This is a genomic window from Sulfuricella sp. T08 (assembly GCF_000971475.1).
Taxonomy (GTDB): domain Bacteria; phylum Pseudomonadota; class Gammaproteobacteria; order Burkholderiales; family Sulfuricellaceae; genus Sulfuricella.
The window spans coordinates 1-57,671 of sequence record NZ_DF967548.1; the positions used below are offsets into that span (position 1 = coordinate 1).

Annotated in this window: 54 protein-coding genes (1 of these 54 running past the window's edge); 34 read left to right on the forward strand and 20 right to left on the reverse strand. The window is 57.7% G+C overall.

Going from position 1 to position 57,671, the window contains the following annotated elements; genetic code table 11:
- The 9 genes from SCT_RS12075 to SCT_RS12115 all read left to right on the forward strand — a co-directional run.
- Positions 1-241: transposase (locus tag SCT_RS12075; protein ID WP_189799663.1), on the forward strand; the 241-nt coding region annotated here is incomplete at its 5' end.
- A 344-nt stretch (positions 242-585) separates the two neighbouring features.
- Positions 586-2,295 (forward strand): CHASE2 domain-containing protein, encoded by a 1,710-nt coding sequence (locus SCT_RS12080; protein ID WP_059423367.1) that lies wholly within the window; start codon positions 586-588, stop codon positions 2,293-2,295.
- Entirely contained in the window at positions 2,292-2,813 is a 522-nt protein-coding gene (locus SCT_RS12085; RefSeq protein WP_059423369.1) for an SH3 domain-containing protein, read from the forward strand. The genes SCT_RS12080 and SCT_RS12085 overlap by 4 nt, the downstream gene beginning before the upstream one ends.
- Positions 2,810-3,646 (forward strand): M48 family metalloprotease, encoded by an 837-nt coding sequence (locus SCT_RS12090; protein WP_059423371.1) that lies wholly within the window; start codon positions 2,810-2,812, stop codon positions 3,644-3,646. The genes SCT_RS12085 and SCT_RS12090 overlap by 4 nt, the downstream gene beginning before the upstream one ends.
- Positions 3,647-3,677: 31 nt before the next feature.
- Positions 3,678-4,244 carry a peptidylprolyl isomerase gene (locus SCT_RS12095; protein WP_059423373.1) on the forward strand — a complete coding sequence of 189 codons (567 nt, stop codon included), beginning with the start codon at positions 3,678-3,680 and terminating at the stop codon, positions 4,242-4,244.
- A gap of 4 nt (positions 4,245-4,248) precedes the next feature.
- Positions 4,249-6,027, forward strand: a complete 1,779-nt coding sequence (locus SCT_RS12100) for an ABC transporter ATP-binding protein (protein WP_059423375.1) — start codon at positions 4,249-4,251, stop codon at positions 6,025-6,027.
- Positions 6,028-6,036: 9 nt separating this feature from the next.
- Entirely contained in the window at positions 6,037-6,441 is a 405-nt protein-coding gene (locus tag SCT_RS12105; RefSeq protein ID WP_059423377.1) for a hypothetical protein, read from the forward strand.
- On the forward strand, positions 6,438-7,340 hold the full coding sequence (locus SCT_RS12110) for an alpha/beta hydrolase (protein WP_237759682.1): 903 nt from the start codon (positions 6,438-6,440) through the stop codon (positions 7,338-7,340). Before SCT_RS12105 ends, SCT_RS12110 begins: the two co-directional genes overlap by 4 nt.
- A 270-nt stretch (positions 7,341-7,610) precedes the next feature.
- Positions 7,611-8,222, forward strand: a complete 612-nt coding sequence (locus SCT_RS12115; protein WP_082098343.1) for a PEP-CTERM sorting domain-containing protein — start codon at positions 7,611-7,613, stop codon at positions 8,220-8,222.
- A 155-nt stretch (positions 8,223-8,377) separates the two neighbouring features.
- On the opposite strand, the gene SCT_RS12120 is transcribed toward SCT_RS12115, so the two are convergent.
- The 7 genes from SCT_RS12120 to SCT_RS12150 all read right to left on the reverse strand — a co-directional run bounded on the left by SCT_RS12120 (position 8,378) and on the right by SCT_RS12150 (position 14,273).
- On the reverse strand, positions 8,378-8,980 hold the full coding sequence (locus tag SCT_RS12120; RefSeq protein WP_082098332.1) for a CHRD domain-containing protein: 603 nt from the start codon (positions 8,978-8,980) through the stop codon (positions 8,378-8,380).
- 262 nt (positions 8,981-9,242) lie between these two features.
- Entirely contained in the window at positions 9,243-10,322 is a 1,080-nt protein-coding gene (locus SCT_RS12125) for a nucleotidyltransferase family protein (protein ID WP_059423381.1), read from the reverse strand.
- Positions 10,319-11,233, reverse strand: coding sequence for an HprK-related kinase A (locus SCT_RS12130; RefSeq protein WP_059423383.1), 915 nt, complete (start codon positions 11,231-11,233; stop codon positions 10,319-10,321). The genes SCT_RS12125 and SCT_RS12130 overlap by 4 nt, the downstream gene beginning before the upstream one ends.
- The gene (locus tag SCT_RS12135) at positions 11,230-11,520 is read right to left on the reverse strand and encodes an HPr-rel-A system PqqD family peptide chaperone (RefSeq protein WP_059423386.1); all 291 of its coding nucleotides are present in this window, start codon (positions 11,518-11,520) and stop codon (positions 11,230-11,232) included. Before SCT_RS12135 ends, SCT_RS12130 begins: the two co-directional genes overlap by 4 nt.
- A gap of 67 nt (positions 11,521-11,587) precedes the next feature.
- Positions 11,588-12,280, reverse strand: coding sequence for a hypothetical protein (locus SCT_RS12140; protein WP_059423387.1), 693 nt, complete (start codon positions 12,278-12,280; stop codon positions 11,588-11,590).
- Positions 12,281-13,056: 776 nt separating this feature from the next.
- Entirely contained in the window at positions 13,057-13,629 is a 573-nt protein-coding gene (gene greB, locus SCT_RS12145; RefSeq protein WP_059423389.1) for a transcription elongation factor GreB, read from the reverse strand.
- Positions 13,626-14,273, reverse strand: coding sequence for a HEAT repeat domain-containing protein (locus SCT_RS12150; protein WP_059423391.1), 648 nt, complete (start codon positions 14,271-14,273; stop codon positions 13,626-13,628). The genes greB and SCT_RS12150 overlap by 4 nt, the downstream gene beginning before the upstream one ends.
- Positions 14,274-14,415: 142 nt before the next feature.
- Between SCT_RS12150 and trxA the strand changes: the two genes are divergently transcribed.
- Positions 14,416-14,787 (forward strand): thioredoxin, encoded by a 372-nt coding sequence (gene trxA / locus SCT_RS12155; RefSeq protein WP_059423393.1) that lies wholly within the window; start codon positions 14,416-14,418, stop codon positions 14,785-14,787.
- On the opposite strand, the gene SCT_RS12160 is transcribed toward trxA, so the two are convergent.
- Together SCT_RS12160 and hda are read right to left on the reverse strand one after the other, a co-directional pair.
- Positions 14,784-15,857, reverse strand: coding sequence for a hypothetical protein (locus tag SCT_RS12160; protein ID WP_059423396.1), 1,074 nt, complete (start codon positions 15,855-15,857; stop codon positions 14,784-14,786). The two genes, trxA and SCT_RS12160, sit on opposite strands and share 4 nt — an antisense overlap.
- Positions 15,858-15,866: 9 nt before the next feature.
- Entirely contained in the window at positions 15,867-16,538 is a 672-nt protein-coding gene (hda, locus tag SCT_RS12165; protein WP_059423398.1) for a DnaA regulatory inactivator Hda, read from the reverse strand.
- Positions 16,539-16,612: 74 nt separating this feature from the next.
- On the opposite strand from hda, the gene SCT_RS12170 reads away from it, so the two are divergent.
- Positions 16,613-16,966 carry a DUF3301 domain-containing protein gene (locus SCT_RS12170; protein ID WP_237759683.1) on the forward strand — a complete coding sequence of 118 codons (354 nt, stop codon included), beginning with the start codon at positions 16,613-16,615 and terminating at the stop codon, positions 16,964-16,966.
- Positions 16,967-17,262: 296 nt separating this feature from the next.
- Complete coding sequence (locus SCT_RS12175; protein ID WP_009205360.1) at positions 17,263-17,466, forward strand: cold-shock protein; 204 nt, start codon at positions 17,263-17,265, stop codon at positions 17,464-17,466.
- 84 nt (positions 17,467-17,550) lie between these two features.
- Here SCT_RS12175 and SCT_RS12180 read toward each other — a convergent pair whose 3' ends face one another.
- Positions 17,551-18,618: an AI-2E family transporter gene (locus tag SCT_RS12180; protein WP_059423400.1), complete on the reverse strand. Its 1,068-nt coding sequence runs from the start codon at positions 18,616-18,618 to the stop codon at positions 17,551-17,553.
- 285 nt (positions 18,619-18,903) lie between these two features.
- On the opposite strand from SCT_RS12180, the gene purM reads away from it, so the two are divergent.
- The 5 genes from purM (at position 18,904) to SCT_RS12205 (ending at position 23,730) form a co-directional block, all read left to right on the forward strand.
- Entirely contained in the window at positions 18,904-19,953 is a 1,050-nt protein-coding gene (purM, locus tag SCT_RS12185) for a phosphoribosylformylglycinamidine cyclo-ligase (RefSeq protein ID WP_059423402.1), read from the forward strand.
- Complete coding sequence (gene purN / locus SCT_RS12190; protein WP_059423404.1) at positions 19,950-20,591, forward strand: phosphoribosylglycinamide formyltransferase; 642 nt, start codon at positions 19,950-19,952, stop codon at positions 20,589-20,591. The genes purM and purN overlap by 4 nt, the downstream gene beginning before the upstream one ends.
- Positions 20,588-21,286, forward strand: coding sequence for a DUF3108 domain-containing protein (locus tag SCT_RS12195; RefSeq protein WP_059423407.1), 699 nt, complete (start codon positions 20,588-20,590; stop codon positions 21,284-21,286). The genes purN and SCT_RS12195 overlap by 4 nt, the downstream gene beginning before the upstream one ends.
- 24 nt (positions 21,287-21,310) lie before the next feature.
- Positions 21,311-22,312 (forward strand): DUF3108 domain-containing protein, encoded by a 1,002-nt coding sequence (locus SCT_RS12200; protein ID WP_059423410.1) that lies wholly within the window; start codon positions 21,311-21,313, stop codon positions 22,310-22,312.
- Between the two features lie 143 nt (positions 22,313-22,455).
- A complete protein-coding gene (locus tag SCT_RS12205) occupies positions 22,456-23,730 on the forward strand; it encodes an RsmB/NOP family class I SAM-dependent RNA methyltransferase (RefSeq protein ID WP_059423412.1) in 1,275 nt (424 codons plus the stop codon).
- 60 nt (positions 23,731-23,790) lie between these two features.
- On the opposite strand, the gene SCT_RS12210 is transcribed toward SCT_RS12205, so the two are convergent.
- Entirely contained in the window at positions 23,791-25,644 is a 1,854-nt protein-coding gene (locus tag SCT_RS12210) for an EAL domain-containing protein (protein ID WP_059423639.1), read from the reverse strand.
- A 245-nt stretch (positions 25,645-25,889) separates the two neighbouring features.
- Here SCT_RS12210 and SCT_RS12215 point away from each other — a divergent pair, with 245 nt between their 5' ends.
- Entirely contained in the window at positions 25,890-26,441 is a 552-nt protein-coding gene (locus SCT_RS12215) for a DUF3617 family protein (RefSeq protein ID WP_059423413.1), read from the forward strand.
- A 77-nt stretch (positions 26,442-26,518) separates the two neighbouring features.
- Here SCT_RS12215 and SCT_RS12220 read toward each other — a convergent pair whose 3' ends face one another.
- On the reverse strand, positions 26,519-27,436 hold the full coding sequence (locus SCT_RS12220; RefSeq protein ID WP_059423415.1) for an MYG1 family protein: 918 nt from the start codon (positions 27,434-27,436) through the stop codon (positions 26,519-26,521).
- A 241-nt stretch (positions 27,437-27,677) separates the two neighbouring features.
- Here SCT_RS12220 and SCT_RS12225 point away from each other — a divergent pair, with 241 nt between their 5' ends.
- The 4 genes from SCT_RS12225 to SCT_RS12240 all read left to right on the forward strand — a co-directional run bounded on the left by SCT_RS12225 (position 27,678) and on the right by SCT_RS12240 (position 31,363).
- A complete protein-coding gene (locus tag SCT_RS12225) occupies positions 27,678-28,337 on the forward strand; it encodes a hypothetical protein (RefSeq protein WP_059423417.1) in 660 nt (219 codons plus the stop codon).
- Positions 28,338-28,399: 62 nt separating this feature from the next.
- On the forward strand, positions 28,400-29,305 hold the full coding sequence (locus SCT_RS12230) for a recombination-associated protein RdgC (RefSeq protein ID WP_059423419.1): 906 nt from the start codon (positions 28,400-28,402) through the stop codon (positions 29,303-29,305).
- Positions 29,306-29,336: 31 nt separating this feature from the next.
- Positions 29,337-30,173, forward strand: coding sequence for a ferritin-like domain-containing protein (locus SCT_RS12235; protein WP_059423421.1), 837 nt, complete (start codon positions 29,337-29,339; stop codon positions 30,171-30,173).
- 734 nt (positions 30,174-30,907) lie between these two features.
- Positions 30,908-31,363, forward strand: a complete 456-nt coding sequence (locus SCT_RS12240; protein ID WP_059423423.1) for a hypothetical protein — start codon at positions 30,908-30,910, stop codon at positions 31,361-31,363.
- Between the two features lie 605 nt (positions 31,364-31,968).
- Here the strand turns inward: SCT_RS12240 and SCT_RS12245 are convergent.
- Positions 31,969-32,481, reverse strand: a complete 513-nt coding sequence (locus tag SCT_RS12245) for a M48 family metallopeptidase (protein WP_059423425.1) — start codon at positions 32,479-32,481, stop codon at positions 31,969-31,971.
- A gap of 269 nt (positions 32,482-32,750) precedes the next feature.
- Between SCT_RS12245 and SCT_RS12250 the strand changes: the two genes are divergently transcribed.
- The 3 genes from SCT_RS12250 (at position 32,751) to katG (ending at position 38,563) form a co-directional block, all read left to right on the forward strand.
- Entirely contained in the window at positions 32,751-34,418 is a 1,668-nt protein-coding gene (locus SCT_RS12250) for a thiamine pyrophosphate-binding protein (RefSeq protein ID WP_059423427.1), read from the forward strand.
- A gap of 6 nt (positions 34,419-34,424) precedes the next feature.
- Positions 34,425-36,269 carry a hypothetical protein gene (locus SCT_RS12255; RefSeq protein ID WP_059423430.1) on the forward strand — a complete coding sequence of 615 codons (1,845 nt, stop codon included), beginning with the start codon at positions 34,425-34,427 and terminating at the stop codon, positions 36,267-36,269.
- Positions 36,270-36,391: 122 nt separating this feature from the next.
- On the forward strand, positions 36,392-38,563 hold the full coding sequence (gene katG / locus SCT_RS12260) for a catalase/peroxidase HPI (RefSeq protein ID WP_059423432.1): 2,172 nt from the start codon (positions 36,392-36,394) through the stop codon (positions 38,561-38,563).
- A gap of 128 nt (positions 38,564-38,691) precedes the next feature.
- On the opposite strand, the gene SCT_RS12265 is transcribed toward katG, so the two are convergent.
- From SCT_RS12265 to msrA, 3 genes are all read right to left on the reverse strand, one after another.
- Positions 38,692-39,432 carry a hypothetical protein gene (locus SCT_RS12265; RefSeq protein ID WP_059423434.1) on the reverse strand — a complete coding sequence of 247 codons (741 nt, stop codon included), beginning with the start codon at positions 39,430-39,432 and terminating at the stop codon, positions 38,692-38,694.
- A gap of 143 nt (positions 39,433-39,575) precedes the next feature.
- Complete coding sequence (locus SCT_RS12270; protein WP_059423436.1) at positions 39,576-40,004, reverse strand: DUF3293 domain-containing protein; 429 nt, start codon at positions 40,002-40,004, stop codon at positions 39,576-39,578.
- A 15-nt stretch (positions 40,005-40,019) separates the two neighbouring features.
- Positions 40,020-40,550 (reverse strand): peptide-methionine (S)-S-oxide reductase MsrA, encoded by a 531-nt coding sequence (msrA, locus tag SCT_RS12275; RefSeq protein ID WP_059423439.1) that lies wholly within the window; start codon positions 40,548-40,550, stop codon positions 40,020-40,022.
- A gap of 99 nt (positions 40,551-40,649) precedes the next feature.
- Here msrA and SCT_RS12280 point away from each other — a divergent pair, with 99 nt between their 5' ends.
- A complete protein-coding gene (locus tag SCT_RS12280) occupies positions 40,650-41,231 on the forward strand; it encodes a phospholipase D family protein (RefSeq protein WP_059423442.1) in 582 nt (193 codons plus the stop codon).
- 157 nt (positions 41,232-41,388) lie between these two features.
- On the opposite strand, the gene pap is transcribed toward SCT_RS12280, so the two are convergent.
- From pap to SCT_RS12300, 4 genes are read right to left on the reverse strand one after another with little or no spacing between them, the layout of a single operon-like run.
- Positions 41,389-42,870, reverse strand: coding sequence for a polyphosphate:AMP phosphotransferase (gene pap / locus SCT_RS12285; protein WP_059423443.1), 1,482 nt, complete (start codon positions 42,868-42,870; stop codon positions 41,389-41,391).
- Positions 42,871-42,872: 2 nt separating this feature from the next.
- Entirely contained in the window at positions 42,873-44,408 is a 1,536-nt protein-coding gene (locus tag SCT_RS12290; protein ID WP_059423445.1) for a CYTH and CHAD domain-containing protein, read from the reverse strand.
- Entirely contained in the window at positions 44,405-45,028 is a 624-nt protein-coding gene (locus tag SCT_RS12295) for a ParA family protein (RefSeq protein WP_059423447.1), read from the reverse strand. Before SCT_RS12295 ends, SCT_RS12290 begins: the two co-directional genes overlap by 4 nt.
- Positions 45,025-45,477, reverse strand: a complete 453-nt coding sequence (locus tag SCT_RS12300) for a histidine phosphatase family protein (RefSeq protein WP_059423449.1) — start codon at positions 45,475-45,477, stop codon at positions 45,025-45,027. The genes SCT_RS12295 and SCT_RS12300 overlap by 4 nt, the downstream gene beginning before the upstream one ends.
- A 100-nt stretch (positions 45,478-45,577) precedes the next feature.
- On the opposite strand from SCT_RS12300, the gene SCT_RS12305 reads away from it, so the two are divergent.
- The 8 genes in view from SCT_RS12305 to SCT_RS12340 are tightly spaced (at most 31 nt apart) and all read left to right on the forward strand, a layout consistent with a single transcriptional unit that may run on beyond the window.
- Entirely contained in the window at positions 45,578-48,127 is a 2,550-nt protein-coding gene (locus SCT_RS12305) for a serine/threonine-protein kinase (protein ID WP_059423451.1), read from the forward strand.
- The gene (locus SCT_RS12310; protein WP_189799664.1) at positions 48,127-48,945 is read left to right on the forward strand and encodes a Stp1/IreP family PP2C-type Ser/Thr phosphatase; all 819 of its coding nucleotides are present in this window, start codon (positions 48,127-48,129) and stop codon (positions 48,943-48,945) included. The genes SCT_RS12305 and SCT_RS12310 overlap by 1 nt, the downstream gene beginning before the upstream one ends.
- Positions 48,946-48,966: 21 nt before the next feature.
- The gene (locus SCT_RS12315; protein ID WP_059423453.1) at positions 48,967-49,728 is read left to right on the forward strand and encodes an FHA domain-containing protein; all 762 of its coding nucleotides are present in this window, start codon (positions 48,967-48,969) and stop codon (positions 49,726-49,728) included.
- Entirely contained in the window at positions 49,725-51,950 is a 2,226-nt protein-coding gene (locus SCT_RS12320) for a CHASE2 domain-containing protein (protein WP_237759684.1), read from the forward strand. Before SCT_RS12315 ends, SCT_RS12320 begins: the two co-directional genes overlap by 4 nt.
- A gap of 10 nt (positions 51,951-51,960) precedes the next feature.
- Entirely contained in the window at positions 51,961-52,725 is a 765-nt protein-coding gene (locus SCT_RS12325) for a 3',5'-cyclic-nucleotide phosphodiesterase (RefSeq protein ID WP_059423455.1), read from the forward strand.
- A 31-nt stretch (positions 52,726-52,756) separates the two neighbouring features.
- Positions 52,757-54,106, forward strand: coding sequence for a porin family protein (locus SCT_RS12330; protein WP_059423457.1), 1,350 nt, complete (start codon positions 52,757-52,759; stop codon positions 54,104-54,106).
- Between the two features lie 7 nt (positions 54,107-54,113).
- The gene (locus tag SCT_RS12335) at positions 54,114-55,748 is read left to right on the forward strand and encodes a FecR domain-containing protein (RefSeq protein ID WP_059423460.1); all 1,635 of its coding nucleotides are present in this window, start codon (positions 54,114-54,116) and stop codon (positions 55,746-55,748) included.
- 22 nt (positions 55,749-55,770) lie between these two features.
- Positions 55,771-57,671, forward strand: the 5' portion of a protein-coding gene (locus SCT_RS12340) for an ATPase, T2SS/T4P/T4SS family (RefSeq protein ID WP_059423463.1). Its footprint extends 466 nt past the window's final position; only the first 1,901 of its 2,367 coding nucleotides appear in the window; its start codon is at positions 55,771-55,773; its stop codon lies off the right edge, out of view.

The window sequence follows — 57,671 nt, forward strand, 5'->3', positions numbered from 1 at the left end:
GGCCGGGGAGAAAGAACTGCTGGGCATCTGGATCGCCCAGACCGAGGGGGCCAAATTCTGGCTACAAGTGGTGACTGAACTCAAGAACCGTGGCTCGTTCCCGAGCGACGAGTCGTTGCTGAAGCTGTTCTACCTGGCCCTGCAAAACATCAGCCAGAAGTGGACCATGCCGATCCGGGATTGGAAAGCGGCGCTAAACCGGTTTACTATTCAATTCGATGACCGGATGCCGCAACGTTAAACGAAACTCCGTTTACACAAAATTCAGGACACCCCCAGCGGCAGAGTCGCTCGCGCCCCTTACCTCTACGTTGACGTTGTAGAAAAATCATCTTTCCGGTAATCCACTCGCTGAACAACCGTTGCTCACCATCTTTCAGACTGTCATTCACGGTAGCTCGACCGTCTGTTCATGGCACTTCGCAGACCATTAGGTTCCGATTCTATCGGACATACCCTGAGTTGAAATCCACGTGAATCAGCGCTGATCCTGGTCGAATTTCAGACTGCCCGCACAATCCATCGTGGTGGGCTCTGCACTGGCTATGGGGCATAATGATGCCTCCTGATTAGCTCCGCCATGACATGAATGTGATCAACTCCCTTTCACACCGGTTGAAAAGCGCCCAAACCCGCCTTTCCGCCTTGCTGGCGAAAAAGTGGAAGCGCGGCTTCTATCTCTATCTGGCCGGAATATTCACTGTCCTGATCACGGCAGATGCGCTAGTTCTGCATCTCGCCACCGACATGAAGCAGGCGGCGTTCGACATGATGGTGCGCTACCGCATTGTCGTGCCCAAGCCCGACCCGGACATCGTCATCGTCGACATCAACGAGGCGAGCCTTGCCGCAATGGCAAAGGACTATGGGCGCTGGCCGTGGCCGCGGCAGGTGCTGGGGGAGTTTGTCGAGCAGATCGAGAAGCAGCAGCCGAAAGCCGTCGTGTTCGACATCCTGTTCAGCGACCCGGACGTGTACAACCCTGACAGCGATGCCTACTTCGACGCAGCTATCGCCGCCACCAGCAACACTTTTTTTTCGATGCTGCGACTTGATCCGGCAGACGACACCTTAAGCCAGATCAAGCCGGCCATGATCCCGGGCGTAGTTGCACTGAGCGATGAGGCGCAGCGCGATGCCACGGTGGCGATGGTGCTGCCGCACTTCAAGGCGCTGCTGGAAGGTGGCCGGCTCGGGCTGCACAACATCTACCCGGACATTGACGGCATCGTCCGCCAGTACCCGGTTTACCGCGACGATTATGGCTGGAAAATTCCCTCGCTGCCGCTGCGCATTGCCCAGCAACTGAAATTTCCACAGCCCGAGGCGCAGCGGGTGCTGCTCAACTGGCGCGGCCAGCCCTTTACCTACCGCTCGGTGAGCTTCAGCGACGTCTTCGCCGACCTGACCAGCAAGAACAAACAGCGCCCGCCGGACGAATTCACCGGCAAGATCGTGATCATCGGCTCGACCGCGCCCAGCCTGTTCGACATCAAGCCGACACCGATCAGCCGCATGCATCCCGGCGTGGAAATTCTCGCCACCGCCATCGACAATTTCAAGCACGGCGACTACCTGCGCTTTCCCGATGCCCGCATCGCCTACCTGCTGCTGACGCTCTCCATCGTGTGGGCGACCGCATGGGGGTTCTACCGCAGCGTTGGCCAGGACAAATTCGACAAGCTGTTCGGCGCTTCGCAGTTCATTCTTCTGGCCGTCTCCTACGCCAGCATCAACTTCACCACCACCTACATCAATCTGACCGGCCCGGTCACTCTCGGACTGGCCTACTTCACCCTCGCCCGGCTGTATGCCTTCGCCACCAGCGGTGCGCTGGAGAAAAACACGGTACGGACTTCGCAGGAACACAGCGGCGAGTTGCACGGCGTGCTGATGCTGATCCGCCTGGGAGGACAGGCAGATGCATTGAGCGAAGGCGCGCGTGAAAAAATCCGCAGGGGTCTGGAAAAAACCGGCAGCGTAACGAAGAGCGTAGAAATCCTCGATGGCCGGCAAAAAGGCATCTGGAACCTGTTTGAGAACACCCTGGCGATTTCCTGGCTGCGTCCGGCGGGCGACGAGGACGGGCGGCTGCGTATAGTTCGCGATATCAACGCGATAGCACAGGCGCTCGAACCTCTCTTGCAAAAACACGCTGCAACTGCGGATAATGACGCGGACTGGTTCGTCCACGAAGGGCTGATTACCGGCGGAGAGCAAGCGCGCGACAGCTGGCGCGCACTGTTCGCCGAAGCGCTGCTACGCTGGAAAGAGACGGGAAAAGGAAAATCATGACGCACACGACACGCTACTTTCTGCTGGCCGCCTTGCTGCTGGCGATGCCAACCGCCTACGCCGGCGAGAGCGGCGCCGCGGTCAAGGCGGATGAACTCAAAACGGAACCGTTCCGCGACGCCAAAACCGTCGGCAAGCTGACATCTGGCGACAAGGTGGAAATCCTGAAAAAGGACGGCGGCTGGTTTCAGGTAAAAAGCACCCGTGGCAACGGCTGGGTACGCATGCTCAGCATCCGCCGCGGCGAAGCGCGCAAGACCTCGACCGGCAGTGAAATCACCGGACTGGCCGGCCTGGCTTCGGGGCGGGCCGGGACTGGTCGGGTAGTCGCCACCACCGGCATCCGCGGCCTCAACGAAGAAGAACTCAAAGCAGCTAAATTCAACGAGGCTGAACTGAAGCGGGCGGAATCCAGTCTCACCAGCCGGGCGGAGGCGAAAAAATTCGCCGCCAAAGGCAAACTGACGGCGCGCAAGCTGGATTACCTGCCCGACCCGGAACAGGGAGAACAGCCATGAAACCGATAGCCAATTGGCTGACCGGGCTGGGGCTACTGCTGTGCCTCGGTGCCGCACACGGCTTCAATCTCGGCCAGGAACTGAGAAATGCGGCGAGCGAGTTGCAGAAACCGGACAAGTCATCGAGGCTGGGCGGCTATTCCGAGGAGGAAGAAACCGCCATCGGCCGCCAGATTGCCGGCAGCCTGCTCGGCGCTGCACCGCTGGTGAAAGACCAGCAGCTGCAGAAATACGTCAACAACGTCGGTCGCTGGGTCGCCAGCCAGAGCGAGCGGCCCGATCTCGCCTGGCACTTCGGCGTAATCGAATCGCAAGACATCAACGCCTTCGCTGCGCCCGGCGGCTACATCTTCGTCACTCGCGGGCTGTACCGACTGCTCGACAACGAAGCTGAACTAGCGGGCGTGCTGGCGCACGAAATCGGCCACGTGATCCGCAAGCACCACCTGAAAATTCTGCAGCAAAGCAAGCTGGTAGATCTGGGCGGAAAACTGCTGGCGAAGCAGGTAGGTGGCGACGAAAAAATTCACAACCTGATCGGCAGCGGCGCGGAAATCGTCTCGCGCTCGCTCGACAAGAACGCCGAATTCGAAGCCGACCGCATCGCCGTGGTGCTGGCGGCGCGCGCCGGCTACGACGCCTTCGGCCTGCCTGAAGTCCTGCAGGAGATCGGCCATTCCGCTGCGGGCAACAGCGGCAGTGTGGCGCTGCTGTTCAAGACCCACCCCCACCCCGACGAACGTCTGACCAAACTCGGCGACGCGGTGGGAAGCAATTTCGACGGGCTGAAAGGGCTGACCTTGGCTAATCGCTTCTACCGCCTGAAGCCTTAACTTTTTTCAACCAACTCTGGAGAGAAAATCAATGAAAATACGCCTGGTTACCCTCGTTTGCGGGCTGCTGCTCAACCTGAATGTTTACGCCGCCAATCCCATGGTAGAGATGAAAACCAATCTTGGCAGCTTCACCCTCGAACTCTACCCGGACAAGTCGCCGAAAACGGTCGAAAATTTTCTCAAATACGTCAAGGGCGGCTTCTACAAGGGTACGGTATTCCACCGCGTGATCGATAACTTCATGATCCAGGGAGGCGGTTTCGATACCAGGCTAATGGAAAAGGAAACCTTTTACCCGATCCGGAACGAGGCCACCAATGGCCTGAAAAACGAGACTTACACCATCGCAATGGCACGCACCAATGACCCGCATTCCGCCAAGGCGCAGTTCTTCATCAACGTAAGGGACAACGCCTTCCTCGATCATACCGTTCCCAAAATGCAAGGCTGGGGCTACGCAGTGTTCGGCAAGGTTGTGAAAGGCCAGGATGTGGTGATGAAGATTTCCAAGGTCAAAACCGGCCCACGCGACCCCTTACCCTCGGACGTACCGCTGGAGAATGTGGTGATCGAGGACGTAAAACTGCTGCCTTAACCCAATGTCTGCCGCTTATACCTGGACCTCCATCCTCGGCATCGTCCGCAAGCATAAGAAGGATCTGATCAGCGCCCATATCGTCGCCATCCTGGCAGCGGTGGCGAGCGTGCCAATTCCGCTCCTGATGCCGCTGCTGGTGGACGAAGTGCTGCTGCACCAGCCGAGCCGAATGGTGGCTTGGCTGAACAGCCAGTTCCCCGCCACTTGGCACGGGCCGGTGCTGTACATCGGCGCGGTGCTGGCGTTGACGCTGGCACTGCGGCTGACAGCGCTGATCCTGGGTGTATGGCAGGGCCGCAGCTTCACCCTGATCGCCAAGGACGTGGTCTTCCGCATGCGCGAGCAGATGCTGCTGCGTTTGAGCCGCATCGCCATGTCGGAGTACGAAACGCTGGGCAGCGGCGCAGTCGCCTCTCACTTCGTCAAGGACCTCGACGCGGTGGACAATTTCATCGGTGCCTCGGTGTCCAAATTCCTGGTGGCGCTGCTGTCCATCATCGGCACCGCCATCATCCTGCTGTGGATGCACTGGCAACTGGCGCTGTTCATCCTGCTGCTCAATCCGGCGGTGATCTATTTCACCACGGTGTTGGGCAAGCGCGTGAAGGATTTGAAGAAGCGCGAAAACAGCGCCTTCGAGCTGTTCCAGCAGGCGCTCACCGAAACCCTGGACGCGATCCAGCAAATCCGCGCCAGCAACCGCGAACGCCATTACATTGGCCAGGTGATCGAACGGGCGCGAGGTATCCGCACCCATGCCGCCGCTTTCTCGTGGCAAAGCGATGCGGCAGGGCGGCTGTCGTTCATGGTATTTCTGTTCGGCTTCGACGTATTCCGCGCTATCAGCATGCTGATGGTGGTGTATTCCAATCTCAGCATCGGCCAGATGATGGCGGTGTTCGGCTACCTCTGGTTCATGATGGGGCCAGTGCAGGAAATCCTCGGCATCCAGTACGCTTTTTACGCCGCCAAGGCGGCTCTGGGGCGCATCAATCGCCTGCTCGAACTGAAGGAAGAGCCGCATTATCCTCACCTGAAGAACCCTTTCGCCGGCAAGAACACGGTCGGCGTCGAGGTGGAGAACATCTGCTTCAGCTATGGTGAAACGCCAGTGCTCAACGGCGTCAGCCTGACTATCCGGCCGGGCGAAAAAGTGGCGCTGGTGGGCGCCTCCGGCGGCGGAAAATCGACCCTGGTGCAAGTGATTCTGGGACTCTATCCGCCCGACTCAGGCACGGTGAATTTCGATGGCGTGCCGATGACCGAAATCGGCATGGAAGTGGTGCGCAGCCATGTCGCCACCGTGCTGCAACATCCGGCGCTATTCAACGATACCGTGCGCATGAACCTGACCCTGGGCCGCGATCTCACTGACGAACAGCTGTGGCAGGCCCTGGAAGTGGCACAACTGGCCGATACCGTGCACGAATTGCCGCACGGCCTCGATACCATCGTCGGCCGCCAGGGCGTGCGCCTCTCAGGCGGCCAGCGCCAGCGCCTGGCGATCGCGCGCATGGTGCTGTCCGACCCTCAAGTCGTCATCCTCGACGAGGCCACCTCGGCGCTCGACGCCGAAACCGAAGCAAAACTCCATGACGCGCTGCGCGGGTTCCTCAATAATCGCACCACCCTGATCATCGCCCACCGCCTCTCCGCAGTAAAACAGGCCGACCGGGCCTATGTCTTCGACGATGGCCACATCATTGAGGAAGGCGTACACGAGGAACTGATCAAGGGTGACGGCCTGTACAGCCGGTTGTATGGGCGGCTGCAGCACTGATCGGACATCATGCTTAGGACAATAAAATCCCTCATTCTGATCGCAGCCCTGGCCGGCTGCGCGGCCATGCCGTGGACCGCCACGCGGCAGGAAGCGCTGCGGCAGGAGGCGGGATACCTGGCCGGGCTGGTCAAGAAAAACAAGATCACCAAGGTGCAGGCCGCGGACCGGCTCGACATCAAGCGCATCGGACTGGTCGGCCAGAATCCCTACGACGACGAGGTGTTCGCCTATTACCGCCATCTTGCCGGGGAGCGCGACCACAATCGCATCGTCCCCTCCGAGGCCCAGTCGCTGATGCGGAAAAAGCTGGCCGAGGTGCGCACCCGCTACCGGCAGGATCCGGGCAAACCCGGCAAGACCCCGGTTTTCACCAATTTCATGATGGAGATGTACGGGCTGCCGCCGCTGTGACCACTTTTGCGACTACGGTATTGCTGATCATCGCCGCAATGGCCGCCACCTTTCCCTTGCTCGTCCGCATCGGCTTCCGCGCACCGCGCATCATCGAACAGGGCAGCCCGGAACAGTACGGCCTGAGGTACCGTGAAGTCTCGATCCCGACCGAAAACGGCAAGCGTCTCTTTGCCTGGTTCATCCCGCCTCCAGAGAGCGGCCCCGCCCCGGCAGTGGCCGTGCTGCACGGCTGGGGCAGCAACGCTGAGATGATGCTGCCACTGGCACAGCCGCTGCATAGTGCCGGCTATGCCGTACTCCTGTTCGACTCGCGCAACCATGGCAAGAGCGATAGCGACGGATTTTCTTCCCTGCCGCGCTTCGCCGAAGATCTGGAGCACGCACTCGACTGGCTGGCATTGCAGCCAGATGTGGACGCCAGCAGGCTGGCCGCGCTGGGACATTCGGTGGGGGCCGCAGCGGCGCTCCTGGTCGGTTCGCGCAGCCACGATCTGGCTGCGGTGGCGAGCATTGCCGCCTTTGCCGATCCGGAAAGCATGATGCGGCGATTCCTCGCCGCGCATCACATTCCCTATTTCCCGCTCGGCCGCCCTGTGCTGCGCTACGTCCAGCACGCAATCGGCCACCGCTTCAGCGACATCGCCCCGCGCAACACCATCCGGCAGATCCGTTGCCCGGTGCTGCTGGTGCATGGCAGCGACGACGTCACCGTGCCAGTCGAGGACGCCATGGCGATCTACGCCCGGCGGCCCGGCAACCAGGTGCGTTTGCTGATCCTGGCCGGCGACCACGACTCGTCCCGCGAGGCAGAGCGCCACGCCGGTGAATTGATTGATTTCCTCGATCAGGCGATCGGCCAGAAAAACGCCGATCAGTTCAAACTCAGCGCCACATAATTGTGTCTGATCCCCGTAACGTCGCGTTTGAGCGTCGGGAATTTTTACAATCTCGCTTGAAACCCTTCCAGACGAGCTGCCTCCACCACACCGATAACATTCAACATACTGAAGTTAAATTGAATTTAAGCATTATCCACTCTAGTGGCATGGGTAATGCTTAATGATTGGAAAGGGCAATACAATAGTGATTAGGGAAGTGTGGAAATCGTGTCTGACCCATTTTTAGACCCCTTTTTAGCATTTATTGTGTCTAAGGGAGAGATGATCATGTTTAAATTGCGCCACTTGGTTTTAAGCTTCGCATTGATGACCATTGCTTCGCCAAATGCTCTTTCGACGCCGCTCGTCGAGACGCCGCTTCCGTCCAACGCATACATCACGAAGAACGGCTACGAGTGGGCGTGGATCTTCGCTGTGGCGCCCGATGGGTCCTACTTTGGGTTCGTTCCCGACTTCTCCTTCCAGGCACCGTTGGGATGGCGCCTGCCCACCGCCGAAGAGATGATGCTCGCTCCGACGGCAGGTGACTTCCAGTTCCCGGGCGCCAATGTGCCGTTCGGCGCGGGCGATCCTGTCAGCGGCGCTTACTTCACTTATCCCACCCCCACGTTGACCAGTAACGCGGCGTGCGCTACGGCATACTTCGTTGGCTCGGCGAATGCGCCCGGTTCAGGCCCCGGGGCGAATCACTGTGACTGGGCGAATGCGCCCGGTTCAGGCCCCGGGAACAGTGATACCGAGGAACATCCTTGGTGGGGGCAGCCTGGTGCCGTGAGTTACTCTGAGACACTCGCCATCCGCGCCGTACCGGAACCGGGGGCCCTCATGCTGCTGACTGTGGGACTGGTCGGGCTGGGTGCCATGCGTCGCAAGGCCTGAAACACTCACTATCGGAAAATCTGACAGTCAACGGCGGCCAGCAGGCCGCCGTTTTTATTGTCTGGCCGAAAAGTTCCTCACTGCCATTGGTGCATTGCCATTTGGATCAGACACGATAAATACCCCAGACAATAATCGTACCCCATTGACCCTATTTACACTTTCTTGTGGCGGCTCCAGCCGAGTCCCACAAGCCCAAAACCGAGAAGGGCGAGGGTCGCGGGTTCTGGAACCTGTCCGGGAACCTGCGTAAGGAAGCCGCGGATCTCGCCACCACCGAACAAAGTAGTGTGAATGTTGAAATAGGATTCATCGAGAGACATGCCGTTGAACAAGTCCGCCTCCGCTAACGCAATCGTCCCACCATGAGCTGTGACGAAACTCGGGTTATACGAAGAGGCCAGTGTCATGTCCAAAATATTGTCATAGGTTCCTGAAGTAACCCCTAGCGGAAAACCCGCGAAGGTTGGCGTGGTCGTGGCCACTCCGGCCGTCCCTGTCAAAGGATTTGCTGTACAGCAGTGAATGTGCGCAGCGGTTGTATTCCCGAGCAAGCCAGAAAACATAACCTCTACGCGCATGGTGTTAGCCACGTCATCAATAGTGACAACGGCAGAACCCGTTCCGGGCGACGCAGTTGCGGGAGTTTCATTCGGGCCACTCAGATTGGCAGTGTATTGGATGATCGTCGCGTGAGAGAACGGGGCAGCGGCCAGCATGGATACCGCCATCGCCAGGACAAATAATGAATGTTTCATTGAAATATCTCCTGTCATTCGTTGGACGCAGCCTGTGTAGCTAATGCGGTACCGGTCAGTTATCACAAGCACACAAACGGAAATATAAGATAAAGCAGGAATTGGTCCAGAAATAAATAATTCTATTCAATCAATTTGTTGAAAGTTTTGACAATGCTTTTGAAAACCTGATTGTAAAATTTTCAGACACTCCTCTCGTAGATATCCGCTGTTGTTCCATGCGCAATAGCTTCGCTTCTTGGCACCCTGCCCAGATTGTGCCTTACGAGTGTTTGGGCGACAGGAAAGCTTTGTGAAACAGGTGGTGAACGAGCAACCAAGGGGACATGCGCAGCCAGTGGGCGCGCACATAGAGCAGCCAGCGGGCAGTGCCTGTCAGCCAGTCGGAACAGCTCGGGTGGACAGGGGCAAGCGCTCGACCGTAAAGTGCGTCCATGACTGCTACCAATGACCAATGAGGCCTGACGACTGTCTGGTTGATAGTGGCAGATTCGGGGATGGGCGTGCCAAGTACCAGGTTGGCATAACGCAGCGCATAAAAAAGCGGTCGAGTGAGTTCCAGTTCCTGCGCTCGACTCATTAGCGCTGACCAGAATGACGGCGATTCGCCGAAGTACCGCAACAGGCTATCCATATCTGCAAGGTCGCGCAGCCCGTGTTCCAGCTCGCCTTCATGAAACAAATGGGTGGCACTATGCAGCACCATGTCTACCGGCGCGAGCACTTTAACGGACTGATCTTCCCCAGCCGGCACTGCCGCTTCAATTAATTTACGGGGATCCGGATGAACGCGCGCGCTTTCCGGCAGGATATTGTGGTGCACATCCAGTACGCTTTGGCGCTTGAGGTGCATCATGGGCGGCAGTTCATGCATCCATATCCGGTAATAGCGCTGATCGTAGGCGTCGTGGTGGCTGCTGGCCCAGCCGTGAAGGCGCAGGGCGGCCTCTACCTGATTGAGATGGCCTTTGGGGACGAGAATGTCCACATCTGAAAAAATGCGGCCTCTCGCCGGCGGCAGGTCAGCCATGAGGTAGGCCGCGCCTTTGAGGAGAATGACCGGAAGGTCGATAGTTGCCAGCGCCTTACGAAGACAGTGAACTTCCCGCCGTATGGCTTGCGCATGCCGTTTGACCACAGTGTCCGCCGATTCCAGGTGTGCGCGCGGCTTTGCAGGAATGCTGTCGATCAGGCCTTGCTCATCAAGCATGGCGTAGATGCGCGCCAGCAAATCGGCATGCCTTGCCTGGCGTATCAGCAGGTCCCATTCGGCGAGGCCAAGCAATACCGCAGTTTCTGGGTGCCGCAGTACTTGTGCCACCAGGCTGTATGCGGCCTTCATGGGGCAGGGAGCTTCAGGTCGGCAAAGACAGCGACAGCCTCATCGAGATTGCTGTATGTGAACTCGTAGCAATCGCACGCGTCGACCAGGTTTGCCATCATTTGAAAACCCTGTGGGCCAAGCAAACTATAGTTGAACGCGCTTTCCACCATGTGCATGAAAGCACGGGCCTTGGGTTGCGGTTCCAGGCGCGTCGGTGCTCCGGGTTGGTACTTGGGAAAAACAATCCAGGCGGGCCGAGCGGTTACGTGGCGTTGCGCGACGCTCTCGGCGGGCGGTTTCATGTGGGCGACCGTGCCTTTCATCGTGTCGCGCACCTCGCGGCCAAGGACCGCGTCCGGCTCAAATTTCCGGATCACGTGTATGGATTCGTTCTTGAGACTCACGGGCCGGCACAACGGGACGAGCGCGTTGTCCGCTTTGTCGATCAGGGCGAGTTCATCGGAGAGCAACCGCCACTCACGGTTTACCAAGGCAGCGCACAAGGTGCTTTTCCCGGCGCCGGGCGGCGCCGGCATAATCACGGAGCCGCCCTGTTTTTCCATGACAGCCGCGTGCAGGATGAGATATTGATGTGCATGTCCCGATACACACCAGTTCATTCCCCATTCGAGCATCGGGAAGGCTTGGTCCAGCGGCAGGGGCTTGAAGGGAATTCGGCCGTCGAAAGAAAACAGAACCTGAGGACGAAACCAGCGCCGCAAGTTTCCCGGTGAGATAAGGCGGACGTGGAAATCTGCAAAGCCCACATCTTCGGCCAGCGGGTAGTCGGCATAGAGCAGACCGATGCCCTCCGCCACGCTGCGAATCGAGGTTTTCACGTGGATAACAAAGGCGCCGATTTGGAGGAATATCCCCGCCTCTTTGAGCCGGGACCTAAGCTCTGAGGGCGTTAACGCGGAAACATTCAAAGTCGGGAATGTTCGATAATGCCAAGGCTATCGAAATTTGTAAGAATTTGTTCAATGAAAAGCACGAACTCATCATCCGGCTCGATTTGCTGCAATGGGGCAACCCATTCGGCAAGGCTTACTGCATCCGTTGGCGTTTGTTGCAATTTCAACATCACCTGCGCCGCGACCAGACCGAGCAGATGGGTATCCCCCGTAGCGCCATTGTAGACGACGAACTCATCGTCCCAGGAGCGGAGGAGAAATTCGTTCTCGTCTGCAACTTGCCACTTCGGGTTTAAAGGCATCTTGAATCTCAATATTGGCTGACTGGCCGCTATTGTCTTTGCGAATGGGAGCCGGATCAAGCGTTTGTTATAGCGTCATCGTGGTTTGCAGGTAGGTTACGATGTCTGCGGCGGACCACTTTACGCCGGCGTTCGGCTCATAATAGCCTTTCGCAGCCCATTCGTTGAACATGTTTTTCACGGCCGGTACTGTCAGCACCGGCGTCCAGCCCATTTGTGCATTCAGGAGCGCTGCGACGATGTGCGCGCCCAACTGGTAAGGATCAAGACTGCCGCCCAACAGAAGTACCTGCATAAGCGAAAGCGGGGTAGTCTGTGTGCAGCCATTCTTGGAGGGCAGGCAAGCGCTCCGATACCGAGTGCCATTTCCCCCGCAATTGAAGATGTCTTTGAAATAGGTTCCCCCCTTCCAATCCAACGGGTTATTCGACGAGGGAAAATCTTTGTTGGTGCATGTTCCCGTCGTATACGGGCTCGGCCAATTTTTGTTGGGGGCTTGCCAGTAGCCCGGCGTGCGGCCCATACACTGTGGAGGCAGTCCATGCGGGCTGGCATTGCCCGACTGGAAGCCGGATGGCGACTGACAGGCCCAATTCCCAAGCACAGGCTGGCTGGCGAGGGTAAGAATCACCCCCGATGCCGCCAACCCCGATTTGCCAAAGCGCCTGCGCGATTCATCAACGGACTGCGCTGGAGAGCTGGCACCCTGTGGCAGGTTTTGCTCCGCCATCTTGCCATTCGGATGTTCTTTTGTGGTCATGACGTACTCTCCTTGATAAGGTCACTTCCTAACCCCGCGTACTTTGCCATGTATGCCTATGAGTCATGATTATGAAGATATATTGCATTAATATTGAATTTATATGCAAAATTCGTGCCATTTGATTACATAAGCCCACATCACTTAGGCAATCAGACAGTTATCTATGTACTTCATTCCGGATTTCGCATCCTACCCCAGTGAGTGTAAGTTTTTTCGACACTCACATATGAGAAGAATTTATCCAATACGCCTAGAGACGGGTTGAGCCATGGGTAACTTAGTACATGCCCATGCCATCGCTCAACAGTTTATTGATTTAAATGTAGTCATATTTAGATCGTCATGCAAGGTAGATATCGGGTCGTGGATACCGGATCGCTGGCAATCCGGTATGTAAAAAAACAGCCCTTGCACAACTTAACTGAGGTCGAGTCCAGAGTGTAGACCATCACATCCGAGATCCATGCATTTCTGTTACTTGGTCTAAGACATGGACTCGCACGATCAGGCGCTGGCCAGCACCTGATCGTGCGCCAGTCGCGCCGATACATAGATAAAACATCACCCATGCCCACATAAAACAAAAAAATCATGTCCTGAAATTGCAATGCATCAAATATTTTATCTACAGCCAATAGCCACTTGTCGTGAAAGCGTCCCAGCAAAACTGTAAAAAATATCGACACTTAAACGCATATCAATGGGGTCAATCTCCTCTCCCATTGCGGGTGTATGACAGGGATGAGAAAGCGTTGGACTTGTTCAGCGCTTCCCTAGGCAGCTAAATTCGTATTCACAGTCACGTAGCGCACCTCAAGGATTTCCATCTCATCCACCCCACCTGGAGTGCGCAACGTCACCGTGTCGCCCTCGCGCGCCTTGAGCAGCGCCCGCGCCAGCGGCGAAACCCAGCTGATCATCCCCCGTCCGGCATTTGCCTCGTCCACGCCGACGATGCTGTAGGTATGTTCAATCCCATCCTGGCCGCACACCGTCACGGTGGCGCCGAAGAACACCTGGTCGCATTCCTCGCGCTCACCTGGGTCGACCACCTCGGCGTTGTCGAGGCGTTTGGAGAGAAAACGGATGCGACGGTCGATTTCCCGCAGCCGCTTCTTGCCGTAGATGTAATCGCCGTTTTCCGATCGGTCGCCATTGGAGGCGGCCCAGGTGATGGTTTTCACCAGAGCTGGACGCTCCACTTTCCACAGCTGGTCGAACTCGTCCTTGAGGCGCTGGTATCCAGTCGGGGTGATGTAATTCTTCAGCCCCAGCGGCAGTTGCTGCGCCGGTTCAAGATCTTCTTCTTCCGCATCATCGTTCTCGCGGGTAAAAGCTTTGCTCATTGATTCTGTTCCAGTTCTTCCAGTGCCTCGATGGCGATTTCGCGCACCTCTTTGTCTTCGTCGTCAAGGCAGGCGCGCAACCATGGCACGACTTCCTGGCCACCGATCAGAGACAGGAAATGGCAGGCATCGGCGCGAGTGAGCGCGTCCCCATTCCTGGCCAGCGCCCCCAAATCGGGAATCATTGTTTCGGCAAGCCCACTACCGCTTAGTTCCTCAAGCACCGCCCCTATCCCCAAGCGCACCGCCATGCTGGTATCCGGCCGCTCCATCAGGAGAACCAGAGCCCGCAACCGTGACGGCTCCTGCCGCGCCATTTCCTCTACCCTGGCGCGACGGCCGCTGGTCAGCATCTGAAAGAAATAGTCTGCCATACCGTCAAGGCTATCAGCCTGTTCGGCCCAGCGACGCAGTTCGGCGGGCGTCTGCGCACCCTCCAGCTCGAACGGGCCGATCCTTGCCCAAGGCACCGTTCTCACTCCCAGCTCTGCCGCGCGCTGCGGGTAAATCGCGATATTAACCGCTTCCAGCCGCCCGATAACGCCCTCCTTGAGCAGGCCACTCAAGCCCTCCAGCACCGCCGGGCAATGTGGGCAGCCAGGCGCGAGCAGCAGCAGGGCATCGGGAATTGCGTTTTGATTCATGGCGTTCACCTGACAACAGTCTCGAAAGCCGCATAGATGCGACAGTAGATCATATTAGCATTTAATGATATTCTGCCGAAATGCGCTGGGGAGCCTAGATCTCCCCCTCCTCGGCGCCCATCATTTTTCTGGAGAAACGAGCATGGCAACAGTTGACCTTAACCAGGGCAATTTCGAGGGCACCGTCATTGGCAATGATATCGTAATCGTGGACTTCTGGGCGCCGTGGTGCGGCCCGTGTCGCTCTTTCGCCCCCACCTATGAGCAAATGTCGGAGAAACACCCCGACATCACCTTTGCCAAGGTCAATACTGAAGCAGAAACCGATCTTGCCGGCTATTTCCAGATCCGCTCGATCCCGACCCTGATGGTCTTTCGCGAAAAAGTGGTGATCTACTCCGAAGCCGGCGCCTTGCCTGCTTCCGGGCTGGAGCAGCTGATCGAACAGGTGCGGGGGCTCGACATGGTAGAAGTGCATAAGCAGATCGCGGCCGAAGAAGCCCAGCGCTCCTAGCTCAGCAAATCCTGCAGAAAATCCGCGGCCTGCGCTATCCCTTCGGGCGCGACCGGCGCTGTAGGCGGCAACGCCCACAGCGCCTCCAGTGGTGCGGCAATGGCGCCCTGTTCCAGCGCCGAGCGCTCCACTTCCATGCAGCGGCCCTGCCGCTTCAGCCATTCCACCAGATACGGCGCCTCCGGCCAGTCCTTGCGGTCGAGATACAGTACCGGCACCCCATTGCAGGCCGCCTCGGCAAAACTGCCGTAGCCCGGCTTGGTAAGCAGCGCATCGCAGGAAGCCAGCACATCAGTGAAATCCATGTCCAGGGATTCCAGTTCCACCGCGTCAGGATGACGCACCTGCCAAGAGGATAGCACCACCCAGCGCACGCCGGGAATGCGTGGCCAGCTATCCAGCGACAGGCGGAAGGCGATGCCGCCCATGGCGATCAGCACCAGCCGGTCGGCGGGCGAAATCCTCAGCCGGGCCTCCATTTCGTTACGGCGGTTGCGTCCCAGCCGGGCGATGGGGCCGATTGAGCGACTATTCACCAAATTCCCCATCGGCATACCGGGCAAGGGCCTGAGAAAACACGTCGCGTTGTTGTAGGCAGCGAGCATCTGGCTGTGAATTTCTGGTGCTTCCGGCTGATCATGACAGTAATGGGCGTAGATGTCCGCCCAGTTGAGGGAACACATCGCCACCGCGGGGATTCTAGCACTGGCTGCGGCTGCAAGGCTGAGGTAGGGCACGTTGGCGAACAGCAGATCAGGTGCCAGCGCAGCCATATCCTCTGCTTCACGCGCCACCCGGCCCTTCCAGTCACGGTGAAAGTTCCGGTAGGCCTCGGCGCTTTCCACCACATTTACCGCCACTGCATCCACCATCTCCATACCGAAATCGAGTGCCTTTGAAATCAGCGTAAAACCGCAGTGAAAACGCTGCGCCAGCACCTCGTGCGGAGCCCTGCTGCGCAGCGTCACTCGCATGCCGGGCAGGCGTTCTGCCAGCGCGTTGACCACCGGTGCGGTCTGGGCGATATGACCGAAGCCATGGTAGGAAAGATCAACCAGCAGATGGGGCATCAATCGGGATCAGACTTCCATCTGCAGCGTTTCACGCAACAGCGGTACGGTGATGGGGCGCTTGGTTTCGAGGGAATAGCGGTCGAGCGTATCCAGCGCCCCCAGCAGCGACGGCAGGTCGCGCCGCCAGTGGCGCAGCAGGTATTCCGCCACTCCTGCCCCGAGCCTAAAGCCGCGGCTTGCGGCGTGGGCGTGCAGCGCCTGCACCTTCTCGTCGTCGCTGAGGCCATGAATTTGATATACCAGCCCCCAGCCGAGCCGGGTCACCACATCCGGGCGCATCGGGAGTTGCGCCGGGGCGCACGAACCGCTGGTCAGGAGCCTCCCCCGCCCTTCGCGCAGCCGGTTGTAAAGATTGAACAACGCGATCTGACCCTCGCCGTCTAGCTGGCCGACATCGTCCAGCACCACTACGTCGTAACCATCCAGATGATCCGGCAGCGCCGCACCGCACTGCACGTAAACCGATTTCAACCCGCGCCGCGAAACGGCCTCCACAAAAGCATGCAGCAAATGCGTCTTGCCGCCACTAGGCTCGCCCCAAAGATAAATGAAGCGCTCCGACTGCGTACCAGCGGCACTTTCACTCAGAGCTTGCAACACTTCAGCATTGCGCCCGGCAACAAAGTTGTCCAGCGTGGGAGTGAAGCCAGAGGAGATTTCGAGCAGTAGCTGTTTCATTTTTTAATGGAAAATCAGGTTGTCGCTATTCTATCAGCTTGAGCAGTGCCTGCAGAGGTTCGCAAAAACCGGGTATGATTCGGCGTTTCATTCATCCTGTTTTCTCGCCGATGGATTTCACGGATTTGCTTTTCATCCTGTTGCTTGCCGCGCTGGCTGGATTCTGGCTCGACAGCCTACGCGCCCTCGAAACCGCGCGAAATGCGGGCAAACGCGCCTGTAACAGCGCAGGAGTCCAATTTCTCGACGACACAGTGACTGTTACCTCTTTGGCTCTGCGGCGTAACGCAGCGGGGCACATGGCGATCCGGCGGACCTACCGTTTCGAATTCAGTGATACCGGAGATAACCGGCTGGAAGGCACTCTTGTATTGCTGGGCGCACGGGTTGAATCAGTGGAGATGGAACCGTTCCGGTTCATGCAGTAACCCCCTTACTATTTCGTGTCGCCAAAAACTTCGCGTAAAAATCAAAACTTACCTTGACCCCCGCCCACTTCGACCCTCCCTGTAACGTACTGCCAAAAATGAAACAAATTTCACCCCAGGACTAGCCATGAAATTGTTCAGATTAATAATCGCTTGACTTGTCAAAATATAAGGCGTAAAAACTCTCTGGTGTTTGGATTCAAGTTTTTTGCACTATCGGTTTCGCCGTTTGCAGTCTTGGAATTCAGGCATTTTCGCGGGATTTCCCGTTTTTTTATTAGCAAGGGACTACGTAAATGGCAACTGGTACTGTAAAATGGTTTAACGATTCCAAGGGTTTCGGCTTCATCACTCCGGACGACGGCAGCGAAGATCTGTTCGCGCACTTCTCCGCGATTCAGATGGGCGGATTCAAAACCCTGAAAGAAGGTCAAAAGGTGCAGTTTGAAATCACCCAAGGCCCCAAGGGTAAGCAAGCTTCCAACATCCAAGCCGCCTAAGTATTAGCGCTTGAATGCTACGCCCCGGAGCCACGGCTCCGGGGCGTTTTTACTTGTACTCACGGGTAAAGACTGAAGTCTGTTTTACCGATACAAACTACTTTTCAGATAATTCTTCCGCAACAACCGCAACCCCACCAGCAGCACTGCGCTCATCGGCAAGGCCAGTAACACGCCGAAGAAACCGAACAACTGTCCGAACGCCAGCACTGCAAAAATCACTGCGACCGGGTGCAAGCCAATGCGGTCACCCACCAGCCAAGGCGTCACCGCCACGCCTTCCAATACCTGGCCCACACCGAATATGATCCACACCGGAATCATTGCACCCAGGCTCTGGAACTGCATCAACCCCGCCAGCGTAGCCATGGTCAGCCCAATGATCATGCCGAGGTAAGGCACGAACACCAGCAAGCCGGCGATAATACCAATCGGCAAGGCCAGTTCCAGCCCGACCAGTCGCAGTCCGAGCGCGTAAAACAGGCTCATCAGCAGCATCACCGAGATCTGGCCGCGCAAAAAGCTGCCCAGCACGTCATCCACCTCCCGAGCCACCGCACCGACTTGTTCGTGCCAGCGGCGTGGAATCACCTCGTCGATACGGGCGACGATCAGGTTCCAGTCGCGCAGCACGTAAAACAGCACCACCGGTACCAGCACAACGTTGGCGAAAAAACCCACCAGCGCCAGTCCGCCGCTTCCAAGTGAAGGCAGGAACTGTGAGGCGAAGCCGCCAGCGCTTTGCCAATGCTCGGCCAACGCCTGTTTGAGATATGCGCTGTCGAGTTGCAACTCAATATCGAACTGGGCTTTCAGCCAAGGAGCCAGATGCTGCCTGAACCAGTCGAGGTAGGCCGGCAGGCGCTCCATGAACAATGACACCTGCTTCTCGAACAGCGGGATCATGATCAGCAGCAGAGCAGCAAACAAACCGAACAGAAATGCCATGGCCAGAATGGTGCCGAGGGTACGGGGAATCTTCAGGCCAGCCAGCCAGTCCACCAGCGGGTTACAGATATAGGCGAGGATGGCCGCGAACAGGAACGGCGCGAGGATAGCGCTGAGCAGGTAAAACAGTCCTCCCACCGCGACGACCGGCAACAGCCACCACAGGTGGTTGAGATTGAGTTCTTCAAGGCGTTTCGTGTCCATTTGGGATAAACCTAGAAACGGCAGTTAACCGCTTCATTATGCATTTAATACAATGATTATAAAAACTTCTTTATTAGCTCCGCGTTCACCTGCTTAGTGAGTACGCTACGAGGCGAATTGCACAATTTTTTGAACACATGGCTGCGTTATAACTTCTTGGAATGGAACAACCATTCCGCGTCGTTATGCCTTGCCCTGTATCCAAAAAATCGCACACTTCACCCCGTCCAACTGCTGTTTCTAGGTTAAAATACCACAATTTCCAAATTTACGCGGGAGCCCCCCTTGAACCAGCCCGATGCAACCAAAAATTCCCTTAGCTACCGCGATGCTGGTGTCGACATTGACGCCGGCGATGCCCTTGTGGAAAACATCAAGCCGTTCGCCAAGCGCACCATGCGACCCGAAGTGCTCGGCGGCCTCGGCGGCTTCGGCGCATTGTTCGAAATCTCGAAGAAATACAAAAATCCGGTGCTGGTCTCCGGCACCGATGGCGTCGGTACCAAACTCAAGCTGGCCTTCATGCTCGACAAGCACGACACCGTCGGCATCGACCTGGTGGCGATGAGCGTCAACGACATCCTTGTGCAGGGCGCGGAGCCGCTGTTCTTCCTCGACTACTTCGCCTGCGGCAAGCTCGATGTCGCCACCGCCACCGATGTCATCAAGGGCATCGCGGCTGGCTGCGAACAGGCCGGCTGCGCGCTGATCGGCGGCGAAACCGCCGAAATGCCCGGCATGTACCCGGCCGGTGAGTATGACCTCGCTGGCTTCGCCGTGGGCGCGGCGGAAAAAGACAAGCTCATCAACGGCTCCACCATCGTCGCCGGTGATGCCGTGCTCGGATTGGCCTCTAGCGGCGCACACTCCAACGGCTATTCGCTGATCCGCAAGATCATCGAGCGCAGCGGCATCGATCTGAATTCGGATTTCCACGGCCGCCCCCTGCGCGACGTGGTGCTGGCGCCGACGCGCATCTACGTCAAGCCGATGCTGGCGCTGATGGAACAACTGCCGGTCAAGGGCATGGCCCACATCACCGGCGGTGGCCTGCTCGAAAACATCCCGCGTGTGCTGCCGGAAAACCTGACGGCGGTGCTGAACAAAAACAGCTGGGACATGCCACCGCTGTTTTCCTGGATGCAACAGGAAGGCAACGTGGCCGAGAAAGAAATGCACCGCACTTTCAACTGCGGCATCGGCATGGCGGTGATCGTCGCCGCTGCGGATGCCGAACGCGCCATGCAGCTGCTGCGCGACGCGGGCGAAACAATATGGCAGATCGGCAGCGTCGAGAAGCGCGCCGAAGGGCAGCCGCAAACCGTGGTGCAATGAAGTCCATCGTCATCCTCATCTCCGGACGCGGCAGCAACATGCAGGCGATCCTGGAGGCCAGGCTGCCGATCAAGATCGCCGCAGTCATCAGCAGCAATCCCAACGCCCCCGGACTGGAAATTGCCAGGCAGCACGGCATACCCGCCCATGCGCTGAACCACCGCGACCACGAAACCCGCGAGGAATTCGACACCGCCCTGGCCGCCAGAATAGATGGATTCAACCCCAACCTGGTGGTGCTGGCGGGCTTCATGCGCATCCTCACGCCGAACTTCGTCAATTATTACAATGGTCGGCTGATCAATATCCACCCCTCGCTGCTGCCGGCGTTCACGGGCCTCAACACCCACGCCCACGCCCTGACCGAGGGGGTGAAAATCCATGGCTGCACGGTGCATTTCGTCACGCCCAACCTCGACAAAGGTCCGATCATCGTCCAGGCAGCCGTGCCGGTACTGCCCGGCGACACCGAAGAGACACTGGGGGCACGGGTGCTGGAACAGGAGCACAAGATCTATCCCCAGGCGATTCGATGGTTTGCCGAAGGCAGGCTGACCGTCACCCCGGATTGCAACGTCATCCTGCAAAATCAGCAGCCTGTTGATATGGCATTGCGCTCGCCGTGGGAAGTGCAATGAAGAAACTATTGGTCATGTTGTGCAGCCTGTGGATGGGCGCGGCACTGGCAGCTGCCCCGCACCAGGTAGCCGCCACCTACAGCCTCACCAAACAGGGCCAGCAAATCGGCACCGTCACGGAAAGCTTCAAACAGGCTGATGGCCGCTATCAGCTCGAGAGCGTCACCTCCGCCATCGGCATCTACGCCCTGTTCATGAAGGGGAAAATCCGCCTGATCAGTACGGGGGAAGTGACGGACCATGGCCTGCGCCCACGGCACTTTGAGCATCATCGCGCCGCCGATCCGGCCAAGACCGTCCAAGCCGATTTCGACTGGGAGAAGATGAACCTCACCCACAGCTTCGACGCCAGAACTGAAAGTGTTGCCCTCGAACCCGACACCCAGGATCGCATCAGCCTGCAGTACCAGTTCATGTTCGCGCCGCCGGGCAAAGAGGATATCCGGCTGTTCATGACCACCGGCAAGAAACTCAACCTCTACCAATACAAACTGGCCGGGGAGGAAAAAATTACCACGCCGGCAGGGCAGTTCCAGACAATTCACCTGGTCAAGCAGCGCAGCGCGGACGAGGATGGCACGGAAATCTGGCTGGCGAAGAAGCGCCATTTCTTCCCGGTACGTATCCTCGTCGAGGAACACAATGGTGGCAAGCTGGAACAGAACCTGACCTCCCTGGCCTTCGAGGGTGAGTAATTCAGTGGGCAGGCACGTTAAGCCATGCCGGATCCGGTAAAAAAACTTCTTTGGGTGCTGGGGCTTTCCTTGGCAGTGCACCTCACCTTGTTGTTGGGCCCGCAAGTTTCCCTGCCGGTCAAACTGGCCCCCGCTCCAGTTCTGGAAGCCAGGCTCAGTCCAGTTCAACCGACGAGACTGGAAAAGCCCAAACCCAAACCGCCGCGTGCCGCAAGACCAAAACCAAGCCCCGTGAAAAGAATTCCCGCACCGCCCGCGAAAGCCACACCTGCGCCCGAACTCCATCCCGATGCAGCACCATCGCTCGCCGAATCGCCTCCGCCTGCCGTGGAGTCCAAACCGGTCGTGGAATCCGAACCTGCCAACCCGGCACCACCCGCCATGCCGCAGCGGGTGATAACCCGGTTCACCGTATTCAAGGGACTGAATGGCATGAGCGTGGGCCGTGCCGAGCAGGTCTGGAAGCTCGACGGAGAGCGCTATACGATTTCCAGCGTGGCCGAAGCCAGCGGCCTGTTCTCCCTGTTTGCTTCCGGCAAGTTCGTCCAGGAAAGCCAGGGAGAAATCACGCCGGCCGGGCTGAAACCCTCGAACTACCGGGTGGAGCGGGGGAAAGGCGGCGCTGACAAGACCGATACCGCACAGTTCGACTGGAATTCCATGACACTCACCCTTGCCGGCGGCGGTGGCAAACAGACACTGAAACTGCCGGAAGGAACCCAGGATCTGTTAAGCTTCATGTACCAGCTCGCCTTCGCCCCACCGCAGAGTAGTATCGTGAAATTGCAGGTGACCAATGGCAGGAAACTCGACAGCTATGCCTACTGGGTCGTGGAAGAAGCACTGAAAACCCCGATGGGGGTGTTGAATACCCTGCACCTCGGCAAGCAGCGCGAAGAAGGGGAAAAAGACACCGAAGTCTGGCTCGCCGCCGACTACCATTACCTGCCGGTCAAAATCAGCCAGATCGACAAGGACGGCGATGGGCTGGTGCTGCTGGCGAACGAGATCGCAATTACGCCATAGCATAAACAGGAAAAAACATCACCACAGAGTTAAAGAACAAGAAAAAATCCAACGCTCATTCTTCACCCCAAAGAACTAAGGATGATTTGAACGCACCCCGATTTTTTCTGTGCCTCTGCGGTTAACAGCTTTTAGGAAAAAACATGCAACTCTCCACTACTCGCCTCGGCCACGCCGTACACGCCCTGATCGATATCCTGCCGCTGACCCATCCGGCCGATGCGAGCTTGAGCCGCTATTTCCGCAACAACCACGAACTGGGCCCCAAGGATCGCGCCTTTGTCGCCGAAACGGTCTATGCTGTGCTGCGTCGCAAGCGCCTGCTGGAGCACCTCGCCGCGCCCCACACCTCGCCGCGCCACCTGATTCTGGCCTTGCTGGCGAAGGTGCAGGGCCTTAGCCTGCGCGAACTGGAGCCGCTGCTGCACAAGGAAGAAAACGAGTGGCTGAAGCTGGTCAAGGCGGTACCCACCGACAATCTGCCATTGGCGGTACGGGTGGACTTCCCCGACTGGCTGACGGAAAGACTGGTCGCGCGCATGCCGGAAGAGGAAATTCTCGCCCTGGCGCGCGGCATGCAGCATTCCGCCCCACTTGATTTGCGCGTCAACACCGTGCGCGCCAACCGCGATGAAGTGCTAGCGATACTGAAGCGTGACGGCATCCCCGCCGAAGCGACACCCTATTCCCCGGTCGGCGTGCGTATCATGGAAAAGCCGGCAATCAACCGCCATCCCCTGTTCCTCACCGGCAAGATCGAAGTGCAGGATGAGGGCAGCCAGTTGCTAGGCTACCTGGTTGCGCCGAAACGCGGCGAGATGATCGCGGACTTCTGCGCCGGAGCCGGAGGCAAGACCTTGCTGCTGGGCGCGCTGATGCACTCCCAGGGACGAATTTATGCCTTCGACGTGTCGGAAAAGCGCCTCACCCAGCTCAAGCCGCGCCTGAAACGCTCCGGCCTGTCCAATCTGCACCCCCAGCTGATCAGCAACGAAAACGACATCAAGATCAAGCGCCTCGCCGGCAAGCTCGACCGCGTGCTGGTCGATGCACCGTGCAGCGGGCTCGGTACCCTGCGCCGCAACCCCGATCTCAAATGGCGCCAGAAACCGCAGGATATCGAGGAACTGACGCACAAACAGGCCGCCATCCTCACCGCCGCCGCCCGCCTTGTCAAAGTCGGCGGACGCTTGGTGTACGCCACTTGCAGCATCCTGGAAGAAGAAAACGAGCACATCGTCGAAGCCTTCCTCGCCACGCATCCTGAATTCGAGCTAAGTGCCGCCAGCGAGGTACTGGCGCAGCAGAATATCCCTCTGGACACGGGCAAATACTTCAAGCTCGCGCCGCATCTGCATGGCACGGATGGGTTCTTTGCTGCGGTGATGGAAAGGAAGAGCCAGGCTAAAGCTGGATAGACCGGATGTTTCTTAAATTCGCGTGATGATCACCCAAAAATGGTATTCCGCACACAGCAATCATGCCCGGTTACGGTAGTAAGCGTCGAATTGCTCTTTCGGCAGCGGCTTTGAATAGTAATACCCCTGGAATATGTGGCAATCGTAACGGAGGAGAAAGTCGAGCTGCTCGGCCGTCTCCACTCCTTCGGCCACGATTTTCAGTTTAAGAATATTTGCCATATTCAGAATAGTCACAACCATCACCCGATCCCCCTCTTTCTGGTCAAGCGCACCGACGAAGGCGCGATCGATCTTGATCTCGTCAAGAGGAAGCCGATTCAGATAACTGAGGGATGAGTAGCCGGTACCGAAATCGTCCATGGAGAAACGGATTCCTGACTCCTTCAACCTGTTCATTACCGAAATGACGCGATTAATATCCTCGGCCACTATCGACTCTGTGATTTCGAATATGAGCTTGCAACACAATTCGTCGTCGAGATAACGTTGCACCAGATCTTCGACCTGCGCCACGAAGGCGTGGTGGGTGAACTGCCGCATGCTGATGTTGATGGAGAACTGATCGAGATAGATACCTTCATCTCGCCACTCGCGCAGAGTCCTGAATCCTGTTTCAAGGATATGGCGTCCCAGTTCAACAATCAGTCCTGTCTGTTCAGCGATGGGAATAAATTGGGCGGGCGAAACGGAGCCGAGTGTCGGATTGTTCCAGCGTGCCAGGGATTCGGCGCCGATGATGCGTCCCTCGCGGTCGATCTGGGGCTGGAAGTGAAGCGTGATTTCATCCTTGGCCAGGGCAAAGTGAAGCAGGCGTTCGATCTCCAGATGGCTCTCGACCCGGCTGGACATTTCTTCATTGAACATGAATACGCCATCGCGCCCCTTCGCCTTTACCTCGTACATCGCAATATCGGCTTCCTTGATGAAGCTGTGAGCGTTGGCGATGCGATTACTGAGGATGCTTACGCCGATGCTGGCGCTGATGTACAGGTGATGTTGGTCGACCACATACGTCTCTTTCAGCCTGGCGATGAGTTGCTCGGATATTTCTAGCGCAGCGCGCTCACACTCTTCCCGATCGACAAAATCGCTCCCGGCAATGATGAACTCGTCCCCCCCAAGGCGCGCGACAATACACCCTTTGGGAACACGTTCCTGAAGACGCGACACAACGCTTTGCAGGAGCCGATCTCCGACATCGTGCCCCAGTGAGTCGTTGACGTTCTTGAAGTGATCCAGGTCGATGAGCAAAAGATAGGAGAACTCGCCGCTCTCATTCAGGGAGTTCATCCGTTTCTGCAGGTGTTCGATGAAGTATTGCCGGTTATGCAAGCCCGTGAGCGCATCGTGCGTGGCTTGATGGTTCGCCTGCGTCAGCAGCTGGTGAGCGCTGTTGGCTGCGTAGAGCAAAACCCAGGTGAGGGTGCAGGCAAAGATCGTGAGGACATAGCCATACCACTCACCGAGGAAGAAAAAGTAGATGATCAGCGGAACCATCAGGATAAAGATGATCGGCCTGTAGAGTCGCTTATCCGAAGCCAGAAGCGAAGAAGCGACCACCGAGGCGCCGATTTCGGTGAAGATGGCGATGTAGTGGAGCTTGTAAGCGTCCTGCCTCACATAAAGCAGAAAAATCAACGTCCACAACAGAAAAAAAGCGTAGAAAAACCATGAGCAGTGGCGGTACCAGCGATCACGCCGGCTCTCGCTCATCGTGTCAAAGTCGAAACCGCGGTAAAGGAAATACCCCCAGACCGACGCCGCAATGACCAGCAGATACCAGACGAAAGCCGGAGCAAAAACCCCATTCAACCAGCCGAGAAAGAGATAACCCAGGCCGGGCAAGAGAGAAAGCGCCATGAACACCGGAATCTGGCGGTGCAAAAATATATAGAAGCACTTGTCTCTCATGGAAATAAGTATCAAGCCATTTTGCTTATTGATGTGGTAAATATACTTTATCTGCTTGGCTGGAGGCCACAACTTATTGTGCCTGCAACGTGTTGCACACTGTAGCCTATCCTCTGTTGTCGCATTTTTTAAGCTGTGCCATACGCGTCAAACTGGAAAATACCCTGATGACGTCGTGCTTATTCAGGCTTAATATTCCAGATGTGAATATTCCCGCATTTTCGACTCTCACTCAAGGAGCAATCATGAAACGCAGATTCCATACTCGTAGCCTCGCCTCTCTGCTGCTTCTCGGCTTGGCTGCCGCCTCGCTGGCAGGAGGTGCGCTCGCCGCCGATACGCCCAAGCGCAAGTCGGGCCTGTGGGAAATAAACACGCAGATGGAGGGAATGCCCAGCATGGGCGCCATCCAGCAGTGCATCGACCAGAACACCGACGATCTTATGCAGCAGCGCGCGAAGAAGGAAAAAATCGACTGCAGCGTGATGGACGTCAAGCCCCAAGGCAACAAGGTCGCCATGCATTCGGTCTGCAAGTTCGAGGGCACCACGGCAACGACCGATGCAGTGTTCATCGGCGCCTTTGATTCAGCCTACAAGGGCGACATGAAAACTCGCTACAACCCGCCGATGCATGGCGTAAGCGAATCGAAAATGACCATGGAAGCCAAATGGCTCGGCCCCTGCAAACTCGGCCAGAAGCCCGGTGACATGATCATGCCGAACATGAAAAACATGAACATCAACGAAATGATGAAGGACCCGAAAATTCAGGAGATGATGAAACGGCAGAAATAAGGGGCCTCGCAGGGCTGAGCGGCTTGTCGCCCTGTAACGAAATATCTTGAATCACTGCGGTCTGCTTCTGCCGTTTTTCAATCCCGCAGGGCCAACCGCGCCATTTCAGTAGCCCCGTCTTTGGTCTTGTGTCCTGCGACAAAGCGCCCTCTGTGGCAGAACACGCAGCCTTGCATGCCGATGACGGCGTCCAGCTCTTCACCATCCAGCCCGGCCCAGGCTAAAGGCAGGGATTTTCGGTTATTGAAGCTTCCGGCACGATCCGGAACTGCAGTCACATGCCATTTCGCCTGGGCATCAGGGGTAATCACGTACAGAAGGTGCTCGTACTCAGGCGATCCCAATACGGCATCCTTCCACGGCACGTCGTGCTCCAGCACCAGCACCCGCCCGGCTTCCTGCAAAACCCCTTGCGCCACAGCGCCACGCGCCTTTTCAAATCCGTTTGCGTCCCTGATCGTATTCTGCAGCACGGCCATTGCCATGCTGATGGCACGTTCAAAGGCCTCGTTCCTGGCTGAAGCGGACGTGACATCCTGCCAGCCGGGATTGAAACCCCCAAGGACCGTGGAAATCGACATCAGCGTGACGGGCAGGGTTTCCTTGCTTAAGGTAATGCCACAATCCATTGCATCGACGCCTTGCACCAGCCAGCGATCGACCCTGGACGCCGCGGCTGCCGATTCACAAAGCTGCGCCCCCAATTCACGCCATACCAGACCAAACGAACTGTACGGGATGCCGTTTTCGCGCGCTTCCTTGTATTCCAGCTGATGATGGTCGAAACGGCAGGTCGCCAAATCAAAAACTCGTCCCACATCAAAGATGACATCCGCTGCGTCCAGTTGCTCCTGGTCGCGCGTACGCAGGATGGGCAAAGCCGGATTGACTAGCCGCAATGTCGCCGCCGCCAACACATCATCGGCATGAAAAGACCCGGAGTGGGTCGCCGCAACGGCGCCAGGGCGCTGGAGGATAGTATAAAGATTCGACACGTTACCTCTTTCTGAATTTCAAGAATGCAGGTTAGGCTTCAGCCTGGCATGCCAGGCTGAAGCCCAACCTGCAATAGACGGCATTTCTTGTTCACTTAAAGACTAATAATAACCTACAGAATGACAAATCAAGTTGCGAAACCAGCAACTCTGGATGCCAGGCATTGATATACTTTAGCTATCCGGGACGTAATATAGGTCACATTCGCTGGAAAATTATCCCTGACTTGAAGAAATCGTTTTGAAAAAAATACTCATCACTATACAGGGCAAGACCCTGATCCTTCACTACCAGGTCAAGCATGGCCTGGTGCGCAAGGGTTCCGGCTGGGCAACCTATATCGAGGTTTTGCCTTCCGCCGAGTTGGCCCGCTTCGACCTGAAAGGGCTGACCCCTGAAATGTTTTGCGTGAATATTTCCGACATGGTGAATATTCGCGGTCTGTTTTCCGGGCAGGTTGAAAATGAACGGCAGGTTCCCGTTGCGCGATGGGACATGAATTACGAAGATTACCTGCATGCGACCAGCTCCCATGTGGCGAAATTGACGCATCTGCAAATTGTGGATTTGCTTGCCTCATTGCCGGGTTACATTCAGGAAATGGACAACCAGTTTATCGATTTCGCAGGCAGCGTCGTCCCTCACGAAACGGGAGAACCCGCCACTTTCAGCGGTTATCGGTTGACTATCGTGACAGAAGACATCGAAGACAAGGTCGCTCCTTACGCCGATTACAACCTGGACACCCACACGCCGGAAGGATGGCAAGGCTACCCGCCACCGCAAGCGGATTACGAGCCGATACGAACCGCACTGGAGAACCAGCTTCAGGCCATCAGAGACGCCGGCGTGCAGCTCACGCAGGTTTATGATGAAACCGATTACGCCATAGCAAGTTAATTGCACATCCGTTTATTTACTTTTGGGCTGTATAATCGCCCCCTTTTTTCGAGCACCCTGCCATGTGGTTTAAAAACATCTTCCTTTATCGCCTTCCTACCGACTTGGCCATAAGCGCCGCCACGCTGGAGGAAAAGCTGTCCCGCCAACCGCTGCAGCCCTGCGGCGGATTGGACAAGCAAAGCCGTGGCTGGGTTTCCCCTCAAGGTAATGGGCCTTTCGTCCACGCATTGAACCGGCAGCTGTTGATCGCCATGGGCGTAGAGCAGAAACTGCTGCCCGCCTCCATCATCAACCAGTTTGCCAAGGATCGCATCGCCGAACTCGAAGCGCAGCAGGGCCACCGCGTCGGGCGCAAGGAGATGAAGGAGATCAAGGAACGTGTCACCGACGAGCTCCTCCCTCGTGCATTCGCGCTTCGACGCACAACCTTCGTCTGGATCGATCCGGTCAATGGTTGGCTGGTTGTGGACGCGGCCTCCCCGGCCAAGGCGGATGAAGTCCTGGAGCTGCTCGGCAAAACCCTGGACGACCTGCCGCTCAAGCTTCTGCACACCCGACTCTCCCCCGTCACGGCCATGACCGGCTGGCTCGCAGGCGGTGAAGCGCCGCCCGGGTTCACCATCGATCGCGAACTGGAGCTCCGCTCCATCGACGAGGGCAAAGCCACGGTCCGCTATGTCCGCCATGACCTGGAGGGAGATGAAATCCGTGCGCACATTGCTGCCGGCAAGAGCGCCACCCGGCTGGGAATGACCTGGAACGACAAGATTTCCTTCGTCCTCACCGAACAGCTCCAGATCAAGCGCCTCGACTTTCTGGACATACTCAAGGAAGAAGCCGAATCCGAGGCCGAAACCACCGATGAGTTATTCGATATCGACTTTACCCTCATGACCGGCGAACTGGCCCGCTTACTGGCCGATCTGGTCGAGGCGCTGGGCGGCGAGAACCTTCAGCAGGCGTGACCCCGCCTGGGGTTTGCCCTGACCTTTACGCATGAAATCGCCTGACAAATCCGAACCCCAGGAATTGCGCCAAGCGGCGCTGTTCTGGCTGTCACAGCCGGACCCCGCCCGCAAAGCCGAAGGGGTGCGCCTCTTGGCGCGAGCATGGCAGTCTGGTGAAGTCATGCTGGACGCACAAGCCGGATTGTCGGCGTCATCTCCCATACCCGGCCAGCCGCTCAAGCCCGAACTGGTATCGCCGCGCCTGGTCAAGCACCGCTCGATGAACACCCTGGAGGGTCGCGCCATCTTGATCCATGCCTTGGTGCACATCGAGTTCACGGCCATCAACCTGGCGCTGGATGCACTCTGGCGATACGCAGGCATGCCGCGCGAATATTACGCGGACTGGCTACAGGTCGCGCAGGAGGAAGCACTGCATTTCTCCCTGCTTGCAGACCACTTGCACGAACTAGGCTACGCCTATGGTGATTTTCCGGCGCATAACAGCCTGTGGGAGATGGCGGCCAAAACCCAGGACGACATCCTGGCCCGCATTGCGCTGGTGCCCCGAACCATGGAGGCGCGCGGACTGGATGCCGCCCCGCCGGTGCGGGCCAAGCTTGCCCAGGTGGGCGACATGGCCGCCGCTGCGATCCTCGACATCATCCTGCGAGATGAAATTGGTCACGTCGGCATCGGCAACCGCTGGTATGGATGGCTGTGCGAGCAACGCGGCCTGGATCCGGTAAACACCTATGCCCGCCTGGCCGCCGAGTACCATGCGCCGGTCATGCGCGGTCCGTTCAATCTTGCAGCGCGACGAGCAGCGGGTTTTAGTGAGGTGGAATTGGCTGCGTTGAATTTGTGCGCTTCGCGGGTTGATTGATTGCCGGGGGCAGCCCGGCGGCTGATTACCTTTCTTGCTTCGCCAAGAAAGAGTAATCCAAAGAAGGCGACGCCCATCCACCGCCCCTTCGGGGTTCCCTGCGCTGCTCGCCGAGCCGGGTGGCTGCGCAACTCGCCCTAGCAGGGCACACAAACCGTGCCCTGCCGCGGAGCTCAAACAGTGCTCGCCGACTGCCCCCGGCCCGGCTGTGCTGCTCGGCGGCGAATCAAGGGGACGAAAAGCAAAACAAAACCGCCCCACCCAGCCCTCCCCAACGGGGAGGGTATCTAAACATGGGCTTTGCCCACAAGACCCAAATCCCCTTCTGCACCGCTTCGGTTTGACGGACAAATTGGGATGAAGGCGAGCACTGTTCGAGCTCCGCAACAGCTTGCGGTTTGGGCAAGCTGTCAGGGCGAGTTGCGCAGCCGCCCAATTTGACCGTCAAACCGAAGGTAGCCCGCAGGGCCGGCGCGGCAGGGTGCCTTTTTGTTTGGTTACTTGTATTTTGGGCAATGCAAAATAAAGTAACCTGCTGCCGGGCAGCCCCCGGCATCAAAATATCTGCGCGTAGCGCACACAAGACCTATCACTCCTTGTAACAACCTGAACAAACACCTATAGTGGCCCAATTGTCATAAAACGCACAGCAGATATCTAACATTCCAACACAAGATTTAATCGTGTCTGGCTCCTTTGATCTTAGGATGCACACTAGAAGGCGAAAATCGCAAATGGCAGCGCAAGATACAGACAGTTCGTCTCACCACGTCCAGGAAGCGTGGGATTGGCTGTCCGTGAGCTGCGACGCTGCGACGCGTGCGGAATCTCGCTTTCGGAATCTATTCAACAAGATTGCGCAGCGAGGCATTGATGAGGCGCGTCGCGAAAACCCTGCCCAACCGAGTCTCGTCGACCTCAGGGACATACATTTTCAGCCTACGGAAGAGGAAAAGCAGCAACTTCGAGATGCCTATCTCGAATGGCAAGCATTCAAGATTATTTGGGCAGAAAAAGAAGAAGCATATAGTTTTGTCAAGGATACTGGGAGGCCTTTCTCTGCTTCAGAAAAAGCGAGCCGCGGCGTCGACGAGGCGAAGTTGAAATTATTGCAATTCTTTGTAAAGCCCGCTTTTTATATCCTCGTAACGATTGCTGCGTTAATTGTTATCGCACATGCCACCATCTAACCCAACGCCCACATGGGCGCGCGGCCAATGCCGCGCCAAGTTCGGGTATCATGTGCATGCTCCGATAGGCGTGAATGTTAGAGGACACCGGTGAGCACCGTTGCAAACGAGGCGCACGAGCTTATTGCAGAGGCTGGAATGTCCGCATTTCGGCCAAGGGAAGCTGCGTACTCGTACGCAGCTTCCCCTACAGCCATCTTTCCGACGGAGCTCATCCCAATTGTCCAAGTCTTGCCATTGGTCCGCGGAGCTGGAGTCCATAATTTCGTCAGAGGTCGTGCACTAAGCATTCTCGAAGCAATCGAGAGAAACCAGCCACTCCCGCCAGTCCACGTAGATCGATCGAGAGCGCTAGCCGAACCATTTCGATTTCGCCTGTACGACGGCTTTCACCGATATCACTTGTCTGTGGCCTTAGGCTTCACGCACGTATGGGCATACGTCAATCCATCCACGGAGCCATAGTGCCTTCTAACCCTTCCATCGAGCAGACAGCCCACGGCTTGCCGTGAGCTGTCTGCTCATGTCAAACGTTGACGCTTTAGAAAAAACTTTTTTCTCCATTTTCAGAATAAATCCCCCAAATAATTAATGGGGTCAGCGTGTCATGATGGCCAAGACAGCTTGCCGCACAGATCAACATGCGTCAGGTACAGCCGCAGATCAAATTCAATCTGATGATATTCCGGTTCCATGTGGATACAGAGCTGATAGAAGGCCTTGTCATGTTCTTTTTCCTTCAGGTGCGCGAGTTCATGCACGGCGATCATCCTGAGAAACTCCAGCGGCACTTCCCTGAATAAAGAGGCAATGCGTATTTCACGATTGGCCTTGAGCTTGCTGCCCTGCACGCGGGAAATGGCGGTGTGCAGCCCAAGCGCGTGCTGAATGACCTGAATCCGGCTGTCGAAAGCTACTTTGTTGATGGGTGCAGCGTTGCGCAGGAAACGGTTCTTCAGAGTGAATACATAGTCATACAGCGCTTTGTCGGTGCGGATATCGTGCGCGGCGCGGTATTTTTTCTGCAGGATGTCGCCCAGGCGGCCCTGCTGTATAAGCTGCCGAACCTGGACTTTGACATCCTCGGGGTAGCCGGTGAGGTATTTCAGGGTAGGCATCGGTTTTTATGCGGTACATTAAAGAAAGAAATAACATCGAAAATTTGCTTTACACTTACGTCTAATTTCGCTCAAATCATCGCCCTGATAGTATAACCATGGCAACCCTGTGCTGCTTGATGAACAATCGAAATAACAGGCAGGAGATCCCCCTCTATTTTATTATTTTGGGAAGGTTCGGTTAAAATGCCTGTCCCGATGCAGATCAATGCAAACATTGCCTCGATTAAAGTTCCGATAACAGTGGGTTGCGACCATGACGAGACGACATGAAAATAACGGTCAGTGAATTAATCGTAAGATATTTGGAGCGCCTGGGGATAGAAGTAATCTTCGGGATACCGGGCGCACATATCTTGCCAGTTTATGACAGCTTGTATGACTCGAACATCAAGAGCGTATTGGTCAAGCATGAACAGGGAGCGGCGTTCATGGCCGGGGGCTATGCCAGAGCTTCAGGGAAGATTGCTGCCTGCATTACCACTGCAGGGCCTGGGGCGACCAATCTGGTCACGGGGATCGCCAATGCCTATGCGGATAAGCAGCCTATCCTGGTCATTACTGGCGAAACATCGACCCATATTTTTGGCAAGGGTGGACTGCAGGAGAGTTCTGGCGAGGGCGGCAGCATCGACCAAGTCGCGTTGTTTGCCGGCATCACGCGCTACCACAAACTGATCGAACGCACGGATTACCTGCCCACTGTGCTGAATCAGGCGACCAAACATCTGCTTTCCAAGACACCCGGCCCCGTGGTGTTAAGCATCCCCTATAACGTACAGAAAGAAATGGTGGATGCATCCGTCCTCGATCAGGTTTCCTTCACACGCATGACCGGCGGATGCCTGCTCGCCGAGCAATACATCGACAAGAGCGTGGAGCTGATCCGCGAATCGAAGCGCCCACTGATCATCGCAGGCTATGGCTGCATCCGTTCGGGTGCGCAGGAACACTTATGCCGCATCAGCGAGCGTCTCAATATTCCGGTGACCAGCAGCCTCAAGGCTAAAGGCGCGATCGACGAACGCTCCGCGCTGTCGCTGGGCAGCCTCGGCGTCACCTCCGGCGGTTACGCCATGCGCTATCTGGAACAGGAAGCCGACCTGGTGCTGGTGCTGGGGGCGGGCTTCAATGAAAGAACCAGCTATGTCTGGGACAAGCATCTGTTGGCGGGCAAGAAGCTCATCCAGGTGGATAACAGCGACCAGCAACTGGAAAAGGTCTTCCGCGCCGACCTGGTGGTGCATGCCGACCTTGGCACCTATCTGCAAACGCTGGATTCAGCCATTCAGGCGCAAAAGGTGGCGGAGAAAGGCCCTGTGGATATCGCCGCTTTTATCGCAGCCGCGCAAGCCCAGGCCGATGCCGCCGGCAAGACGATTTTCAACCGACAGTTCGACCACGTGCGCGCCTTTTATGGCTGGCTGGAACTACGGTTTCCGGACGGCCTGGTCATGTTCGACGACAACATCGTTTTCGCTCAAAATTTCTACCGTGTGTCCGCCAAGGACCGTTTCTACCCCAACACCGGCGTCTCCTCGCTGGGCCACGCCATCCCGGCGGCCATTGGCGCCGGCTACGAAGTCAACCAACCCCTGTTCGCCATGATTGGCGACGGCGGGTTCCATATGTGTGCCATGGAGATCATGACGGCGGTGAATTACGACATCCCGTTGAACATCATCCTGTTCAACAACAACACCATGGGATTGATCCGCAAGAACCAGCACCATCTCTACCAGGATCGCTTCATTGACTGCGATTTCACCAACCCGGACTTCGCACTGCTGGCGCAATCCTTCGGCATCAAGCATTGCCGAGTGGACAGCGAGCAGGACCTGACCAAGTTGGAGGCGATCGATTTTCATCATGGCATCAATCTCATCGAGATCATGATCGATCAGGATGCGTATCCGAATTATTCCTCAAGACGCTAGTTCCGCATGACCGATTTCGTAACAATGCATCTGGCGGAATGCATCTCGCGCTACCAATCCGCCATTCCCGGCCTGGCCGATCTCGGCAAGCAACTGCAAGGCCTTTCCCCATCGACCGAGTCAAGCACGGCCGATACGCTCATCGACCTCTATGAACGGTGCTACCCCTTGCTGGAAAAGGCGATGTGGTCCGCCGAGCCGGATTTTTACCCGCTGCTGGCCTGCTATCAGGCCCTGTTCCGTGAACAAGAGGCTCTGATCCAACAGAGGGGAGGCGATGATCGCCATCACTTCATCCTGAGCATCCCGGTGGCGGATCGCCCGCCCCACCTGCATGCCTGCCTGGAAAGCATTAACCAGGTCTGCACGCTGTACAACTATGGCGGGAACGCGTCTGGTGTTTGGGACAAGATCAAGATCATCGTCGCCGAGGATAGCCGCGATGAAAACAACATCCGCCGGCATATCGAGCTGGTGGAAGAATACCGGCAGAAAGGCTTGCAGGTCTTTCACTTCGGATTAACTGAGCAGTATGAACTGCTGCAATCACTGCCCCGGCACCAGCGTGAGCAATTAGGCAATCTGCTCACCACCCAACCCAGGGGAAAGTTTTATCTCAAGGGGCAGGCCGCCAACCGCAATCTCAGTTACCTGAAGTTTCTGCAGTTGACGGAAGATAAAAACAGAACACTGTATTACCTGGTCGATAGCGACCAGAGTTTTTGCGTGAACCGGCAGACCGAATCCGGCGAAGAGGTGGTGTATGCGCTGAATTATTTTCACACCATCGACAAGATCTTTCGCACCACTGACACCCTGATGCTCACCGGCAAGATGGTGGGCGACCCACCCGTCTCGCCCTCAGTGATGGCTGCCAATTTCCTCGATGACGTGACGGCCTTCTTTACCCGCCTGGCCACGCTGGCCGGCGATCAGGCCTGCCAGTTTCATGGCTCGCATGGACCACTTGCGGGCGATGCCGCCTATCACGACATGGCCGGGCTGTTCGGCTTTGAAAACAGGCAGGCGACATTTTCCTACCCATGCCGGCTTTCAGGCGAGCATGACCATGGCGCGTGCCTGATAGATTTCGCCCGACGGCTCAACGCCTTCTTCTTTGGCGAACACCTCACGCGCAAGACCTGGTTTTCCTACGGTAGCGGCTTTGCTCAGCTCTCTCCCGCGCGGACGATTTACCCCGGCAATTACATCGTCAACTACGCGGGGCTGAAATACATCATCCCTTTCGGTCACCTGCGGCTGCGCATGTCCGGCCCCACGGCCGGGCGAATGATCGCCGTCGAGATTGCAGGGCGCTTTGCCTCTTTCAACATGCCCAATCTGCACCGGCGCACCACCGAGGCGGGCCTGGACGACGATTTCCGGCCCGGAGTGGAACTGGACGGGGAGCAGCAGAGCGTCGATCTGTCCAGCGAGTTCGAGCGCCAGTTCTTCGGCGACCTCATGCTGTTTTCAACCGAAGAGCTGGTCAAGCAGGCGGATGTGAACCAGCCCTTTGCCCAGGAGGTGATTGAGGCAGTCATCGCCCGGAAAGAGGCCGAACTGCTGGCGCTGTACCAGCAAAAACATGAAGCCATCGTCGCCAAGAACAGGCAATTGCATGACCTCGTGTTCAACGCCGGGCATTGGTGGTTGCGCTCGCCCGGGTTGGCGCTTTCCTTACGGCAAATCCAGACTTTCACCGACAACATCGACCGCAATTTTGGTGAGCACGCCCTGGCTTGGCGCCAGATCCAGTCAGCCGAGCATCGCGCCCAGCGCAAATGGCAGATCGTCGAGGCATTGATGAATTACCGGGCGGAGCGGGATGCCTGGGATAGGCTGTTCTAAGGAGTTGTCTAACCGGGCTCAGATAGCAATGCACTATCGGTCACATTGCTAAAACCAATTAGATTAATTGATTCCAAGAACCTACACTGAATTGTGCATTCAATTAACTAGAGGAGAATACCATGTCCGACAGCAAATGCCCGTTTGTACACAAAGCCGGGAGCGGTACGTCGAACCACGATTGGTGGCCGAACCGGCTAAGCCTCGAAATCCTGCACCAGCATAACCCCGAGTCCAGCCCGATGGGCGAGGATTTCAACTACGCCGAGGAATTCAAGACCCTCGACCTCGCGGCGGTGAAAAAGGACCTGACTGCCCTGATGACCGACTCGCAGGATTGGTGGCCGGCGGATTACGGCCACTATGGCCCTTTTTTCGTCCGCATGGCGTGGCATAGCGCTGGCACCTACCGCACCGGCGACGGTCGTGGCGGCGCAGGCCACGGCAACCAGCGTTTCGCCCCGCTCAACAGCTGGCCCGATAACGTCAACCTCGACAAGGCCCGCCGGCTGCTGTGGCCGATCAAGCAGAAATACGGCAAGAAAATTTCCTGGGCTGACCTGATCATTCTCACGGGCAACGTGGCCATGGAATCGATGGGCTTCAAGACCTTCGGTTTCGCCGGCGGACGCGAGGACATCTGGACGCCGGAAATCGACATCTACTGGGGCAATGAAGAAAAGTGGCTGGACGACAAGGCACGCTATTCCGGCGAACGTGACCTCGAAAATCCGCTCGCTGCCGTGCAGATGGGCCTGATCTACGTCAACCCGGAAGGCCCGGGCAGCAACCCGGATCCGGTCGCGTCCGGCCGCGACGTGCGCGAGACCTTCGCGCGCATGGCGATGAACGACGAAGAGACTGTTGCGCTCACCTGCGGCGGCCACACCTTCGGCAAATGCCACGGCGCCGGTCCGGCCACGCACGTGGGGCCGGAGCCTGAAGCCGCACCCATCGAGCAGATGGGCCTGGGCTGGAAGAGCAGCTTCAAAAGCGGCAAGGGTGGCGACCAGATCGGCAGCGGTCTGGAAGGCTCGTGGACGCCGACCCCGATCAAATGGGACATGAGCTATCTCGACATGCTGTTCGACAACGACTGGGTGCTGACCAAGAGCCCGGCGGGCGCCTGGCAGTGGACACCGAAACAAGCGACCGACAGCAATACGGCACCGGCCGCGCATGACCCGTCGAAGCGGGTGCCGATCATCATGACCACCGCCGACATGGCGATGCGCATGGACCCGGCCTATGAAAAGATTGCGCGCCGCTTCCGCGACAACCCTGACGAGTTCGCCGACGCCTTCGCCCGCGCCTGGTTCAAGCTGACCCACCGCGACATGGGTCCCCGTGCGCGCTACCTGGGCCCCGAAGTGCCCAAGGAAGCGCTGATCTGGCAAGATCCCATCCCCGCTGTCGATCACCCCCTGATCAACGACCAGGACATCGCCGCCCTCAAGGCTAAAATACTGGCGTCCGGGCTGTCTGTCTCGGAGTTGGTCTCGACCGCCTGGGCCTCGGCGTCGACGTTCCGCGGCTCCGACAAGCGTGGCGGCGCGAACGGCGCGCGCATTCGTCTCGCACCGCAGAAGAACTGGGAAGTCAACCAGCCGAAGCAACTGGACATCGTGCTTGGAAAGCTCGAAGGCATCCAGCGTGAGTTCAATGCTGGCGGCAAGAAAGTCGCGCTAGCCGACCTGATCGTGCTGGCAGGTTGTGCCGGTGTCGAAGAGGCTGCAAAGAAAGCTGGCCATGCAGTGGCGGTACCTTTCACGCCGGGCCGCATGGACGCCTCGCAGGAACAGACCGATGTGGACTCCTTCGCCGTGCTCGAACCGATCGCCGATGGCTTCCGCAACTACCAGAAGGGAAAGTACTCCGTCTCGGCCGAGGAACTGCTGCTCGACAAGGCGCAATTGCTGACGCTCTCCGCGCCTGAGATGACGGTGCTGGTCGGCGGCATGCGCGCGCTGAACGCGAATGTCGGTCAGTCCAGGCACGGGGTCTTCACCAAGCAGCCGGGGGCGCTCACGAACGACTTTTTCGTCAACCTGCTCGACATGGGCACGACCTGGAAGCCCGTTTCGGACGCCGAGGACGTGTTCGAAGGGCACGACCGCAAGACTGGCGAAGTCAAATGGACCGGCACCCGCGTCGACCTGATCTTCGGTTCTAACTCCCAACTCCGAGCCATCGCGGAAGCCTACGCGTGCAGCGACTCGCAGCAAGCGTTCGTGCGTGACTTTGTGGCAGCCTGGAACAAGGTGATGAACCTGGATCGCTTCGACCTTGCGTGATCTTGGAAGATAGGTCTTAAAATTCTATATCGCGCAGCCTCGGCCTGGCATCGGGTTATCCCGAATCAGGTTGAGGATGCGCGAATCTCTGTCCGCGGCTGAGCACCAAGAGCCTGTTTCAGTATGCTCTAATCCAAGCTGACCGAATCCGCCGCATTCCCGATAATCTGTCGGCGGCATTCCCGGTAAACCTCCCGCGCCGTATGCAGCACGTCCTCCGGAATGGCGATATGGGAGTAATCGACCGGTGTCCTGTCGATTACTCCGCTATGCATGCGCTTGGACGAGTCGCCTTTTCTGGCCTGCCCAGTCTGGCTTAAAATTTGATACCGCTCGCTTAACGGCGAGTCCAGCTCCAGCCAGTCCGATAGCCGGGGAAGCAATTTCTCCGGCGCGCGTTGAAACAGCTCGGCATCGAAATAGTAATAGGGCTGATTGGCCGTGCGGCTAAAGTCGGCGAGTGCCTGGACGCGCGCGATATAGTAGTTCGCCGCCTCAACGGGCGAGGCATAAAGATCCTCGATTTCCTTTTGCGCAAAAAGATGGACGATACTTTTGATCGTGTGTTCCGGCTCCAGCAGGGAGATCAGTATCTTCATATTCGCCAGACCAAGCTGCCCGGGCTTCAACAGATAGTCGTTGTGCAGCAGCTTGTCGAAAAGATAACGGCTGTTCTCCTTGAACACATCACCTTCCAGGAACACATCAAGCTGCTTGTCCAGCGCGGATGCGTCCTCATAGCTGATATGCATTTCATAGTAGCCATTGATCTGCGGGTGCGAACCGAGGATATGCCCTGCCAGACTGGTAAAGGCGCGCATATGGCTCAGCAGGAAAATTCTGGAGAGGGGGTCAGACGAAGCATTCATACAATCAAATAGGTCGGTTCACTTAAACACTTGCTACGAGTCTAGCATTCGGAGAGCAGCGCAATCTACATCGACAGCATCGAGGGGGTTCTTTGGAGTTCAACTCCGGCAAGCACCGCTTCGTCATCTGCAACCCGGCCTGACTATCGCAGCAGGATCAGCCGTGGCGTTGCATCGCTGCCTGCGTAAACGAACCCGTTCTGGCGGAATTGTCTAGCCAGCTTTTTGGCAGCCTCCAGCGAAATACCGAAGACCAGAAAACTCGGTTCCCCGGGCCATCGCCCTGATGGATCCCTGCCCTCCCCATCCAGATAAGGCAAACCCAGGGCCTTGATCTCGGCAAGCAGTTCTTGCTGGGCGGCATGATTGTCCGAATCTGATGTCAGTTCACCGAAGGGATTCCATGCGGTGATGTAGGCAGCGCTGTCTGTCCGGTCAAGATTGAATCTTAGCGCAAGTTCGGGGCTGGCACGGCCAACATTCAGGACAAATGACTCTGCAGCCATCACCTTGTAGTCAGTCGCAAGGTAGGCCTTGATGGTTGCGGCGGGGATAGCCGTTTCAGAAAACAATCGATCTCCCGCCGGCTAGGCCGACCCGCTCTTCAGCCTGGCCTTGAATTTCTCCTTCAGTTTTGCCACCTTGGGAGCAACCACGGATCGGCAATACGGTTGATTGCTGTGGCCTCTGAAATATTCCTGATGATAGTCCTCAGCCACGTAAAAAATTCCGGCGGCCGCAATTTCAGTCACGGCGGACGGAATCCCGGCAACCATCGCCTCCGCAACAGCTTGCTGTTCCGGGCTGTGGGTGAATATGGCGGAACGGTACTGGGTACCCGCATCATTGCCCTGGCGATTCAGCGTGGTGGGGTCGTGGATCGTAAAAAAAACTTCCAGCAAATCCCGGAAGGAAATCACTGCCGGGTCGAAGGTGATCCGCACCGCCTCGGCATGGCCGGTGGTGCCGCTGCAAATCTCCTCGTAGCTGGGGTTTAGGGTGTTGCCGGCGGTATAGCCAGACTCGACCTTCTCCACGCCATCAAGCAGTTCGAACACCGCCTCCAGACACCAGAAGCACCCGCCCGCGAGGGTGGCGGCTTCACTGTTTTGACTCATCACTCATCCTTCGCTGTTATTCCGTATCATGCATAATAGCCGATCTTCGGGTGTTCGGCGCCACCCGGGAACCGCACCCAACAGTCAAGGAAAATCCCGATGAAAAAAAGCTCCCTGCGTATTCTGCCGCTCTTGTCCCTGGCACTGCTTTTCACCACTTCGGCTCCCGCCTTCGAGCAGGCGCAAGACATCAGAAGTCACGCCGCCGCTGTCAGCGGCACGGTGCAGGTGCTGTTCACCCCGGAGGACGACGCCGCCGGCCAGATCGTACAAACCATCGAACATGCGCAGAAGCAGGTGCTGGTCCAGACATTCAGCTTCACCAGCCGGGAAATCGCCCAGGCGCTGATCAGCGCCAAACAGCGCGGTGTGGATGTCCGGATCGTCACGGACGCGGAACAGGTACGGAAAATGGAGCGCAGCAAGGTGCCGACGGTTGCGGAAGGCGGTGTGCCGGTATTCGTCGACAGCCAGCACGACAGCGCCCACAACAAGGTGATGGTGATCGATGCCGGCAGCGCCAACCCGGTGGTGATCACCGGCAGCTTCAACTTCACCCATGCCGCACAGTTCAAGAATGCGGAGAATCTGCTGATCTTCCGCGGCAATCGGGAACTGACAGCCGCCTACCTGGAAAATTGGCGGCGTCACCGCGAGCATTCGCTGCCGCTCGCAAAGTAAAAAGGGTTAAAAATGTAGGTTGGGTTAGCGGCCTTATCGCGTAACCCAACAAACCCAAACTTCAAAAACAGGTTTTGTTATTTGGGTTTGTTGGGTTATGGCGCAAAAAGACGCGCCTAACCCAACCTACATGACACCCTTCCCCACTTGCGAGCCTTTACTTCAGCGCCGCCTCGATTCTTTCGCACAGGGTCTTCAGAATCTTGATGCGGGCAAAATTCTTGTCGTTGGCCTCAACCATGATCCATGGCGACATTTCCGAACTGGTGCGGTCCACCATGTCGCATACCGCCATCTCGTAGTCTTCCCATTTCTCGCGGTTGCGCCAGTCCTCGTCGGTAATCTTGAAACGCTTGAAGCCGGTCTTCTGGCGCTCTTCGAAGCGCCTGAGCTGCTCTTCCTTGCTGATCGATAGCCAGAATTTCACCACAACGGTGTTGTTCCGCACCAACTGCTCCTCGAAATCGTTGATCTCGCTGTAGGCGCGCATCCAGTCGACATTGGAACAATAGCCTTCGACCCGCTCAACCAGCACACGTCCGTACCAGGAACGGTCGAAAATCGTGACCCTGCCCTTGCGCGGAATATGGCGCCAGAAGCGCCACAGGTAGGGCTGTGCGCGCTCTTCCTCGGTCGGCGAGGCGATCGGGATAACCTGGTAGTAACGTGCGTCCAGCGCACTGGTCACGCGGCGGATGCTGCCGCCCTTGCCGGCCGCATCGTTGCCCTCGAACACCGCGATGACGGTCATCTCCTTGAATTTCGGATTGCGCGTCAGCAGGTTCAGCTTGCCCTGATATTTTTCCAGATCCAGGTCGTATTTCTTCTTCGTCAGCTTCTGGTTGAGGTCGAGGGTTTTCAGAATATGCAGCTTGTCGATCGAGGGCAGCAGCGGTGGCGCATGAACCTCATGGGGTGGCAACTCCGCTGCGTCGAGGCGCTTGCGGATCGCTTCCAGGATGACTTTCCCCACCGTCAGGCTGCGGTAGCGCTCATCCTCGCCCTCGACGATCATCCATGGCGCTTCGGCCGTGCTGGTCTGGCGCATGACCCGCTCCGCCACCTTGCGAAACTTGTCGTACATCTTGAAGTGTATCCAGTCGCGCTCGGTCACGCGCCAGCGTGTCTTGGGATTTTTCTCCATGGCCTTGAGGCGCTTTTCCTGCTTGTCCTTGGACAAATGCAGCCAGAACTTGATGACCAACGCACCCTCGTCGTTGAGCATCTTTTCAAAACGCACTGCGCGATCCATGCTTTGGTCGAGTTCGGCATTCTTGATTCTGTTGAACACCCGGTTGAGAATGTCCCAGGTATACCACGAGCCGAGAAAAATGCCGATCTTGCCCTTGGGCGGCAGAGCGCGCCAGAAGCGCCACATGATCGGGCGCTCCAATTCCTCGTCCGAGGGAATACCCATGCCATGGCTCTGGATATGGCGCGGGTCCATCCACTCGTTGATCAGGTTTACGGTCTCCCCCCGACCGGCGCCATCCACCCCGCCGATCAGAATCACCACCTGGAAATTTGCTGTCTTCGCCAGATCGAGCTGAGCTTCAAGCAGCGCCTCGCGCAGAGCTGGTACTTCCTTGTCGTAGGTGGCTTTATCGATTTTGTGGCCTAGTTCCGCTGACTCGAACATGATTACCCCTTTTCCCAGAAAATCCTGCAATGCCTGAAGCGCTTCCACTCCTGTGCCATATCAGCAAGCTGGACATGAGTTTTACAGGCATACCAGCCGATTATCACGCCGCTGCCGCGATCGCGCAATCGACTCCCCGAGCTGATCTGCGCCAGCAAAGTCCCGGCCACGGCCTGGTCGTTGAGCGCACCGAACTCGTCTTGCAAGCGCGACAGTGCCTGTATATAACGCTTTGTCGCCTTGCCCGGATAAAGACCGAAAAAAAATTCGGCGGCGTAGCGCAGCTTCTTCACGGCGATCCTCAGTACATGGCGCTGTGCCACCGTCAGCGCATTGAGGTGCCGGCCACGACGGGACACTTGGCGGCAACGCCGGTCCAGCATTTTTGAAGCAAAGGTTGACACAGGCATATCCAGGTCTGCGGCGACAGTCGTTGTGCGCCAAGGAGCGCGCCACAGCCAGGCACCCAGCCTCAACATGATTTCGTTATAACGTTGCCCGGCCGCCGCCACGCACGCCTGCTCACGCTTCTCACGACAAATCTTTTCGGCCTGCCTGTGTAACCAGACCAGCCCTTCTTCTCTTGGCAAGGCCGTGACCACCGGTGGTAACATTTCGCTGAGAAATACATCCCAGTCCCTCGCCGGGCCGAGTTCACCGACGAGCCAGCGCAGCTCTGCGGTCAACGCTGCATCCTTGATGCCTTGGGCGGCAGCGCCGAACAGGCTGAGCGCACTGCGCAAGCGCCTCACTGCCACCCGCATCTGGTGAACAAGCTCGGGATCGTAACCTTGCCGCAGCCGATTCCGGTTGTCCTGTAGCTGGTCGATGCAATTCCAGGCAATGGCGCGAAACGCGGCGTCCACGGTCATTTCGCACCCCATTTCGGGCGCCGTCGCCTTGACCGGCAGCGGCGCATCCTGCGGTGCGCATAAAGCGTATCCGCGGTCGGCCTTGCTGGCATTCTCCGGATGCAGCGGCACCGCTTCCAGCAGCGCCAGCGCCAACTCGTAAAGCACCGCCGGATTACCGACCCTCAGTTCCAATTCCACTTCACAGATAGTCGCGCTGCTCTGGTCGGAACGGATTTCACCCTGATCCAGCGCCATCTCGACCTGATCGCCAGCTTCTGTTTTCAGCAGCCAGACAGTGCGGTTGAACTCGGTCACGAATACGGAATGCAGACGCTGGCGCAGATCGTCACTGGCGAATAGCCGGATCAAGCCAGGATCGACGATCTTGGTAAAGTCCGGTGTACTGTGAGCCACCGGCTCCTCCCATTCATCACGCTGGTGCAGCCCGGCCTGCACGCTGCCGCCGCCCTTGACGGTCTGGATCCACTGCCGGCCACTGCGGCGCACACGCAGCGCGATATCCTGGTTCTTCAGAACAAAATCATCGGTATCGAAGTAGACGCTGGTGAGCTTGCGGGTCTTCGGCCCGGACGGACATAGTGCCTTGAGCAGGGGATGGCGCCGCAACCTGGGAATATCTGCGGGGTCGATCAGGAGCTTGAGTTCGACTTCGATGTTGTTCACGCGTCTAGCCAGTCCAGCAGCGGCTGCCACTGCTCCATCTCCCTGACGATCCGCGACGGCGCCATATCGAACAGGCTCAAACCCTCGCCGGCAGCCTGGACATAGATTTGCGCGTCGCGCAGCAGGGTGAGCACGGGGAAACCGACTTCATCAAGGAACGAGGAGAGATCGGCCGCTGCACGAGTGCGCGCATCCACACGCATACCGATCATCGCCACTTCGATCTTTTCCTTGCGCACCGATTTCTGCGCACGCAGTTCTTCGAGAAAATTTCGCGTTGCTTCCATATCGAATGAGGACGGCTGCACCGGCACGATCACGCGCTCGGCGCGCTTGAGCGCATTGGTCAGCTTGTCGCCGTGCATGCCTGCGGGGGTATCCACCACCAGCCAGTCCGGCCTGGTTTCGCCCATGGATTTCTTGTCGAGCTGACTGTTCCAGCCGTGTATGGTGGGCAGAAATTCCGGCCGGCGCCCCAGCCAGTCGCTGGCGGAACGCTGGCGGTCGAGATCGACCAGAAGCACGCGACCACCCCTGCTGGCCAGATAACCGGCCAGATTGGTCGCCAGCGTGCTTTTACCGCTGCCTCCCTTGGGATTGGCGATCAGGATTGTTTTCATAGAAATTCAGGCGACATCACCGCCTTCAGGATGGTTTGGGTCTCGTCCAGGCGAGCGCGGTTAGTGAACCACCATACTCCGCCTTTTTTCACGCTCCAGCTTTCTCGCGTATTGCTGAGCAGATAAGCGGCCACCTGCCCCAGCGTCGGTTGATGGCCCACCACAACCACCGCTCCCTTGGCATCCGGCCAGCCGGCGGCGCCTAACAGGGCGGCCACGGATGCGCCGGGCCCCACTTCCTTGACAACGACTCCATCCCGCGTCAGCGCCACAGCAGTCTGTTGGGTACGCGTGGCTGGGCTGACGATAATGCGCGTTTCCTCCGGCAGGTGCGCTTTCAGCCAGGCGGCCATCTTCGCTGCTTGCCGTTCGCCCTTATCGGTCAGCTTGCGCCCCTGGTCGGGGAATCCATCCTCGGCCTCGGCATGCCGCCAAAGAATTAAATCCATGCTCGCTCCATAGTATATTTACAGGCTATCAGTTTTATTAGAATCATGGAATAATTCATTGATCACATACAATAACAATCGATAATAACCGGGCAGTTCGATGAAACTATCATTCTGGAAAGCAGACTGGTTTCTGGGTCTTCTGATCGCCCTCGCTTTTCTGTTCGCCGCCCGCTCCGATCTGTTGCAAAGCCTGGAACGCAAGGCTTACGACCTGGGGGTACAGGCATCCAACCGCATCCCCAGCGACCAGATCGCAATAATCGCCATCGACGAGCAAAGCATTGCCAACCTCGGACGGTGGCCCTGGCCACGAGATATCCACGCCAGGATGATCGACATCCTGTCCGCCGCGCAAGCCAGGGTGGTCGGCAACACCGTGCTGTTTCTCGAACCACAGAGGGACCCCGGGCTGGCCTATATCGACCGGCTGCTCCAGTTCTACGACTCCTCCACCTTCAAAACCAACACCGACCCTGTCCTGCAGGCCGAAGCCGCCAGCCTTGAAGCGCTGCTACGCGAAGCGGAACGAAAGCTGAATACCGACCGCACCCTGGCGGCAAGCCTGGAAAAATCGAAAACCGTGCTGCTGGCAATGCTGTTCCAGCTGGGAAAGCCGCACGGCAAGCCGGATCAACCCCTGCCGGACTACGTCGAGAAAAACACCCTCACCAACGTCAAGGACAACATCGGCGCCGAGGCCGCCGGTTACCTGCCTCTGCCGGCAATGGCGGCAGCTTTTCCGATCTCCGCCATCGGCAGCCATGCCGCCGCCATCGGTCATCTGAACACTCATGTCGACGTCGACGGCGGCATCCGCACCGAGCCGCTGGTGCTGCGCTACTACGACCAGTACCTGCCGTCCCTGTCGGTGATGCTGGCAGCAAAAAGCCTGAACCTGGAGCCGAAGGACATTAAAGTCAACCTGGGTCAGGGCGTCAGCCTGGGCAATCTGAAGATCGCCACCGACCCGGCGTTGCAGATGCACACTTTCTTCTACAAAGACACCGAGGGCAAGCCTGCTTTCCAGGTGGATTCGTTCTACGACGTCTACAGCGGCAAGATTCCCGCCGACAAGTACCGCGGAAAAATCGTCCTGATCGGCGCCACCGCAGCCGGCATCGGCGCTTCCCAGGTCACCCCGATCTCCCCGTCGATGGCGCCGGTGCTGACCCTGGCACACTCGGTATCAAGCATCCTCAAGGAGGATTTTTACGTCAGCCCGAGCTGGTCTTTCTGGGCGGAAATGGGTGTATTTCTCTTCATCGCCCTGTATCTGATCCTGTTGCTGCCCCATCTCAAGGCCAGGATGGGTGCGTTCGTCACGGCCTTTCTCTTGATCGCACTGCTGGCGACCCACTTCCTGCTGATGATTACCCAGGCAATGTGGTTGCAGTTGATGGCACCCGCCGCGCTGCTGCTAACCGGCCACCTGCTGCTGACCACCAAACGCCATTTGCTGACCGAACAGGGGAAAACCAGATCGGATGCGGAATCGGCGGAATCCAACCGCATGCTGGGACTGGCCTTCCAGGGGCAGGGACAGCTCGACATTGCATTCGAAAAATTCCGCAAATGCCCGCTCGATGAGTCCCTGATGGATGTGCTCTACAACCTGGGCCTGGATTTCGAGCGCAAGCGGCAATTCAACAAGGCCGAATCGGTGTTCCGCTACATGGCCGACTTCAACCCCGAGTTCCGCGACCTGAAACAGCGCACCGAACGCTCCAAGGCAATGCAGAACGCAGTCTTTCTCGGAGCTAGCGGAGGACAAACCAATGCCAGCATGATCCTCGAAGGCGGCGCCATGGAAAAACCCATGCTCGGCCGCTACCAGGTCGAGAAGGAACTGGGCAAGGGCGCGATGGGCGTGGTCTATCTCGGCAAAGATCCCAAAATCGGACGGGTGGTAGCGATCAAAACCATGGCGCTGTCGCAGGAGTTTGACGAAGACGAACTGACTGAGGTCAAGGAGCGCTTCTTCCGCGAAGCGGAAACCGCCGGCCGGCTCAATCACCCCAACATCGTCACCATCTACGATGCCGGTGAGGAACACGATCTCGCCTACATCTCGATGGAATTCCTGAAAGGCCAGGATCTCCTGCCCTACACCAAACCCGGCAACCTGCTGCCGCCACAGACCGTGTTCTCGATTTTCAGCCGGGTGGCGGATGCGCTGGATTACGCCCACTCCCAGCACGTCGTGCACCGCGACATCAAACCGGCGAACATCATGTACGAACCGGAAAGCGACAGCGTCAAGGTAACCGACTTCGGCATCGCGCGCATCACCGACTCCAGCAAGACCAAGACCGGCATGGTGCTGGGCACGCCATCCTACATGTCGCCGGAACAACTGGCTGGCAGAAAAATAGAAGGAGGTTCCGACCTGTTCTCTCTGGGCGTGACACTCTACCAGATGCTGACCGGACAATTGCCGTTCCAGGGTGATACGATGGCACAGCTCATGTTCAAGATCGCAAACGAGCCCCACCCGAATCTCCTGTCCATCGACCCCAGTCTGCCACCATGTGCCAGCGCAATCATCGACAAAATTTTGCAGAAACAGCCAGAAAAACGCTTCCACACCGGGGCTGAATTGGCGCGCGCCATCCGGGCATGCGCTGCCTACGCGGCCAAGGGGAAATAATGGATCTACGCCTGGCCCTCGAAATCGTCAGCCTGACCGACTCCGGCAAGGTCCGCTCGCATAACGAAGACAACATCACCACGGACAATCAAGCCGGCTTCGCTATCCTGGCCGATGGCATGGGCGGCTACAATGCCGGCGAGGTAGCTAGCGGCATTGCCGTGACGATGCTGGCAAACAGCCTGAAAACAGCATTAAGTGTCGGGCTGCCAGATCAAGACCCGGGTCTGCTGGTCAAAAGCGAAATCGAAAAAACCAACGGCGCGATCTACCAGACGGCACAAAGCCAGCCGCAGTTCTCGGGAATGGGCACCACACTGGTGTGCGCACTGTTCCACGACAATCGCATCATAGTCGCCCATGTCGGCGATTCGCGACTGTACCGCTATAGGCAAAAGGGTACTGAGCATTCACTGTTCGAACAGATCACGCGCGACCATTCCCTGCTGCAGGAGCAGATCGACAGCGGCATGATCAGCCGGGAAGATGCGCGGCTGTCCAGCAACAAGAATCTGGTGACGCGCGCGCTCGGCGTTGACCCCATGGTGGATGTGGAAGTCCAGGAGCACGAAGCCCTGCCCGGTGACGTCTATCTGTTGTGCTCCGACGGGCTCAACGACATGGTCGGCGACGAGGAAATCCAGCTGACCCTGAGCGTACTCGGTACCAACCTAGAACTGGCCGTGCAACGACTGGTTCAGATGGCCAACGACAATGGCGGACGGGACAACGTTTCGGTTATTCTGGTACGGGTATTGCGTCATTTTCCAGCCAGACGCGGCTTTTTTGCCTGGCTTTCTGCGTGGTTCAAGAAATAGATTTAGAAGCGAGGTAAACACATGGCGAAGCTGATTATCACCTTGGACGGCCTGCTGCTCAGTGAATTCGAGCTCGACAAGGAGCGGATCACCATTGGACGCAAGCCGGAAAACGACATCCCGATCGACAACCTGGCGATCAGCGGGGAACACGCCGCCATCACCATTTTCAACAATGACGCTTTCGTCGAAGATCTGGGCAGCACCAATGGCACTCTGGTAAACGAGCAACCAATCACTAAACACGTACTGCACCACGGTGATGAAATTGAGATCGGCAAGTACCGCCTGAAGTATGTCAACGTCGAGGAGCTCGGCAGCAAGATAGAAGCCCACGAAAAAGAGGCACACGAATTTGAAAAGACCCCGACCCTGCGCCCGAATCAAATTCCGACAACGCTGTCAGGCGAAAAACCGACCAGTGACATGATGGCGCACACCATTCCCCTGATCATGCCCGAAGCGGCACGGCGTGTCGAAACAACCGCCGCGTTCGGCTCGACCTCCGCCGCAGCGGCGGAATCCCATGCCGTCATCCAGATCCTGAACGGCCAGAACGCCGGCAAGGAACTGGATCTGACCAAGACGCTGACCTCGCTGGGCAAGCCCGGCGTTCAGGTCGCGGTCATCACCCGACGCCCCCACGGCTACTTCCTCACCCACGTTCAGGGCGATCACTATCCGATAGTGAACGGCCAGCCACTCGACGCCCACCCGCGCCAACTGGCGGATCATGACGTGATCGAACTGGGCGGAGTGAAAATGGAGTTCTACCTGAAGTGAATCTGGGGCCAGCCCTGAAAAAAAACGCCATCCCCATTGCCTTGGGCGTGGCGGTGCTGCTGGTTTTTCTGCTGCATGCCACAAGAGTGGTCAACATTCCGCTCATCCAGCATATCGAGGCCATCAGCTACGATGCACGCCTGCAGCTGACTATGCCGAAAACGCTGGATCGCCGCATTATCATTGTCGACATCGACGAGAAAAGCCTGGCCGAAGAGGGCCGTTGGCCGTGGGGGCGCGACAAGCTGGCGACCATGCTGGACCGGCTTTTCGATCAATACCATGTAGCCGTGGTCGGCTTCGACGTGGTGTTCGCCGAAAAGGATGAAAGCTCCGGATTGAAAGTCCTGGAGCAGCTGAGTCAAAAAGAGCTGAAAAACCTCCCGCAGTTCCAGGCAAGTCTGTCGCAGTTGCGCCCGCAGCTTGACCACGACAGCATATTCGCCCAGAAGCTGGCGTCCCGCCCGGTGGTGCTGGGTTACTATTTCACCAGCAATGAGGACAGAATCTCTGGCCTGCTGCCTGCTCCCACTTTTCCCGCCGGTTCGTTCAAAGGCAGCAACACTGCCTTTGTCGGCGCCACCGGCTATGGCGCCAACCTGCCTGAATTCCAGAAAGCTGCTCATAGTGCCGGCCATTTCAACCCGCTGACGGATTTCGACGGTGTTGCCCGACGGGTGCCGATGCTGATGGAGTACCGGGGCGCCTTCTATGAATCCCTGTCTCTTGCGGTGTTCCGGACACTTTCCGGTAATTCCGCAATTCAGGCGGTTTTCGAAGAAGGTGCCGGCAATATCGGCGATTCGATGGAATGGCTGCGCGTCGGAAAACTGAAAATCCCGGTGGACGAAAACATCAGCGCTCTGGTTCCCTATCGCGGCAAACAGGGCAGCTTCCCCTATGTTTCCGCCACGGACGTGCTGCATGGCCGAGTCAGTGCGCAGGAACTGGGGGGAGCCATCGTTCTGGTCGGCACCACCGCACCGGGCTTGATGGACCTGCGCTCCACGCCGGTCGGCGCGGTGTATCCGGGCGTGGAGGTCCATGCCAACCTGATCACCGGCATGCTGGACCACAACATCAAGCAAAAGCCGGCCTTCATGATGGGGGCGGAAATTACCGAAATGCTGCTGCTCGGCCTGGTGCTCGCCTTCACGCTGCCCCTGCTCGGCCCTGTCAAGGCATCGCTCACCGCACTTGCTGCCCTGCTTCTGGTGGTCGGCATCAATCTCTCGCTCTGGCAATCCGCCAATATGGTCATGCCGCTCGCCGCTGCCATGCTGATGATCATCGCGCTGTTCATGCTCAGCATGTCTTACGGCTTCTTCGTCGAGTCGCGTGCCAAACGCCAGATCACCGGTCTGTTCGGACAATACGTGCCGCCGGAGCTGGTCGACGAAATGAGCGAAAACCCGGGCAACTTCACCATGGAAGGTGAAAGCCGGGAAATGACAGTGCTGTTTTCCGACGTGCGCGGGTTCACCACTATTTCCGAGGGTTTAAGCCCGAAGGAATTGTCCAGGATGATGAACGAGTACATGACGCCGATGACACGCATCATCCACAAACACCGTGGCACTATCGACAAATACATCGGCGATGCCATCATGGCCTTCTGGGGCGCCCCGCTTGCCGACCCAGAGCACAGCCGTCATGCCCTGCTCGCCGCAATGGAAATGCAGCAAACGCTTACGCAGTTACGCGAGCAATTCAAGACCAAGGGCTGGCCCGAAATCCGCATCGGTGTCGGCATCAACACCGGCACCATGAGCGTAGGCAACATGGGTTCGGAATTCCGCATGGCCTACACCGTCATGGGCGACGCAGTGAACCTGGCTTCGCGCCTGGAAAGCATCACCAAGCAATATGGGGTCGGCATCATCGTTGGCGAGAACACGCACAAAGCAGTGCCGGATGTAGTATTTCGGGAACTCGACCGAGTCCGGGTCAAGGGCAAGGACGAGCCGGTAGCCATTTATGAACCACTGGGCGCAGCCGGACAAGTCGACAAGACCACGCTGGACGAACTCAAGCTCTTCCAGCAGGTGCTCAAACTGTACCGTGCGCAAGACTGGGACTTGGCGGAAGTGCAGTTGCTCAACCTGCAAAAAGCATCGCCCGAGTGCACCCTGTACCGGCTGTACCTCGAGCGCATAACCTATTTCCGTGATCATCCGCCCGGCGTAGAATGGGACGGCGCGTTTACATTCAAAACCAAATAATGGCCGCCCAATGAAATTAAAAGTATTAGGTTGCAGCGGAGGGATAGGGGGCAATTTGCGCACCACCTCTTTTCTGCTCGACCATGATGTTCTGATCGATGCAGGAACGGGTGTGATGGATCTGACCGTTTCCGAGTTAAAGCTGATCGATCATATTTTCATTACGCATTCCCACCTCGACCACATTGCCAGCATCCCCTTTCTGGTCGATACGGTGGGATGGATGAGGGACAAGCCCATTACCCTGCACGCCACCGAAGAGACCCTGAATATCCTGAAACAGCATATCTTCAATTGGCTGATCTGGCCTGATTTCAACGTCATCCCGACAAGCGACAAGCCTTTCATGGTTTACGCACCCTTCTCCGTTGGCGAAACCATAGCTCTTGGGGGACGCAAAATCACCTCCCTGCCAGCCAACCATGTAGTTCCGGCAGTGGGCTTTCAGCTTGATAGCGGCCGGCACAGCCTGGTATTCAGCGGGGACACGACAATCAATGACGCGCTGTGGCAGGTAGTAAACGAAATCGAGAACCTGAGCCATCTGATTATCGAAACCGCGTTCTCCAACAAGGAGCTTGACCTGGCGGTGGCAGCCAAGCACCTGGTTCCCAGCCTGCTCGTTGAGGAACTCAAGAAACTGAAAAAAGCCGCTCAAATTTACGTGACACATCTGAAACCCGGCGAAATCGAACTCATCATGTGCGAAATCGAACGGGACGCGGCCGAGTTCAAACCGCGCATGCTGGAAAACAACCAGGTCATTGAATTCTAGCCGCTAAAATTATTTCTCACTCGGGGAAAACATGAAAAAAACGCATCAATATCCAGTCCGCCTGACCGCCTTGACATGGCTGCTATGCTCCAGCATCGCTGTCGCGGCAGAATTCGACCTGGGTAAGGCGAATGAATTGCTGAAGGCAGGCAAGTCCAAAGAAGGCTATGCCCTCCTCGCCCCGCACGAGTACGAAATGGCAGGCAACGTCGACTATGATTACCTGCTCGGCATCGCCGCGCTTGACAGCGGCCATCCGGACAAGGCATCGCTGGCGCTGGAGCGGGTGCTGGCGGTCAATCCCCGCCACTATGGCGCAAGACTGGATCTGGCGCGGGCCTACTTTGCGCTAGCCGATTTCGAGCGCGCCCGAACCGAATTCAGCCGCGTCATGGAACAGAATCCGCCACCGCTGGCCAAGGCTACCATCGAAAAATACCTTGCCGCCATCGACGACAAGCTCAATCCCAAGCCCAGCTTCACCGGCTACCTCGAAGCCACCCTTGGCTACGACACCAACGTCAACGCGGCCACCAGCAGCAGCACGATGTACATCCCGATTTTCGGCGCGACCTTCTCGCTGGCCTCGTCCAATCTGGCCGAACGCGACAACTATCTGACCCTGGGCGGCGGTGGCGAGGCGGTTTTCCCCCTGCGTCAGGAACTTTCTCTATTCGTCGGCGTGGATGGCAAGAAACGGACTAACTTTTTCAAGGATATTTACAACACCGACAGTTTCGACGGCAAAGTAGGGCTGAACATCGGCAACGGCAACAGCGTTTTTCGCCTCTCCCTGCAAAAGGGGGCGTTCTATCTGGATGACAAATACAACCGCGACACCCAGGGTCTGAGCGGCGAGTGGCGCCTGGTACCGGATCCGCGCAACCAGTACAGCCTGTTTGGCCAGTACGCCGAACTGCGCTACGGGCACGACAAGACCGGCGCCGACCTGTCCGCCAATGACGTTGACCAAACCATCCTCGGTGGCGGCTGGCTGCATGCCCTCGACGAAGGTGGCAAAGTCGTTCTGTTCGGCAGCGTCTATGCTGGCAGCGAGCGCACCCATGCACAGTTCCCGCGGATAGACGGTGACCAGAATTTCATCGGTTTTCGTGCCGGCGGCCAGACCAGGCTCAATGACCATTCCAGCCTGTTCGCCACGCTCGGCTACAAGGAAGGCACTTACAACCGGCGCAACCTGCTGTTCCTCGATTACCGGCGCGACACCCAGTACGACCTGAATGTCGGCGTAAACTGGATGCCGGCGCAAAACTGGACGATCCGGCCGCAGTTCACCTACACCCGGAATGACTCGAACATCGCCATCAACGACTATGACCGCAAGGATCTCTCCATGACCGTGCGGCGCGACTTCAAATAGGCCCACGATGAAATCCAATTTATTGACCTTGTACCGTATCCTCGCTCTGGCGCTGCTGCTGGCAGCGGCGACCATCGCCAATCCAGCCTTCGCCTCGGCCGGCCGCTTCCAGTTCGTCCACGGCGACATCCGCATTGTTGCAGCCGACGGCCGTGCGCGCCCGGCACAGAAGGGTGAAGAAGTGAACGAAGGCGAAGCAATTATTTCGGCCAGCAACGCCTCAGCGCAGATGCTCATGGTGGACGGCGGCATCGTGGCGATCCGGCCCGATACTCACATGAGAATTGACGAATACAAGTTCAGCGGCCAGGAGGACGGCAGCGAGCGCAGCTTCTTTTCACTGCTGAAAGGCGGCTTCCGTTCGATCACCGGCCTGATCGGCAAACTTCACAAGGAAAATTACCGCATCACGACACCAGCCGCCACCATCGGCATCCGCGGCACCGACAGCGAAACCATCCATGTCCTGCCGACTGCCGGCTTGCCGTCCGACGTGCAACCCGGCACCTACAACAGGGTCAACACCGGCGCGACTGTAGTCAACGGCACGATAGTCGGTCCCAACCAGGTGGCCTTCACTCCCAACCTGGCGACCCCGGCTGTACTCCTGCCCAGAATGCCCTCGATATTCGAGCCGCCCAAGGCACCGCAGGCGCCGGCCACGGAGGGTCCAAAGCCTGACAAAAAAGCCGACGACAAGGAAGGGGAAGCCCCAAGCGGCGACAAACCTGCTCAGTCGCCACCCCCGCCGGGCGGAATCATCGCCGGAGAGAATGTGCAACTGCCGCCCCCGCCACCGCCGACAACCGCACTGGTGGGCGCCGCCTCGACTACCGGGGACGTGGCGCCAGCGGGCAGCGTCTATCCGGCTCCCTTCGGCTACGGCGGCGTCGGGGCGGATATCAGCTGGCGCAGCGTGTGCCTGAACCCACCCAGCTGTAGCAACAATTTCACTGGCTGGGTCGGCGGTGGTGGGTCAATGGTGCTCGAAGCCAACACCAACCGCACGATCCTGCTTAATAGCAGCGGCTTCCCCGTTCTGATCGCGGAATCCGACCAGTACGGCAGCATGAAGTACACCGCCGGTACTGCGACGCTGCTCGACTACGGCCAGACCAGCATCGCCGGCACAACCGTGCGCTGGGGGCGCTATGTCGGCCCGGACTCCTTCGTCGACGACCAGGGCACGCGCGACTCGATGGTCATGCACCTGATGTGGGCGGACAACGCGCTGAGCTATGCACAGGCCGGTCCTGTGCTGTCGTCGCTCGGCGCCCTGAACTTCACCCCGGTGGCGGCCGGCACCATCAGCGACGAACGCGGCGCCAGCTACCTGCTGGCTGGCGGCAGCGGTCTTAATGTAGCCGCGGCGGGCGCAACCATCACTCTGAATATCAACACCAATACCGTAGCCGGCCGGCAATGGAGCCTGACCTACAGCGGCACACTGGACAAGTTCTATCAGGCCGGCACGGTGGGCGGCATGCCCATGAGCCTGGGATACCTCAATGGTTCGCCGATTACCCAGGGTGAAGCCAGCGGCGTATTCATCGGTGCCGGCGCAAACGGCGCATTGACCTCCTTCTCGGCCAACGCCGGCGCCGCGGGGGCACTGACCGGAACCGCCGCCTTCATGCGCTAGCGCCAGCGCTTACAGGCCAATTATGATGAGTCCAGAAACGAGCACAAAGTCCCCGGAAAACCTGGCTGAGATCAGCAGCAAGCTGGCTTTCACCAAGAAGCTGCAAGCGGTCACCAACAAGATCCACTCGACCCGCAATATCGACGAGATCATGCTGGAGCTGAGCGCCGATATCTGCGCGCTGTTCGAAGCGGACCGCCTGACGATCTACGCCACCAGCGAAGACGGCAAGTCGATCGTTTCGAAGATAAAAACCGGCCTGACCGGCTTCAAGGATCTGAATCTTCCGATTTCGCCTGCGAGCATAGCCGGCTATGTAGCGTTCCACAGACATGTCATCAACATCGCCGATGTCTACGATACGCAGGAACTGGCCAGCTTGAGCCCGAAAATCCGCTTCCTCAAGGAGGTCGACCAGAAAACCGGCTATCGGACCAGGCAGATGCTGGTCGCCCCGATTCTGGGCGAAGACGGGGAATTGCTCGGCGTAGTTCAGCTGATCAACTCGCTGACCGGACTGACATTCTCCCCGACCGCGGTGGAAGGGGTTGGCGAACTGGAAAAAACGCTGGCGATCGCCTTTGAGGTACGCCGCAAGCCCCAGCCCGGAATCAAAACCAAGTACGACCATCTGGTCGGCGAAAACCTGATTTCTGTTCAGGAACTCGAATTAGCCTCCCGCTCGGCACGAAAAAAGAGCAAGAATCTGGAAGACGTGCTGGTGGATGAGTTCCAGATCAAGATCAGCGATCTTGGCAAATCCATTGCCTCTTTCTACGGGGTGCCCTATGAGCCGTTCCGTGCCGACCGCATCAAGCCGATGGATTTGCTCAAGAACCTCAAGCGCGAATACGTGGAAAACAGCCTGTGGCTGCCCATCGAGGAAACGCCGGAAGGGCTGGTGATCCTGACCCCCGACCCGGAAAGGATCAAGGGTTCGCACATCGCCGGCAACGTATACCCCAACCACAAGCTGACATACCGGACCAGCACCCATCGCGAGTTCCTGCAAACGGTCAACCTGTTCTTCGGCGAGGGCGTCGACAGCACCTCCATCGGCGACATGCTGTCCAATCTGGAAGATGAAAGCGGGGAAGAAGCCTCCGCCGACGAAATCAGCGCCGCTGCCGACAACGAACTGGTCAAGCTGGTCAACAAGATCATCATCGACGCATACCATCAGGGCGCGTCCGACATTCATATCGAACCCGGCATCGGCAAGGAAAAAACCGTGGTTCGCTTCCGGCGTGACGGCACGCTTGGCCTTTACATCGAAGTGCCCGCCAGCTACCGCAACGCTATGACCGCCCGGCTGAAGATCATGTGCGACCTGGATATTTCCGAAAAAAGGAAGCCCCAGGACGGCAAGATCAAGTTCAAGAAATTCGGTCCGCTCGACATTGAGCTACGGGTAGCCACTATTCCTTCCGCCGGCGGCGTGGAAGACGTGGTGATGCGGATACTCGCGGCCGGCGAGCCGATCCCGCTGGAAAAGCTGGGGCTGAGCCAGCACAACTACACCACGCTCAAGAGCGTGGTGGACAAGCCCTATGGCCTGTTTTTCGTATGTGGCCCGACCGGTTCCGGCAAGACCACCACTCTGCACTCGGTGCTGAAATATCTGAACACGCCGGAAACCAAGATATGGACGGCGGAAGACCCCGTCGAGATCACCCAGAAAGGGTTGCGCCAGGTGCAGGTGAACCCCAAAGCGGGCCTGACCTTCGCCGTCGCCATGCGCGCCTTCCTGCGCGCTGACCCGGATGTGATCATGGTCGGCGAGATGCGCGACAAGGAAACCGTCTCCACCGGCATCGAAGCCTCGCTCACCGGCCATCTGGTGCTGGCCACCCTGCACACCAACAGCGCGCCGGAATCGATCATCCGCCTGCTCGACATGGGCATGGACCCGTTCAACTTCGC

Excerpts from the sequence above, each read along its gene's own strand:
- SCT_RS12080 (WP_059423367.1), top strand. The coding sequence starts at position 586 with ATGAATGTGATCAACTCCCTTTCACACCGGTTGAAAAGCGCCCAAACC.
- SCT_RS12085 (WP_059423369.1), top strand. The coding sequence starts at position 2,292 with ATGACGCACACGACACGCTACTTTCTGCTGGCCGCCTTGCTGCTGGCG.
- SCT_RS12090 (WP_059423371.1), top strand. The coding sequence starts at position 2,810 with ATGAAACCGATAGCCAATTGGCTGACCGGGCTGGGGCTACTGCTGTGC.
- SCT_RS12095 (WP_059423373.1), top strand. The coding sequence starts at position 3,678 with ATGAAAATACGCCTGGTTACCCTCGTTTGCGGGCTGCTGCTCAACCTG.
- SCT_RS12100 (WP_059423375.1), top strand. The coding sequence starts at position 4,249 with ATGTCTGCCGCTTATACCTGGACCTCCATCCTCGGCATCGTCCGCAAG.
- SCT_RS12105 (WP_059423377.1), top strand. The coding sequence starts at position 6,037 with ATGCTTAGGACAATAAAATCCCTCATTCTGATCGCAGCCCTGGCCGGC.
- SCT_RS12115 (WP_082098343.1), top strand. The coding sequence starts at position 7,611 with ATGTTTAAATTGCGCCACTTGGTTTTAAGCTTCGCATTGATGACCATT.
- SCT_RS12120 (WP_082098332.1), bottom strand. The coding sequence starts at position 8,980 with ATGAAACATTCATTATTTGTCCTGGCGATGGCGGTATCCATGCTGGCC.
- SCT_RS12125 (WP_059423381.1), bottom strand. The coding sequence starts at position 10,322 with ATGAAGGCCGCATACAGCCTGGTGGCACAAGTACTGCGGCACCCAGAA.
- SCT_RS12135 (WP_059423386.1), bottom strand. The coding sequence starts at position 11,520 with ATGCCTTTAAACCCGAAGTGGCAAGTTGCAGACGAGAACGAATTTCTC.
- SCT_RS12140 (WP_059423387.1), bottom strand. The coding sequence starts at position 12,280 with ATGACCACAAAAGAACATCCGAATGGCAAGATGGCGGAGCAAAACCTG.
- greB (WP_059423389.1), bottom strand. The coding sequence starts at position 13,629 with ATGAGCAAAGCTTTTACCCGCGAGAACGATGATGCGGAAGAAGAAGAT.
- SCT_RS12150 (WP_059423391.1), bottom strand. The coding sequence starts at position 14,273 with ATGAATCAAAACGCAATTCCCGATGCCCTGCTGCTGCTCGCGCCTGGC.
- trxA (WP_059423393.1), top strand. The coding sequence starts at position 14,416 with ATGGCAACAGTTGACCTTAACCAGGGCAATTTCGAGGGCACCGTCATT.
- SCT_RS12160 (WP_059423396.1), bottom strand. The coding sequence starts at position 15,857 with ATGCCCCATCTGCTGGTTGATCTTTCCTACCATGGCTTCGGTCATATC.
- hda (WP_059423398.1), bottom strand. The coding sequence starts at position 16,538 with ATGAAACAGCTACTGCTCGAAATCTCCTCTGGCTTCACTCCCACGCTG.
- SCT_RS12170 (WP_237759683.1), top strand. The coding sequence starts at position 16,613 with ATGATTCGGCGTTTCATTCATCCTGTTTTCTCGCCGATGGATTTCACG.
- SCT_RS12175 (WP_009205360.1), top strand. The coding sequence starts at position 17,263 with ATGGCAACTGGTACTGTAAAATGGTTTAACGATTCCAAGGGTTTCGGC.
- SCT_RS12180 (WP_059423400.1), bottom strand. The coding sequence starts at position 18,618 with ATGGACACGAAACGCCTTGAAGAACTCAATCTCAACCACCTGTGGTGG.
- purN (WP_059423404.1), top strand. The coding sequence starts at position 19,950 with ATGAAGTCCATCGTCATCCTCATCTCCGGACGCGGCAGCAACATGCAG.
- SCT_RS12195 (WP_059423407.1), top strand. The coding sequence starts at position 20,588 with ATGAAGAAACTATTGGTCATGTTGTGCAGCCTGTGGATGGGCGCGGCA.
- SCT_RS12200 (WP_059423410.1), top strand. The coding sequence starts at position 21,311 with ATGCCGGATCCGGTAAAAAAACTTCTTTGGGTGCTGGGGCTTTCCTTG.
- SCT_RS12205 (WP_059423412.1), top strand. The coding sequence starts at position 22,456 with ATGCAACTCTCCACTACTCGCCTCGGCCACGCCGTACACGCCCTGATC.
- SCT_RS12210 (WP_059423639.1), bottom strand. The coding sequence starts at position 25,644 with ATGAGAGACAAGTGCTTCTATATATTTTTGCACCGCCAGATTCCGGTG.
- SCT_RS12215 (WP_059423413.1), top strand. The coding sequence starts at position 25,890 with ATGAAACGCAGATTCCATACTCGTAGCCTCGCCTCTCTGCTGCTTCTC.
- SCT_RS12230 (WP_059423419.1), top strand. The coding sequence starts at position 28,400 with ATGTGGTTTAAAAACATCTTCCTTTATCGCCTTCCTACCGACTTGGCC.
- SCT_RS12235 (WP_059423421.1), top strand. The coding sequence starts at position 29,337 with ATGAAATCGCCTGACAAATCCGAACCCCAGGAATTGCGCCAAGCGGCG.
- SCT_RS12240 (WP_059423423.1), top strand. The coding sequence starts at position 30,908 with ATGGCAGCGCAAGATACAGACAGTTCGTCTCACCACGTCCAGGAAGCG.
- SCT_RS12245 (WP_059423425.1), bottom strand. The coding sequence starts at position 32,481 with ATGCCTACCCTGAAATACCTCACCGGCTACCCCGAGGATGTCAAAGTC.
- SCT_RS12250 (WP_059423427.1), top strand. The coding sequence starts at position 32,751 with ATGAAAATAACGGTCAGTGAATTAATCGTAAGATATTTGGAGCGCCTG.
- SCT_RS12255 (WP_059423430.1), top strand. The coding sequence starts at position 34,425 with ATGACCGATTTCGTAACAATGCATCTGGCGGAATGCATCTCGCGCTAC.
- katG (WP_059423432.1), top strand. The coding sequence starts at position 36,392 with ATGTCCGACAGCAAATGCCCGTTTGTACACAAAGCCGGGAGCGGTACG.
- SCT_RS12265 (WP_059423434.1), bottom strand. The coding sequence starts at position 39,432 with ATGAATGCTTCGTCTGACCCCCTCTCCAGAATTTTCCTGCTGAGCCAT.
- msrA (WP_059423439.1), bottom strand. The coding sequence starts at position 40,550 with ATGAGTCAAAACAGTGAAGCCGCCACCCTCGCGGGCGGGTGCTTCTGG.
- SCT_RS12280 (WP_059423442.1), top strand. The coding sequence starts at position 40,650 with ATGAAAAAAAGCTCCCTGCGTATTCTGCCGCTCTTGTCCCTGGCACTG.
- pap (WP_059423443.1), bottom strand. The coding sequence starts at position 42,870 with ATGTTCGAGTCAGCGGAACTAGGCCACAAAATCGATAAAGCCACCTAC.
- SCT_RS12295 (WP_059423447.1), bottom strand. The coding sequence starts at position 45,028 with ATGAAAACAATCCTGATCGCCAATCCCAAGGGAGGCAGCGGTAAAAGC.
- SCT_RS12300 (WP_059423449.1), bottom strand. The coding sequence starts at position 45,477 with ATGGATTTAATTCTTTGGCGGCATGCCGAGGCCGAGGATGGATTCCCC.
- SCT_RS12305 (WP_059423451.1), top strand. The coding sequence starts at position 45,578 with ATGAAACTATCATTCTGGAAAGCAGACTGGTTTCTGGGTCTTCTGATC.
- SCT_RS12310 (WP_189799664.1), top strand. The coding sequence starts at position 48,127 with ATGGATCTACGCCTGGCCCTCGAAATCGTCAGCCTGACCGACTCCGGC.
- SCT_RS12315 (WP_059423453.1), top strand. The coding sequence starts at position 48,967 with ATGGCGAAGCTGATTATCACCTTGGACGGCCTGCTGCTCAGTGAATTC.
- SCT_RS12325 (WP_059423455.1), top strand. The coding sequence starts at position 51,961 with ATGAAATTAAAAGTATTAGGTTGCAGCGGAGGGATAGGGGGCAATTTG.
- SCT_RS12330 (WP_059423457.1), top strand. The coding sequence starts at position 52,757 with ATGAAAAAAACGCATCAATATCCAGTCCGCCTGACCGCCTTGACATGG.
- SCT_RS12335 (WP_059423460.1), top strand. The coding sequence starts at position 54,114 with ATGAAATCCAATTTATTGACCTTGTACCGTATCCTCGCTCTGGCGCTG.